Source organism: Pseudomonas sp. B3G-3 (assembly GCF_028640915.1).
Classification (GTDB): Bacteria; Pseudomonadota; Gammaproteobacteria; order Pseudomonadales; family Pseudomonadaceae; genus Aquipseudomonas; species Aquipseudomonas chlororaphis_I.
Window position 1 is genome coordinate 84,618 of record NZ_JAQZAB010000133.1, and the last position, 55,822, is coordinate 140,439.

A 55,822-nucleotide genomic window follows, 5' to 3' on the forward strand; every position below is an offset into this window, starting at 1 on the left:
CTACAGGTATTGCCCCGTCCCTGTAGGAGCGAGCTTGCTCGCGATAAGGCTGGGCGGATGGCTTCGCCCTGGAATCAGTTGCTGGACAGCCTGTCGCCGCGGGCGAACTTCCAGGTGCGGATGATCTCCAGCCGGTCGATATCCGACAGGTCGCCGGTAAAGGGCGCGAAGGGCGCCGCCAGGCGCACGATGCGCTGGGCCGCCTGGTCCAGCAGCGGCTGGCCGGAGGACTCCAGCACCAGCACCTCGTACAGCGAGCCGTCGCGGTTGATCGAGACCATCAGCCGCAGGTTGCCGTAGATCTGCTTGCGCCGGGCTTCTTCCGGGTAGTTGAGGTTGCCGATGCGCTCGACCTTCTTGCGCCACTCGTCCTTGTACCAGGCGCCCTTGTCGCGCATGGTCGAGGCCGCGCTCAGGCGGTGGATGCGCGGGCGCTTGGCATACAACTGCTGCTCCTGGGCCAGTTCGGCCTCCAGGCTGGCGATGTCGCTGGACAGCTGCTCGCTGTCGAACGTCGGCACGGGAACCTTGGGTTTGGCCTCGGTCTTGACCTCTTCACGCTTGGTGACGGTCTTTTTCGGCTTCGGCGCGGTGGTGGCGACCGCGGCCTTGGGTGCGGCTTCCTTGACTTCGGTCTTGGCCGGAGGCGGCGGGGTGACCTTGTTGACTTTGTTTTCCTGGAACGGCGCCACTTCGGTGGTCTTCGGGATCGCCTTCTTCTCCAGGGTGCCGCTGCCTTGCTGGTTTTCCTGGGCAAGGAAATCGGCCTTCTTCGGCTTGGTCTCGCTCTTGAAGGTGGCCAGGGTGATTTCCAGGGTCTTGCTGATCTGCTTGGGTTCGGCGAAGGAGAAACCCAGGCCGAGAATCAGCGCGATATGCAGCAGGGCGGCCAGGAACAGGGTAAATCCCAGGCGATCGGCCGGGCGCACGCCGCTGTGGGCCAGCTCGGGGGGCAGATCGGAAGGGAGAGCCATCAGCGGTTCACAACAGTCATCAGCGGTTCAACATCACAAAAAACTTCACAAGACCAACATTGCGGGTTTCACAGGCGGCGCATGATAACGCAATGTTGGTTTCAAGCCGTAAGCCTCGAGCTTCAAGCGACAAGCTGCATGCGACAGCCGTCAAGCTTGTGGCTTGCGGCTCGCAGCTTGCAGCTTCTTCTCGATGGCATCCATCAGCATTGCGCCGATATTGGTGCCGAAGGCGTTGTCGATCTCGCGGATGCAGGTCGGGCTGGTGACGTTGATTTCGGTCAGGTGCTCACCGATCACGTCGAGCCCCACGAACAGCAGGCCTTTCTCGCGCAGGGTCGGGCCGACCTGTGCGGCGATCCAGCGATCTTTCTCGGTCAGCGGCCGGGCTTCGCCACGGCCACCGGCGGCGAGGTTGCCACGGGTTTCGCCGTGGGCGGGAATCCGCGCCAGGCAGTAATCCACAGGTTCGCCGTCGATCATCAGGATGCGTTTGTCGCCATCGACGATGGCCGGCAGATACTCCTGGATCATGATCTGCTGCTTGCCATGCTGGGTCAGGGTTTCGAGGATCACCGAGAGGTTCGGGTGGCCGGCGGTGTGACGGAAGATCGACGAGCCGCCCATGCCGTCCAGCGGCTTGAGGATCACGTCACCGTGATGGTCGGCGAATTCGCGCAACACGTCCGGGCGACGGCTGACGATGGTCGGCGGCGTGCACTGCGGGAACAGGGTGGCGAACAGCTTTTCGTTGCAGTCGCGCAGGCTCTGCGGCTTGTTGACCACCAGCACGCCGTCGCGCTCGGCCTGCTCCAGCAGGTAGGTGGAGTAGACGAACTCCATGTCGAACGGCGGGTCCTTGCGCATCAGGATCACGTCCAGCTCGCTCAGGGCGCTGTCGGTCTCGGCCTCCAGCTCGAACCACTTGTGCGGGTCGGCGAACACCTTCAGCGGACGCATCCGCGCCCGGGCCACGCCACCGGTCGCCTGGTACAGGTCGCGCTGCTCCATATAGAACAGGGTCCAGCCGCGCTCCTGGGCGGCCAGCAGCATGGCCAGCGAGCTGTCCTTCTTGTAGGAGATGCTGGCGATAGGGTCCATGACAATCCCGACGCGAACGCTCATGGGCGGTTTCCTCGAAAATTAGTGGGCGCAATGGCTTGAAAAAGTGGCGTCAGAGTGGCGCTCGGGCGGTTCCCGGTCAAGGAAAAACCACCGCGCCGGCCGGCCGATAGATTGCATGGGGAGAGTATGCTAAAAAGGCTCGCATGCCGTGCTCAGGCCTTGAACATCAAGGGCTTGAGGCATTGGCCACCAGTACGGGCAGAAAATCGATTCGCTGTGGCGATGGTAGAGCAGATATGGAACAGCAATCCAGCGCCCTCAAGGTGATGGTGATCGATGATTCGAAGACGATTCGCCGCACGGCCGAAACGTTGCTGAAGAATGTGGGTTGTGAAGTCATTACCGCGGTCGACGGTTTCGAGTCCCTGGCCAAGATCGCCGACAACCACCCGGACATCATCTTCGTCGACATCATGATGCCGCGGCTCGATGGCTATCAGACCTGCGCACTGATCAAGAACAACAGCGCGTTCAAGTCCACACCGGTGATTATGCTGTCCTCCAAGGACGGTCTGTTCGACAAGGCCAAGGGTCGCATCGTCGGCTCTGACCAGTTTTTGACCAAGCCTTTCAGCAAGGAAGAGCTGCTGAGCGCGATCAAGGCCCATGTGCCGGGGTTCGCCGCAGTAGAACAAGCACATTGAGGTCCGGCCAGCGGGCCGCACGCCTATTCGTATGGGGAAGACCATGGCTCGTATTCTGATCGTCGATGACTCGCCGACTGAAATGTACAAACTGACCGGCATGCTGGAAAAGCATGGCCATGAAGTCCTGAAGGCCGAAAACGGCGCCGACGGCGTGGCCCTGGCGCGCCAGGAAAAGCCCGACGCGGTCTTGATGGACATCGTCATGCCCGGCCTCAATGGCTTCCAGGCCACCCGTCAGTTGACCAAGGACGCGGAAACCAGCCATATCCCGGTGATCATCATCACCACCAAGGATCAGGAAACCGACAAGGTCTGGGGCACTCGCCAGGGCGCCAAGGATTACCTGACCAAGCCGGTCGACGAAGACACCCTGATCAAGACCCTGAACAACGTCCTGGCCGGCTGACCGCCCGCGCCATGGCCGAGTCGCAAACCGCCTTCGAACTGCTGCTCGAGATCGACCAGCGCTGCCGCCTGCTGGCGGCCGACCTGCCTTCCCAGGAAACCCGCCAGCACGGCTGGAGCGGGATCGGCTTTCGCATCGGCGAGCATTGGTATGTGGCGCCGATGGGCGAAGTCAGCGAAGTCCTGCACGAGCCGCGTTATACGTTGCTGCCCGGGGTCAAGCCCTGGGTCAAGGGCGTGGCCAACCTGCGCGGACGGCTACTGCCGATCATGGACCTGTGCGGCTTCTTCGGTCATGAGCTGTCGGCGCTGCGCAAGCAGCGGCGGGTGCTGGTGGTCGAGCACAAGGAAGTGTTCGCCGGCTTGATGGTGGACGAGGTGGCCGGCATGCAGCATTTCGAGCAGAGCAGCCTGAAGATGGCTGCCAGCGGTAGCGAACAGGGCGCCATCACGCCGTACCTGCGCGGGTATTTCCCCTGCGAGCAGGTCTGGTGGGTCTTCAGTCCCTTCGCCCTGGCGCAGTCGCCGGGGTTCCTGGATGTGGCGCTGTAGGCGCGAGGCTTGCTCGCGATGAATAGTGCGCGATGAACCTGCAGAACCGCGCCGCCCATTGCGCGGGCAACAGAACAACCGGAATTCAGGTGTGCAGATGCTAAAAGCCAACCCAGGCAAGCCAATGGAAGGATCGCGCAGCCGCTCGCAGATCATCGTGCTGTTCATCGCCCTGATCGTGTTCATCATGCTGCTGTTCGCCAACTTCGCTTACCTCAACACCCAGGCCACTTACGACAAGCAGTACATCGGCCATGCCGGCGAGCTGCGGGTGCTGTCCCAGCGCATCGCCAAGAACGCCACGGAAGCCGCGGCGGGCAAGGCCGCGGCCTTCAAGCTGCTGGGCGATGCGCGCAACGATTTCGCCCAGCGCTGGGGTTACCTGAAAAAAGGCGACCCGGCCACCGGGCTGCCCGCCGCGCCGGTGGCGGTGCGTAAGGAAATGCATGCGGTGCAGCAGGACTGGGACAAGCTGCTGCACAACGCCGACGCGATCCTGGCCAGCGAACAGACCGTGCTGTCTTTGCATCAAGTAGCCGCGACCCTGGCGGAAACCGTGCCGCAGTTGCAGGTCGAGTATGAAAAGGTCGTGGAAATCCTCCTGCAGCGCGGCGCTCCGGCCGCCCAGGTGGCCATGGCGCAACGCCAGTCGCTGCTCGCCGAGCGCATTCTCGGTGCGGTGAATACCGTGCTGGCCGGCGACGAAAACGCGGTGCAGGCCGCCGACGCCTTTGGCCGTGACGCGGCGCGCTTCGGCCAGGTGCTGAGCGGCATGCTCCAGGGCAACCCGACCCTGAAGATCAGCCAGGTCGAGGACCGCGATGCGCGGGCGCGCCTGACTGAGATCAGCGAGCTGTTCCAGTTCGTCTCCGGCTCGGTGGACGAAATTCTCGAAACCTCCCCTGAGCTGTTCCAGGTCCGCGAATCGGCGAGCAATATCTTCAGCCTGTCGCAAACCCTGCTCGATGAAGCCTCGCACCTGGCCATCGGCTTCGAGAACCTGGCCGGTGGCCGTTCGCTGGACACCATCGGCGGTTATGTCCTGGGCCTGGCGGCGCTGGCCTCGATCATCCTGATCGGCCTGGTGATGGTGCGGGAAACCAATCGCCAGTTGCACGAGACCGCGGAGAAGAACGAGCGCAACCAGAACGCGATCATGCGCCTGCTGGACGAGATCGAGGACCTGGCCGACGGCGACCTCACCGTGACCGCCTCGGTCACCGAGGACTTCACCGGCACCATCGCCGATTCGATCAACTATTCCGTCGACCAGCTGCGCGACCTGGTGGCGACCATCAACCTCACCGCCGGCCAGGTCGCCGGCGCGGTGCAGGAAACCCAGGCCACCGCCATGCAACTGGCCGAAGCCTCGGAGCATCAGGCCCAGCAGATTTCCGAAGCCTCCACCGCGATCAACGAAATGGCCCAGTCCATCGACCAGGTGTCGGCCAACGCCGCCGAGTCCTCGGCGGTGGCCGAGCGTTCGGTGGAGATCGCCAACAAGGGCAACGAGGTGGTGCACAACACCATCCACGGCATGGACAACATTCGCGAGCAGATCCAGGACACCGCCAAGCGCATCAAGCGCCTGGGCGAGTCTTCCCAGGAAATTGGCGACATTGTCAGCCTGATCGATGACATTGCCGACCAGACCAATATCCTCGCGCTCAACGCGGCGATCCAGGCTTCCATGGCCGGGGATGCCGGGCGCGGGTTCGCGGTGGTGGCCGATGAGGTGCAGCGCCTGGCGGAACGTTCTTCGGCGGCGACCCGGCAGATCGAGACCCTGGTGCGGGCGATCCAGACCGACACCAACGAGGCGGTGATCTCCATGGAGCAGACCACCTCGGAAGTGGTGCGTGGCGCCCGGCTGGCGCAGGATGCCGGGGTGGCCCTGGAAGAAATCGAAGGCGTCTCCAAGACCCTGGCGGCGCTGATCCAGAGCATCTCCAACGCCGCCCAGCAGCAGACTTCGTCGGCCGGACAGATATCCTTGACCATGAACGTGATCCAGCAGATTACTTCACAGACTTCGTCCGGCTCGACCGCGACGGCCGAAAGCATCGGCAACCTGGCGAAAATGGCCAGCCAGCTGCGGCGCTCGGTGTCCGGTTTCACCTTGCCGGCCAGTCGCGAGCAGACGCCGCGGGAAAACCGCTGAGGCCGGAGCACGACTTTGATGGGAATGGTAATGGGTGATCGGCACGACTATGTGGCCCTGGAATGGGTCAAGGGCGAAATTGCCGAAACGCTGAAGCAGGCCCACCAGGCGCTCGATCACCTGGTCGACGAGCCGCAGGCGGTGGAGGCCCTCGACCAGTGCCTGGATTGCATCCACCAGGTCCACGGCAGCCTGCAGATGGTCGAGTTCTATGGCGCGGCGCTGCTCGCCGAAGAAATGGAAGCCCTGACCCTGGCCCTGCGCGAGTACCGCGTGGCCCAGCGCGACGAGGCGATCTACCTGTTGCGCCAAGCCATCAGCCAGTTGCCGCAGTACCTCGATCGGGTGCAAAGCGCGCGTCGCGACCTGCCGCTGGTGGTCTTGCCGCTGCTCAACGACCTGCGCAGCGCCCGGGGTGAAGGCCTGCTGAGCGAAACCAGCCTGTTCAGCCCGCAACTGCCGGACCTGCCGGCGCTGGACGAGGCGACGCTGAACCGCCTGGCGCCCCCCGACCTGACCATCCTGCTGCGCAAGTTGCGGCACATGCTGCAAACCGCGCTGGTCGACCTGCTGCGCGAACAGGATGTGAAAAACAGCCTGGGCTACATGGCCAAGGTCTTCGAACGCCTCCAGGTGTTGTGCCAGAACGCCCCGCTGGGGCCCTTGTGGCAGATCGCCCTGGCCCTGGTGGAAGGCATGGGCAGCGGGGCGATCGCCAACAGCCCGGCGGTGCGCAGCCTGCTCAAGGATGCCGACCGCGAGCTCAAGCGCCTCTATGAACAGGGCATCGCCGGAATCAACCAGCCAGCCCCCGAAGAATTGCTCAAAAGCCTGTTGTTTTACATCGCCAAGGCCCGCTATCCCACCGCGCAGATGCAGACCATGAAAGACGCTTACGGACTCGATGACGCTTTGCCCGACAATGCGCTGGTCGACCAGGAACGGGCCCGCATGGCCGGCCCCGACCGCGACGCCATGCGCTCGGTGCTGTCGGCCCTGTGCGAGGAACTGGTGCGGGTCAAGGAGCGCCTGGACCTGTTCGTGCGCAGCGACCGCCAGCACGCGTCGGACCTGGACAGCCTGCTGGCGCCTCTGCGGCAGATCGCCGACACCCTGGCGGTGCTGGGTTTCGGCCAGCCGCGCAAGGTCATCATCGACCAGTTGGCGGTGGTGCTGAGCCTGGCCCAGGGCCAGCGCGAACCGAATGATGCGGTGCTGATGGATGTGGCCGGGGCGCTGCTTTATGTGGAGGCGACCCTGGCCGGCATGATCGGCCCGGCCGAGCCCGAGAGCCGCGAAGAGAGCCGCCTGCCGACCACCGACCTGACCCAGATCCACCAGTTGGTGATCAAGGAGGCGCGGATCTGCCTGCAACAGGCCAAGGACCTGATCGTCGACTACATCGACGCCGGCTGGGACCGCGAACACTTGCAGGCGCTGCCAGAGCTGCTGACCCAGGTGCGTGGCGCTTTGGCGATGATCCCCCTGAGCCGGGCGGCGGGCCTGCTGGAAGCCTGCAATGGTTTTGTGCGCGAACACCTGCTGCTGGATCCGCGCCAGCCCGGCTGGCAGCAGCTGGACAATCTGGCCGATGTGATCACCAGCATCGAGTATTACCTGGAGCGCCTGAGCGACGATCACCAGGCGCCGGGGGAAAAGATTCTCGACGTGGCCGAGCAGGGCCTGGCGGCGCTGGGCTATGTGCCACAAAAGCAGGCACCGGACGAGTGGGTAGCGAGCGAACAGGTGCCGCTGCTCAGCGATGTGCTCAGCCCCAACGAGGCCCTGGTGATGCAGGACCTGCAGGAGCTGGACAACCCGGAAGTGGTGCAGTCCCTGGCCGATGTGCTGGCCAGCCCGGTCTCGGCGCTCAACCCGCCGGCGCTGGACACACCGGGTAGCCTGTTGCCGCCGCCGGGCGATGAAGCGCCGGTGGACGACGAGCTGCGTGAAGTCTTCCTCGAAGAGGCCGACGAAGTACTCGACGTGCTGCGCGAGTACCTGCCGCGCTGGGCCGCCGACCCTCATGGCAAGGCGGCGCTGGGCGAAATCCGCCGGGCCTTCCATACCCTCAAGGGCAGCGGGCGGATGGTCCGCGCGCTGGTGCTGGGCGAACTGGCCTGGGCCGTGGAAAACCTGCTCAACCGTGTCCTGGAACACAGCGTGGAGCCAGGGCCGCAGGTGCGGCAATTGCTCGAAGAGGTGTTGCAGCTGCTGCCGGAGCTGGTCGCCGAGTTCGCCGCCCAGGCCCAGCGCCAGCGCGACGATGTCGACCGCCTGGCTGCCTGGGCGCACGCCCTGGCCAAGGGCGAAACGGCGTCGGTAGACGAGCCGGAGGACGGGCTCGATCCGCAGTTGCTGGAGATCTTCCGCAACGAGGCCGAAACCCATCTGGAGAGCATCAAGCGCTTTCTCGAGCAAGCTGCCGAGCACTTGCCCTTGCAGGCCAGCGACGAATTGCAGCGCGCCTTGCACACCCTCAAGGGCAGCGCCTACATGGCCGGCGTGCTGCCGATCGCCGAGCTGGCGGCGCCGCTGGACCTGCTGGCCCGGGAATACCGCGCGCACCTGATGGCCCTGGACCTGGACGAAGTCGAGCTGCTGCTGGAAGCCGAAGGCCTGTTCCGCCGTGGCCTGCAACAGCTGGGCAGCGACCCGCTGGCACCCATCGAAGGCGCCGCCGACCTGATCGAACGGGTCAAGGCGCTGACCGCCGAGCGCCTGGAAAACCTGCTCAACGCGCCCAATACCGGGCTGCGGGTCAAGCGCGATGCGCAATTGATCAGCAGCTTCCTGGCCCAGGGCATGGACATCCTGCTGGATGCCGAAAACCTGCTGCGCCGCTGGCAGCAGCACCCCGGCGAGCGCCAGGAACTCAGTGCGCTGCTGGACGAACTGACCACCCTCGGCGAAGGCGCGCACCTGGCGGACCTGCAGCCGATGGACGAGCTGTGCGAGGCGCTGCTGGACCTGTACGGCGCCGTGGAAGAAAGCAGCCTGGCGGTCGGCGAGCGGTTTTTCCATGAGGCGGAAAACGCCCACGAAGCCCTGATCAACATGCTCGACGAACTGGCCGCCGGCCAGGAAATCAGCCCGCAACCGGCCATGGTCCGGGCCTTGCGCGAACTGCTCGAGGAAAGCCTCGACCCGTCGGCCATGGGCCTGATCCGCAGCGACGGCAGCCGCACCCTGAGCATCACCGATCTGGCCAGCGCCACCGCCAAGATGGAGCAGGAAGCGCCGATCGAGGTGGAGGGACCGGACGATGAAATCGTGGCGATCTTCCTCGAAGAGGCGGTGGATATTCTCGAAAGCGCCGGCCAGGCCTTGCAGCGCTGGCTGGCCGACCCGGACAACGGCGCGCCGCTGTCTTCCCTGCAACGCGACCTGCATACCCTCAAGGGCGGCGCGCGCATGGCCGAAGTCGGCCCGGTGGGCGACCTGGCCCAGGAACTGGAAAACCTCTACGAAGGCCTGGTGGATCGCCGTTACCAGCATGGCGAGGCCCTGGTCGACCTGCTGCAACGCAGCCACGAGCAACTGGCGCTGCTGTTGCAGCAGTTGCAGGCGCAGCAAGCGCTGAGCGATCCCAAGGCGCTGATCGAAGCGATCCGCGGTTTTCGCCAGCGCAGCGGGGTCACCACTGAAATGCCCGAGGCGGCGGTGGCCGACGATTCTGCGGCCCACGATCCGGAGCTGCTGGAGATCTTCCTCGAAGAAGGCTTCGACATTCTCGACAGTTCGGGCGCGGCGCTGACGCGCTGGCAGGCCGAGCCGACCAGCCGTCAGGAAGTGGAAACCCTGCTGCGCGACCTGCACACCCTCAAGGGCGGCGCGCGCATGGTGGAGATCGCGCCGATCGGCGACCTGGCCCATGAACTGGAGTTTCTCTACGAAGGTCTGTCCGCGGGCCTGCTGCAACCGACACCGGCGTTGTTCGGTCTGTTGCAGAAAAGCCAGGACCGCCTGGCGCAGATGCTCGACGCCGCCCGTGCCGAACAACCGATCAAACCGGCCGACAGCCTGATCGAGGCGATTCGCGGCTTCACCCATCCGGCCCAGGCCGAAGCGCCGCCTCTGTTGCTGCCCGACCTTAGCCCGCCGAGCAAACCCGAACCGCCAGCGGTACCGGCTGAGGCCGCAGTGGCCGGGGATATGGTCAAGGTCTCGGCCGAGCTGCTGGACGACCTGGTCAACCTGGCCGGGGAAACCTCGATCTTCCGGGGGCGCATCGAGCAACAGGTCAACGATGCGCGGGTGGCCCTGAGCGAAATGGAAACCACCATCGAGCGCATCCGCGACCAGTTGCGTCGCCTGGACACCGAAACCCAGGGGCGGATCCTCAGTCGCCAGCAGGTCGAGGCCGAGCGCCTGGGGTACGAGGAATTCGATCCGCTGGAGATGGACCGCCATTCGCAGTTGCAGCAACTGTCGCGGGCCTTGTTCGAGTCGGCGTCCGACCTGCTCGACCTCAAGGAAACTCTGGACCGGCGCAACCAGGACGCGGAAAACCTGTTGCAGCAGCAGGGGCGGGTCAATACCGAGCTGCAGGAAGGCCTGATGCGCACGCGCATGGTGCCGTTCGAGCGCCTGGTGCCGCGCCTCAAGCGCATCGTCCGCCAGGTGGCCGAGGAGCTGGGCAAGGACGTGTCATTCAGCGTCGGCAACGCCGAGGGTGAGATGGACCGTAACGTGCTGGAACGCATGGTCGCGCCCCTGGAACACATGCTGCGCAACGCCGTCGACCATGGCCTGGAGTCCGCCGAAGTGCGGCGCGCCGCGGGCAAGCCGGAGCAGGGGCGGATCACCCTGGACCTGTCCCACGAAGGCGGCGATATCGTCTTCGACATGCGCGACGACGGCGCCGGGGTGCCGCTGGAGGCGGTGCGGCGCAAGGCGATCAAGCGTGGCCTGCTCGCCCCCCATGTCGAGATCAGCGACCGCGATGTGCTGCAGTTCATCATGCAGCCGGGGTTTTCCACGGCGGAAAAAATCACCCAGATTTCCGGGCGCGGGGTGGGCATGGACGTGGTCCATGAAGAGGTGCGCCAGCTCGGCGGCTCGATGACCATCGACTCGATCCCGGGGCAGGGCGTGCATTTCCGCATTCGCCTGCCGTTCACCCTGTCGGTCAACCGGGCGCTGATGGTGCAGTGCCTGGAGGAGCAGTACGCGATCCCGCTGAACACCATCGAGGGCATCGTCCGGGTGCTGCCCCACGAACTGGAAAGCTACTACCAGCTCGACTCGCCCCATTACCAATACGCCGGCCAGCGTTATGAGCTGTGCTACCTCGGCGAGCTGCTGCACACCGTGGCCCGGCCGAAATTGCTGGGGCAGAGCCTGCCGCTGCCGGTGCTGCTGGTGCATTACAACGAACACCGGATCGCTGTGCAGGTGGATGCCATGGCCGGCAGCCGGGAGATCGTGGTCAAGAGCCTGGGGCCGCAGTTCGCGGCGGTGCAGGGGCTGTCCGGCGCGACCATCCTCGGCGATGGCCGGGTGGTGTTGATCCTCGATCTGCTGGCGCATATCCGCGCCCTGCAAACGCGTTTGCCGGTGCCACGCATGGCGGTCGGCGATGAAGTGAGCCCCGAGGTCGAACCGCTGCGGCCGAGGCTGGTGCTGGTGGTCGACGACTCGGTGACGGTGCGCAAGGTTACCAGCCGCCTGTTGGAACGCCACGGCATGAACGTGTTGACTGCCAAGGACGGGGTCGACGCCATGGCGCTGCTGCAGGAGCACACCCCGGACCTGATGCTGCTGGACATCGAAATGCCACGCATGGACGGCTTCGAGGTGGCGATGCAGGTGCGCGCCGACCCACGCCTGCAACAGCTGCCGATCATCATGATCACCTCGCGCACCGGCCAGAAACACCGCGACCGAGCCATGGCCATCGGCGTCAACGACTACCTCGGCAAGCCTTACCAGGAGTCGGTGCTGCTGGAGAGCATCGCCCAGTGGAGCAGACCCCATGCATGACTACCGCGCCAGCTTCCTCACCGGACTGCTGCTGCCCCTGGCCGACCGCACCCTGATCCTGCCCAACGTCGCGGTGGCCGAACTGATCGACTACCAGCGCGGCGAACCCGCCAGCGACGCGCCGCCCTGGTACCTGCGCTCCGTGGCCTGGCGCGACCGTCAGTTGCCGCTGATCAGCTTCGAGGCTGCCTGCGGGCAGCCCCTCGCCATCGGCGAACGCGCCCGCATCGTGGTGCTCAACACCCTGGGTGGCCGCGAGCGCCTGAAGTTCATCGCCCTGGTGATCCAGGGCATCCCGCGCTCCTGCCGGCTCGACAGCCAGCTGAGCTACGTCGACGTGCCGCTGTGCCGGCTGGAAAAGGCTGCGGTGCAGGTGGGGGAGCAGGTGGCGAAGATTCCGGATCTGTTGGGGTTGGAGGAGATGCTGGTGAAGGCGGGGTTGTCTTAGGCCCTGTCGAGCGGCTTGATCGTTCCCTATTTGGGACTGATGGGACGCCACTGATCTGTAGGAGCGAGGCTTGCCCGCGATGGCGTCCGTGCTGGCGCTGCATTTTTTGGACGGTGTACATATCCGTTTCTGCGGTCACGGCTACTTAGGGTTCCGCCCTTACGGCGGGTCACTTTTGGCAAACGCCCGGAATGCCGGCCCAGCCAAAAGTAACCAAAAGGTCTTGCCCCTGCGTACGGCCTTCGCTGCGCTCAGGTTCCCTCGCTCCGGTGTCCATCAGGGGGGCATCGACTCCGGTCGGCTTCGCTTCGACCTCCATACGATGTCCTCGACTGCGTCGAGGGGCGCTGCGCGCCATCCCCCTGATGAACACCGGAACGAAGCCTCCCGATGGGGCGGGTAGATCAAGATCAAAAGCCAAACGCGACCTGCCGGTCGACGCGAAACCCTGTAGCCGCTGCCGCAGGCTGCGATCGGGGCGTAGCCCCGTAAATCTGGCGACGCGGTATAGCTGACCTGCTCTGGCGTCTGCTTTGCGCCCGCTACGCGGTCGATCGCAGCCTCGCCATGGCTCGGCAGCGGCTACACGGGGGCTGGGGTATTAACAGAGATTTCAGTCGTAGAGAGTGGCAACAGTTTGCCGATTGCTGGGAGGCATATCAGGCTCCATAGTCCGGGCTGTCACCGACGCATCGGTGGCCGATCTTAGCCGGTCGAATTTGTTCACGGACCTATAGACGTCTCCAAAGACGGGGCTGTCTTTTCTCACTTACGGTCGTGCACAGACAAGTATGGAACTGCTGTTTAACCTGTTTCTCGACCGGCCAAGGAGCTAGACCCATGACTGAGTTCATCCCGCTACACAGCAATCTCACCACCACGGTGCTCTACCTCAACCCCAACGCCCCGGCATCCGACCTGCACGGCTGTGCCGTCCAGCGCTTCAAGGCCACCCGCGACCTGATGCACAGCCTCAACTGCCTGAGCCTCAAGGGTGTTCACGACCAGGACATGCGTCACATCGTCAATGCGGCCCATTTGCTGTTGCAGGATGGCTGCGATGCGTTGGATGCATTGCAGTGGCGGCTCGAAGGTTAAGCGCAAGGTTGTTTATGGGGCGTGGGTGGGAAGGCCTGCGCCCCTGATCATTACCCTCACCGTAACGATCCACCACTCTGCTTGATTGATGCCTTGCATCCTCCGCTCCTAAGGTAGCTGCCACGACAGCGAACCCGTGGAGTGAGCATGACAACAACAATATCCCCCGACTCGCGCTGGACGCGGCGGCGCGCTGAAAAGCAGCGGCGTCTCGAGCAGGTGCGGGGTCTCGCCGATGGCGCGGTGTTGCCCACCGACAAGATAGTCGCGGCGCTGGAGGCGTTGATCCTGCCCGGCGACCGTGTGGTGCTGGAGGGCAACAACCAGAAGCAGGCGGACTTCCTGTCCCGCTCCCTGGCCAAGGCCGACCCGGGCCGCCTGCATGATCTGCACATGATCATGCCCAGCGTCGGCCGTTCGGAGCACCTGGACCTGTTCGAACGCGGCATCGCCCGCAAGCTCGATTTCTCCTTCGCCGGCACCCAGAGCCTGCGCATCAGCCAGCTGCTGGAAGACGGCCTGCTGGAAATCGGCGCGATCCATACCTACATCGAGCTCTATGCGCGGTTGGTGGTGGACCTGATCCCCAACGTGGTGCTCTCGGCCGGCTTTATGGCCGACCGCGCGGGCAACATCTATACCGGCCCGAGCACCGAAGACACCCCGGCGCTGATCGAGCCGGCGGCGTTCAGCGATGGCATTGTCATCGTCCAGGTCAACCAGCTGGTGGACGACGTCAGCGAGCTGCCGCGGGTGGATATCCCGGCGTCCTGGGTCGATTTCGTGGTGGTGGCCGACAAGCCGTTCTACATCGAGCCGCTGTTCACCCGCGACCCGCGCCATATCAAGCCGGTGCACGTGCTGATGGCGATGATGGCGATCCGCGGCATCTACGAAAAACACAAGGTCCAGTCGCTGAACCACGGCATCGGCTTCAACACCGCGGCCATCGAGCTGATCCTGCCGACCTACGGCGAATCCCTGGGCCTGAAAGGCAAGATCTGCCGCAACTGGACCCTCAACCCCCACCCGACCCTGATCCCGGCCATCGAAAGCGGCTGGGTGGAAAGCGTGCATTGCTTCGGCACCGAACTGGGCATGGAAAACTACATCGCCGCGCGGCCGGATGTGTTCTTCACCGGGCGCGACGGCTCGTTGCGCTCCAACCGGATGTTCTGCCAGCTGGCCGGGCAATACGCGGTGGACCTGTTTATCGGCGCCACCCTGCAGGTCGATGGCGATGGCCATTCCTCCACCGTGACCCGCGGCCGACTGGCCGGCTTCGGCGGTGCGCCGAACATGGGCCACGACCCGCGCGGCCGGCGCCACGGCACCCCGGCCTGGCTGGATATGCGCCAGGATCAGAGCGACGCGCCGGCGGCCATGCTCGAACGCGGCAAGAAGCTGGTGGTGCAGATGGTCGAGACCTTCCAGGAAGGCGGCAAACCCACCTTTGTCGAAACCCTCGACGCCGTGGAAGTGGCACGCAAGAGCGGCATGCCCCTGGCGCCGATCATGATCTACGGCGACGACGTCACCCACCTGCTGACCGAGGAGGGCATCGCCTACCTGTACAAGGCGCGTTCCCTGGAAGAGCGCCAGGCGATGATCGCGGCGGTGGCCGGGGTGACCGCCATCGGCCTGCGCCACAACCCGAAAGACACCGCGCGCATGCGCCGCGAAGGCCTGATCGCCCTGCCCGAAGACCTCGGCATCCGCCGCACCGACGCCAGCCGCGAGCTGCTGGCGGCAAAAAGCGTCGCCGATCTGGTGGAGTGGTCGGGTGGCCTGTACAACCCGCCCGCCAAGTTCAGGAGCTGGTAAATGCACGCCTTCAACCTGCAAAGCAAACCCCTGAGCCTGGCCGAGCGCCTGGCGGACCTGGCGGTGGACGCGCTGATCGACGAAGCCGACCTGTCGCCGAAACCGGCCCTGGTCGACCGTCGTGGTAACGGCGCCCACAGCGACCTGCACCTGGGCTTGATGCATGCCTCGGCCCTGTCGCTGTGGCCAGCCTTCAAGGAAATGGCCGAAGCCGCCAGCCAGTTCGGCACGGTCGGCCTGCCCCTGCGCGAGGCCCTGGGTCGCATCGGCCGTGAAGGCGAAGCGGCGATGCTCGCTACCACCAACGGGGTGAACACCCATCGTGGCGCGATCTGGGCCCTGGGCCTGTTGGTGGCCGCCGCCGCGCTGGAACCTCAAGCCAATACGGCAGGCGCCCTGTGCCTGCGAGCCGCGCGCCTGGCGCTGCTGGACGATCGTTACGCGCCGCGGCCCCTCAGCCACGGCGCGCAAGTGGCGCTGCGCTATGGCGTGCGTGGCGCCCGGGAAGAAGCCCAGTTGGGCTTTCCGGCTGCGCTGCAACGGGGCCTGCCGCAACTCGAACGCAGCCGGGCCCAGGGGCATGGCGAACAGAACGCCCGGCTCGATGCGCTGCTGGCGATCATGACCGGCCTGGCCGACACCTGCGTGCTCTATCGCGCTGGCGAGGCGGGCCTGCAGGCCATGCAGCAGGGCGCCCAGGCGGTACTCGATTCCGGTGGCAGCGCCAGCCTGGCCGGGCGTCGCCGCCTGCACGAACTGGACCAGTGCCTGCTGGCCTTGAATGCCTCGCCCGGTGGCGCCGCGGACTTGCTCGCGGCCTGCCTGCTGATCGACCGGATCGCCTCCGGCGCCGCCTTTATCCAGGGAGCAGTGTGATGGAAACCTTGTCTTTCGAATTTCCCGCCGGGCAACCCGCCCGGGGCCGGGCGCTGGTGGGCTGTGTCGGCTCCGGCGACCTGGAAGTGCTGCTCGAACCCGGGCAACCCGGCAAGCTGAGCATTCAGGTGCAGACCTCGGTCAACGGTAGCGCGTCGCGCTGGCAGCATCTGTTCGAGCGCATGTTCGACGGCCAGACGCCGCCGGCCCTGAGCATCGATATCCATGATTTTGGCGCCACCCCCGGCGTGGTGCGCTTGCGCCTGGAGCAGGGTTTCGAGGAGATCGGCCATGACTGACAGCGCCCGTTTGCTCAACAAACACAGCTTCGTCGAACTCGGCGCCCGGCAGCGGGCCAAGACCCTGCTCGACGCCGGCAGCTTTCGCGAATTGCTCGATCCGTTCCAGCGCGTCATGTCGCCGTGGCTGGCCCGCCAGGGCGTGGTGCCCCAGGCCGATGACGGTGTGGTGATCGCCAAGGGCCGCATCGACGGCCTGCCGGTGGTGATCGCCGCCATCGAAGGCGCGTTCCAGGGCGGCAGCCTCGGCGAGGTCGGCGGGGCGAAGATTGCCGGCGCCCTGGAGCTGGCGGCCGAAGACAACCGCAAGGGCATTCCTACCCGCGCCGTGTTGCTGCTGGAAACCGGCGGCGTGCGCCTGCAGGAAGCCAACCTCGGGCTGGCGGCGATCGCCGACATTCATGCGGCCATCGTCGACCTGCGCCAGTACCAGCCGGTGATAGGCGTGGTGGCCGGCAGCGTCGGCTGTTTTGGCGGCATGTCGATTGCCGCCGGGCTGTGCAGTTATCTGCTGGTGACCCAGGAGGCGCGGCTGGGCCTCAACGGCCCGCAGGTGATCGAGCAGGAAGCTGGCCTCGAGGAATACGACTCCCGCGACCGGCCCTTTATCTGGAGCCTGACCGGCGGCGAGCAGCGTTTCGCCAGCGGCCTGGCGGACCGTTATGTGGCCGACGACGTGGCGCAGATCCGCCAACAGGTCGGCGAACTGCTGGCCCAGGGGTTGCCCGACGAGCAGCGCAGCCGCCAGGCCGAGTTGTACCTGCAACGCCTGGCCCGGCTGGACGCCCACCCACAGATCGACCCGGCGACGGTTCGCCAGCTGTACCGAGGAGACCACTGATGAGTGTTTATTCCCTGCGGGGCCTGCATTGGTTCACGGCCCTGAGCGCGGGCGCTGTCCCGGTCGCGGGTTTGCCCGCCTCGTTGAAAGTGGCGGATGCCACGCTGGAGCAGCAGCCGGTGCGGTTTATCGCCGTGGTCGCCGACCCGGCCAACCCTTTTGTGCGCGCCCGCAACGGTGAGGTCGGCCTGCTGGAAGGCTGGGGCCTGGCCAAGGCGGTGGACGAGGCGATCGAGGCCGACCGCGAGCAGAGCGTCAAGCGTGGGCTGATCGCCATAGTCGATGTGCCGAGCCAGGCCTATGGGCGTCGCGAAGAAGCCTTGGGCATTCATCAGGCCCTGGCCGCGGCCGCCGACAGTTATGCCCGGGCCCGGCTGGCCGGGCATCCGGTGATCGGCCTGCTGGTGGGCAAGGCCATGTCCGGGGCCTTCCTGGCCCACGGTTACCAGGCCAACCGCCTGATCGCCCTGCGCGATCCGGGGGTGATGGTGCACGCCATGGGCAAGGTGTCGGCGGCGCGGGTCACCCTGCGCAGTGTCGAGGAACTGGAGGCCCTGGCGGCCAGCGTGCCGCCCATGGCCTATGACATCGACAACTATGCCAGCCTCGGCCTGCTCTGGGAGACCCTCTCGGTCAGCCAGATCGAACAGCCGACTGCCGACGACCTGAACCAGGTGCGGCAGTGCCTGAGCCAGGCGATTGCCGATGTGCGCGCCCACGGCCGCGATCTGTCGGGCCGCCTGGGGGCCAGCAACCGCGGCGCCTCCAGCCGGGTCCGTCAGCTGTTGCGCGAGCAATGGTGAGCGCCATGCCCAGCGCCTTGCTGCCCCATGACCTGCTGTGGGGCCTGACCCCGCAACAGTTGCCCGCCGATGCCCCGGCCTGGGCGGTGACGGCCATGGCTGCCGGGCAACCGGTGGTGGTGCGTCGTGCGGTGGCCGCGGCCGGGCAGGTGGCGGTGGGCGTGCGTGGGCGGCTGCGCGAGCAGCGCTACGGGACGCTGATGGCGGTGGCGGCCATCGAGCGCCGGGTGCGGCCGGAAGAGCTGCGTTATGTCGAGTCGGAGCGGGCCTGGCCAGCGCTCCAGGCACTGGCCCGGTTGCGTGAACCTTTGGATTCCCTTGGCCTGGCCTGGGGTGTCAGCGGCAGCGCCGGTTTTGAACTGGCCAGCGGCGTGCCGGCGCTGCATCGGCAGAGCGACCTGGACCTGATCCTGCGCACTGCGCAGCCCATGGACCGGGCCGAGGCCCGGGCATTGCTGGCACTGCTCGACGCCGCCGTTTGCCCGGTGGACCTGCAATTGCAGACACCCAACGGCGCCGTGGCTCTGCGCGAGTGGGCCGGGACTTCGGCGCGGGTGCTGCTGAAAAGCGCCAGTGGCGCGCGTCTGGTCAGCGATCCGTGGCAGGCCCTGGAGCAGGTGGCGTGAGCAGCCTGCTGGTGTTTCCAGGCCAGGGCGCGCAGCAGCCGGGGATGTTGCATCGCCTGCCGCCCAGCGCCCTGGCGGACGCCTGCCTGCGACAGGCCAGCGAAGTCCTGGGCGAGGATGCCCTGGCCCTGGATTCGCCCCAGGCCCTGGCGAGTACCCGGGCGGTGCAGCTGTGCCTGCTGATCGCCGGCGTGGCCAATGCCCGGGTGCTGCTGGAAAATGGACCGGGCGCGGATTACGTGGCGGGCCTGTCGATTGGCGCCTATCCCGCCGCGGTGGTGGCCGGGGCCCTGGATTTTGGCGATGCGCTGCGTCTGGTCAGCCTGCGCGGCGAGCTGATGCAGCAGGCCTATCCACAGGGTTATGGCATGACCGCGATCATCGGCCTGGAGCTGGCGACGGTGGAGGCCTTGCTGGCCCGGGTGCACCGCCCGGACAACCCGGTGTACCTGGCCAATATCAATGCCGATAGCCAGGTGGTGATCGCTGGCAGCGATGCTGCCATGGCCCAGGTTGCCGAGCTGGCCCGGGGTTGCGGGGTCGGGGTGGCCAAGCGCCTGGCGGTCAGCGTGCCGTCCCATTGCCCGCTGCTGGAGCAGCCGGCCCAGGTCCTGGCCGTGGCCTTCTCCAGGGTGACGCTGCAGCCGCCGCGCCTGGGTTACCTGAGCGGCAGCCGCGCGCGGCCGCTGCGCACGCCAGAGCAGTTGCGCGACGACCTGGCCTTCAACATGTGCCGGGTGGTGGATTGGCGCGGCACCGTGCAAAGCGCCTACGAGCGCGGCGTGCGGCTACAGATCGAACTGCCGCCCGGTGCGGTGTTGACCGCTCTGGCGCGCCGGGTGTTCGAGCAAGGCACCGTGATTGCCTGTGACGGTGCCCGGCTCGACACCCTGCAAGCGCTGTTGCGTGAGGAGGGAAGCCGCCAACCCTAGACACCGACTCAAGCTGGCGAAGCACAAGAACAACAACTTCGACGATGCACTTTGAGGACTACAACAATGATTATTTACGGTGTGGCGCTGCTGGCGATCTGTACGCTGGCAGGGGTGATTATCGGTGACATGCTCGGCGTCCTGCTGGGGGTGAAATCCAACGTCGGCGGGGTGGGCATCGCCATGATCCTGCTGATCTGCGCGCGGCTGTGGATGCACAGGCACGGTGGCATGACCAAGGACTGCGAGATGGGCGTCGGCTTCTGGGGCGCCATGTACATCCCGGTGGTGGTGGCGATGGCCGCGCAACAGAACGTGGTGACCGCCCTGCACGGCGGCCCGGTGGCGGTACTGGCGGCCATCGGTTCGGTGCTGCTCTGTGGTGGCACCATCGCCCTGATTAGCCGCACCAACAAAGGCGAACCGTTGCCGGACGAACCGGACAGTGTCGCCCCTGGCGCCGCTGCGGCAGGGGGGCGCTGATATGTGGGATCTGATCGAGAAAGGCCTGGAACACAACGGCCTGGTCACCGCCTTCGCCTTCGTCGGCGTGATCATGTGGGTCTCGGTGCTGCTGTCCAAGCGCCTGACGTTCGGCCGGGTACACGGTTCGGCCATTGCCATCGTCATCGGCCTGGTGCTGGCCTGGGTCGGCGGCACCATCACCGGTGGGCAAAAGGGCCTGGCGGACCTGGCGCTGTTCTCCGGCATCGGCCTGATGGGCGGCGCCATGCTGCGGGACTTCGCGATTGTCGCCACGGCCTTCGAAGTGCAGGCCACCGAGGCGCGCAAGGCCGGGATGATCGGCGCCATCGCGCTGTTTCTCGGCACGGTGCTGCCGTTCATTGTCGGCGCGAGCATCGCCTGGGCCTTCGGCTATCGCGATGCGGTGAGCATGACCACCATCGGCGCCGGCGCGGTGACCTACATTGTCGGCCCGGTGACCGGGGCGGCGATCGGCGCCAGTTCCGATGTGGTGGCGCTGTCCATCGCCACGGGGCTGATCAAGGCGATCCTGGTGATGGTCGGCACGCCTATGGCGGCGCGCTGGATGGGCCTGGACAACCCGCGTTCGGCGATGGTCTTCGGCGGCCTGGCCGGCACCGTCAGCGGGGTGACCGCGGGGCTGGCGGCGACCGATCGGCGCCTGGTGCCCTACGGCGCGCTGACCGCGACCTTCCATACCGGGCTGGGTTGCCTGCTCGGGCCTTCGTTGCTGTTCTTCATCGTGCGCGGGTTGGTGGGGTAGGGCGGCTGGCCTCATCGCGAGCAAGCTCGCTCCTACAGGTACGGTGTGATCTCCTGTAGGAGCGAGCTTGCTCGCGATAGCGTTCTTGTAAACACCGCGCGTTATGTGTCTTGCCGATTGGCATACATCCGGCACTCCGCCAGCAGCGCCAGCAGGTTCGGGTCGCGCTCCTTGGCCTTGAGGAATACCACGCCGATATGCTGTTGCAGCCGGTAGCGCGCCTGCAGCGGAATCAGCTTCACGCGGTTTTCGTACACCGCGGCAATCCTTCCCGGCAGCAGGGCATAGCCCACCCCCGAGCTGACCATACTCAGCAGGGTGAAGATGTCGTTGACCTGCATCGCCACCTTCGGCTCGAACCCCGCCTGCTTGAACACCCGCACACCGTCCTGATGGGTGGCAAAGCCCTGGGTCAGGGTGATGAAGGTCGCGTCGCGCACATCGCTGAGGTCGACTTCCGCCTGCTGGGCGAACGGCGAGTCGGCTGGCGTGGCGAGGAAGATGTCGTCGGAGAACAGCGGGATCTGCTCGCAGTCCGGGTCGCTGACGCTGTCGTCCAGCGATACCAGGATCGCGTCGACTTCCATGTTCTTCAGCTTGTACAACAGGTCGATGTTGGAACCGAGGATCAGGTCGATATTCAGCTCGCTGCGGCGCAGCTTCAGGCCCATGATCAGCTGCGGCACGGTCTTCACCGTCAATGAGTACAGGGAACCGAGCTTGAAGCGTTCCGCCGAGAACCCGGCGGCTTCGCGGGTCAGGCGCACGCTTTCGAGCACGTCCTGGATCAGCTTCTGCGCCCGTTCTTCTAAGACGAAGGCGCTTTCCAGCGGCGTCAGGTTGCGCCCTTCATGTTTGAACAGCGGGCAGCGCAGGGCGCTTTCCAGGGAGTGAATGGCCCGGTGCACGCTGACATTGCTGGTCTGCAACTCGGCGGCGGCACGCGCCAGGTTGCCGGTGCGCATGAATGCCAGAAACACTTCGAGCTTTTTCAGGGTCAACTCTTCATCGATCAGCATGATGGGCGCTCTTATTCGAGTGCTCCGATTGTGCCTGCCGGGTCATGACTTGGCTGGAGGTTTTTTCGTCCATAGCTTTATTCGCAAACATTGCGCTTTCAGGCTATAGGCCTGAGCCTTGCGCAGATTTTCCGCCTTGGGAGGTGAGTGACACATGTATCACGGGGAAAGACTCAACGCCTGGACGCATCTGGTGGGAGCGATTGCGGCACTGGTCGGGGGGATCTGGCTGCTGGTGCTGGCCAGCCTCGACGGCAGCCCGTGGAAAATCGTCAGCGTGGCGATCTACGGCTTCACCTTGCTGGTGCTGTACAGCGCCTCGACCCTGTACCACAGCGTGCGCGGGCGGGCGAAAAGCATCATGCAGAAGGTCGATCACTTCTCGATCTACCTGCTGATCGCCGGCAGCTATACGCCGTTCTGCCTGGTGACCCTGCGCGGGCCCTGGGGCTGGACGCTGTTCGGGATCGTCTGGGGGCTGGCGCTGATCGGCATCCTGCAGGAGATCAAGCCGCGTTCCGAGGCGCGCATCCTGTCCATCGTGATCTACGCGGTAATGGGCTGGATCGTGCTGGTGGCGGTCAAGCCGCTGCTGGCGGCCCTGGGCCCCGCCGGCTTCGCCTGGCTGGCCTCGGGCGGGGTGCTCTACACCGTCGGCATCATCTTCTTCGCCCTCGACAGCCGTTTGCGCCACGCCCACGGGATCTGGCACCTGTTCGTGATCGCCGGCAGTTTGCTGCACTTTGTGGCGATCTTTTTCTACGTGTTGTGACGGGCGACCGCGTTATCGTTCATCGCGAGCAAGCTCGCTCCTACAGGTACGAGGTGCTTCTGTAGGAGCAGCCGGTCGACGCTCGATTGCTCGCGACAAGGCCCGGCAGGGCCGCCTCAATCCCCGGTCATCAACCGATCCAGCTGCTCCTGCGCCCGGCCGCCGAAGATCTCCAGCAGGCTGCTCAAGGTATGGGGCAGCGCCTCCGCCGCGCGGGTCACGGCATACAGGGTGATCGGCAGCGCCGGGGTCAGCGGGCGAATCGCGGTGCTGGCGGGGGAGGCGCCGAGGGCGGTGAAGGGGTCGATCACCGCCAGCCCGGCCCCGGATTCGACCATGGCCCGGGCCAGGGAGTAGGTCTGCACGGCAATGCTGACCCGGGGCGCCGGCTCCACGGCTTTCAGGTAACCGTCGAGTTTCGCCGCCAGCGGGTCGGCGCTGGACAGGCCGATCAAGGGCGCCCCCGCCAATTCCATCAAGGGCAGCGGGGTGCCCCTGGCCGCCTGGGGCCAGTAATCCAGCGGCGCCAGCGCCACCAGCACCCCGCTGGCCAGGGCCTGGGCGGTCAGCCCCGGATGATCCGGGCGTTGCAGGGTCAGGGCCACATCGATCTCGCGCATCAGCAGGTTCTGTACCAGCTCGCGGCTGTGGGCGCTGGACAGCTCGCAGACGATGTCCGGGTAGCGCCGGGTCCACTGGTTGATGGCCGGCGGCAGCAAGGACAGGGCCAGCGCCGGCGTGGCGCCGATCCGCAGGCTGTGGCCCGGCTCGCGGCGCAGGCTCTGGGCCAGGCGTCGCACCCCTTGCAGGCTTTCGCTGACCTTGTCGACTTCGCGCTCCAGCTCCAGGGCTTCCGGGGTGGCCTGCAACTTGCCCTTGACCCGCAGGAACAGCGGGAACCCCAACTGCTGCTCGGCGTGCTGCAAGACCTTGGTCACCGCCGGCTGGGAGACGTGCAGCAGTTGCGCCGCGCCGCTGATCGAGCCGGTCTGGCGGATGGCCTGGAAAATCTCGATATGGCGCAGTCGCATGATGAGTCCATAACCTTTGTTTATGGGTGGTCCATCTTTATTCATTGTCCCGGGCCTGTCACCTGGTCCTAACCTGAAGCCCGCTCAACAAGGTTTAAGGACTGACATGGCACAGCGGGTTTGCATCATCGGCGGCGGGGTCATTGGCCTGGCCAGCGCCTACGCCCTGGTTCGCGAGGGGTTCGACGTGAGCCTGGTGGAGGCGCGCGAATCCTTCGCCAGCCAGACCAGCTTCGCCAACGGCGGCCAACTGTCGTACCGCTACGTGGCGCCGCTGGCCGATGCTGGCGTGCCCTGGCAGGCGCTGGGCTGGATGCTGCGGGGCGATTCGCCGCTGAAGCTGCGCCCGCGCCTGGACCCGGCGCAGTGGCGCTGGATGGCCGGGTTCCTGGCGGCCTGCCGTGTTTCGGTCAACCGGCGCAACGGCGCTCACCTGCTGCGCCTGGCGCTGCTGAGCCAGGCCACCTTGCAGCGCTGGCGCGAGGAGGATCGGCTCGAGGGTTTTCACTGGCGGCGTAACGGCAAGCTGGTGACCTTTCGCGAAACCGCCAGTTTCGAGCATGCCCGCCATGGACTGGCCGATCCGCGCCAGCAACAGGTGTTGTCCGCTGGCGAATGCGCACAACTGGAACCGACCCTCGGCGGCGCGCCCTTTGTCGGCGGCATCTTCACCCCGGACGAAGAGGTGGCCGACTGTCACGCCTTCTGCCAGCAATTGGTGGCGCGGCTGCAGGCTTCCGGTCGCTGCCAGCTGCTGACGGGGCGCCAGGTCACCGGTATTCGTCAGGCGGGCGGCCAGGTGCAGGCCATCGAGCTGGGCGCCGAGGTGCTGGCGGTGGATCAACTGATACTCGCCGCCGGTCATCGCAGTGGCGAGCTGGCGCTGCCCGGGCTGAAGCTACCGCTGTATCCACTCAAGGGCTACAGCCTCAGCGTGCCGATCGGCTCGGGGCACCGGGCGCCGGAGATCAGCATCACCGACTACAACCGCAAGATCGTCTACGCGCGGATCGGCCAGCAGCTGCGGGTAGCGGCGATGGTCGATATCGTCGGTTTCGACCCGTCCCTGGACCCCAAGCGCCTGGCCCTGATGCAGCGCCAGGCCCGGGAAACCTTCGCCAATGCCGGCGACTACGATGCCGCCATCGAGTGGGCCGGCATGCGCCCGGCGACCCCCAGCGGCGTACCGCTGATTGGCGCCACCGGCTACCGCAACCTGTGGCTCAACCTCGGCCACGGCGCCCTGGGGTTCACCCTGGCCTGTGGCAGCGGGCGCCTGCTGGCCGAGCTGATCGGCCAGCGCCGTCCTTCCATCGACATGCAGGGCCTCGCGCCCCATGCCGCCTGATTTCTTTCGCGTACAAGGAGCTATCCCATGACCATCCAGCGTCTCCACAGCAATGACCGCCTCAGCGCTGTCGTGAGTTTTGCCGATCTGCTGTTCCTCTCCGGCCAGGTGCCGGGCCCGGCCACCGATGTCGCCGGCCAGACCCGTGAAGTGCTGGCGAAGATCGACGCCTTGCTGGCCGAGGCCGGCAGCGACAAGGATCATCTGCTCAGTGCGACCCTCTACCTGAAAGACATCCAGCAGGACTTTGCCGTGGTGAACGAGGTCTGGTCGGCCTGGCTGTCCCCGGGCCAGGCGCCGAGCCGCACCACCGTGCAGGCCGCCCTGGCGCGTCCGGACATCCTGGTGGAAATCACCGTCATCGCGGTTCGCCGCTAACGCCTTCACCCACAACGGAGAATAACAATGCAAAAAATCACGTTGCTCGGCTGCACCCTGGGCCTGTTGCTCGGCTCCCCGCTGTACGCCAGCGAGGCGCCGCTGACCGGCACCCTGGGCAAGATCGCCAATGCCGGCAGTATTACCCTGGGTTATCGCGATGCGTCGGTGCCGTTTTCCTACGTGGGTGACAACAGCGGCAAACCCATGGGCTATTCGGTGGACCTGGCGAGCAAGGTCGTCGAGCGCATCCGCCACAAGCTGGCATTGCCGCAACTGGCGGTGAAGTACAACCTGGTGACGTCGCAGACGCGCATTCCGCTGGTGCAGAACGGCACCGTGGACCTGGAATGCGGCTCCACCGGAGTGACCGCCGAACGGCAGAAGCAGGTGGCGTTTTCCTACGGCTTCATCTACGTCAAAGGCCAATTGCTGACCGCCAGGGACAGCGGGATCAAGCGTTTCGCCGACCTGCGCGGCAAGAACGTGGTGACCACCGCCGGCACCACCAACGAGCGCTTCCTCAAGAGCTACAACGTCGAGCACAAGATCGACATGTTCGTGATCAGCGCCAAGGACCACGGCGAAGCCTTCCAGATGCTGCAATCCGGTCGCGCCGCGGCGTTCTACATGGACGACGCACTGCTCTACGGCGAACGGGCCAAGGCCCGCGATCCGCACAACTGGGTGGTGGTCGGTGAGGAGCAGTCGCGGGAAATCTACAGCTGCATGGTGCGCAAGGACGATCCGCAGTTCCTGGAACTGGTGAACAGCACCCTGGCGGACCTGTATCGCTCAGGGGAGATCAACGGAATCTACCAGCGCTGGTTCGAACAACCGATTCCACCCAAGGGCCTGAACCTGGAATTTCCGATGACCAGCGAGTTGAAGGCCATCATCGCCAAGCCGGTGAGCGATCCGGTGGAGTGATCGGCCCCTCCGTAGGAGCGAGCTTGCTCGCGATTGGATCGTCCGGACGTGGAAATTACGTTGGCTGAGTCCGTTTTTCGCGAGCAAGCTCGCTCCTACAGAAGGGGTTAGAAGTCGCCCCAGAGTTGCTGCGCCACGGCCAGCGCTACCACCGGCGCGGTTTCGGTGCGCAACACCCGCGGCCCAAGGCGCGCCGGCAGGAAGCCCGCATCCTGGGCCTGGTCCACTTCGGTGTCGGACAAACCGCCTTCCGGGCCGATCAGGAATGCCAGGGTCGCCGGCTTGGCGTGGCTTACCAGCGGCTCGGCCACCGGGTGCAGCACCAGCTTGAGGTCGGCCTGGGTCTGCTTGATCCAGTCGGCCAGCAGCACTGGCGGATGAATCACCGGCACCCGTGAGCGCCCGCATTGTTCGCAGGCGCTGACGGCCACCTGGCGCCAGTGGGCCAGGCGCTTGTCGGCGCGTTCGTCCTTGAGCCGCACTTCGCAGCGCTCGCTGAAGATCGGGGTGATTTCATTCACTCCCAGCTCGGTAGCTTTCTGAATCGCCCAGTCCATGCGCTCGCCCCGGGACAGGCCCTGGCCGAGGTGGATCTGCAGCGGCGACTCGACCTGCCCGGCGAAGCTTTCATCGAGCCGGACCACCACGCGTTTCTTGCCGACTTCCAGCAGGGTGCCGCGAAATTCGTTGCCCGAACCGTCGAACAGCTGCAGCGCGTCGCCCTCGGCCATGCGCAGCACGCGCCCGATGTAGTGGGCCTGGGCTTCCGGCAGTTCGTGCTCGCCGAGGCTCAGGGGGGCGTCGATAAAGAAGCGGGACAGTCTCATGGTGATTCTCTGGGGAAAATTCTGGATCGGTGTCAGTCAGTCGGAGCTTTTCGCGAGCAAGCTCGCTCCTACGGAGGGCGGGCTTGCTCGCGCGGTTATCAGCCCGGATCGCGGAAGCCTGGGTGGAAGTCCTTGGGCACCGCCACGCTGACCTTGTCGCTGGTGGCGATATCGATGCCTTCGCTGGCCACCTCGGCGAGGAAGTCGATCTGCTCCGGGGTGATCACGTAGGGTGGCAGGAAATACACCACGCTGCCCAGCGGACGCAGCAGGGCGCCACGCTCCAGGGCGTGCTGGAAGACTTTCAGGCCACGGCGTTCCTGCCACGGATAGGCGGTCTTGCTGGCCTTGTCCTGGACCATCTCGATGGCCAGCACCATGCCGGTCTGGCGTACTTCCGCGACGTGCGGGTGATCCGCCAGGTGCGCGGTCGAGCTGGCCATGCGCTGGGCCAGCGCCCGGTTGTTCGCGATGACATTGTCCTGCTCGAAGATATCCAGGGTCGCCAGCGCCGCCGCACAGGCCAGCGGGTTGCCGGTGTAGCTGTGGGAGTGGAGGAAGGCGCGCAGGGTCGGGTAGTCGTCGTAGAAGGCGCTGTAGACCTCGTCGGTGGTCAGGCATGCGGCCAGCGGCAGGTAGCCGCCGGTCAGGGCCTTGGACAGGCAGAGGAAGTCCGGGCGGATGCCGGCCTGTTCGCAGGCGAACATCGTGCCGGTACGACCGAAGCCGACGGCGATCTCATCAAAGATCAGGTGCACGCCGTAGCGGTCGCAGGCCTCGCGCAGCAGCTTGAGGTACACCGGGTGATACATGCGCATGCCGCCGGCGCCCTGGATCAGCGGCTCGACTATCACCGCGGCGAGGGTGGCGTGGTGTTCCGCCAGGGTCTGCTCCATGGCCGCGAACATGTTGCGCGAGTGTTCTTCCCAGCTCATGCCTTCGGGGCGCAGGTAGCAGTCCGGGCTCGGCACCTTGAGGGTGTCCAGCAGCAGGGCCTTGTAGGTCTCGGTGAACAGCGGCACATCGCCCACCGACATCGCGGCGATGGTTTCGCCGTGGTAGCTGTTGGTCAGGGTGACGAAGCGCTTCTTGTCCTTCTGGCCGCGGTTGAACCAGTAGTGGAAGCTCATCTTCATCGCCACTTCGATGCACGACGAGCCGTTGTCGGCATAGAAGCAGCGGGTCAGGCCTTCGGGGGTCATTTTCACCAGGCGCTCGGACAGCTCGATCACCGGCTGATGGCTGAAGCCGGCGAGGATCACGTGCTCCAGCTGATCGACCTGATCCTTGATGCGCTGGTTGATGCGCGGGTTGGCGTGGCCGAACACATTGACCCACCAGGAGCTGACCGCGTCGAGGTAGCGCTTGCCTTCGAAGTCCTCCAGCCACACGCCTTCGCCGCGCTTGATCGGGATCAGCGGCAGCTGCTCGTGGTCTTTCATCTGGGTGCAGGGATGCCATAACACCGCGAGATCGCGTTGCATCCACTGGTTGTTGAGGCCCATGTTCAGTCTCCTGGAGGCGGCTCTAAGTACGCGAGCAAACAATCGCGCAAGCCTATGCAATGCCAGGCCGTGTCACAACCCATTGCATGCCTGGAAGGGCGAATTGATCGCGGCCGCAGGACGGTCTGTCACGTTTTCCCCACGTAGACCTTAATGCCTGGTTAATTTAGTGTTCGTAGGATCAACATCGTATTTCTCGATATTTCAAAGCGAAAATTTCCGCTTTAATTCGATAGTTAAATCGATAGTCTTGGGCAGCAGTTCTTACAGGATTTAAGTGATGCAGCTACGTAACTCTTCTTCCCGCTATGGCTGGGTAAGCATTTTCCTGCACTGGAGTGTGGCGCTGGCAGTCTTTGGATTGTTCGCCCTGGGCCTGTGGATGGTCGGCCTGGATTACTACAGTGCCTGGCGCAAAGATGCGCCGGACCTGCACAAAAGCATTGGCTTGACGCTGTTCGCGATCATGTTGCTGCGGGTGCTGTGGCGCTTTGTCAGCCCGCCGCCACCGGCACCGGCCAACCACGGTCGCCTGACGCGCCTGGGCGCTACCTTCGGCCATGCCTTCCTGTATCTCAGTCTGTTCGCTGTGATGATTGCCGGTTACCTGATTTCCACCGCAGACGGTGTCGGGATCCCGGTGTTTGGCCTGTTTGAAATTCCCGCCCTGGTTTCCGGACTGCCGGACCAGGCGGATGTGGCCGGCGAGGTGCATCTGTACCTGGCCTGGGCCCTGGTGATCTTTGCCGGAGTGCATGCTCTGGCCGCTTTGAAACACCACTTTATCGATCGTGACGCGACCCTGGCTCGTATGCTGGGACGCAAAGCCTGATGCTCAACCTCGACTCAAAAGGAATAGAAAGCATGTTGAAAAAGACTCTCGCCGCTCTGGCAATCGGTTCTGCTCTGTTGTCTGCCGGTCAGGCGATGGCCGCTGATTACGTGATCGACAAGGAAGGCCAGCACGCCTTCGTCGACTTCAAGATCAGCCACCTGGGCTACAGCTTCATCACCGGTACCTTCAAGGACCTGGACGGCAAGTTCAGCTTCGACGCGGCCAAGCCTGAAGACGCCAAGATCGAAGTCAATGTGCGCACCGCCAGCGTGTTCACCAACCACGCCGAGCGCGACAAGCACATCGCCAGCAAAGACTTCCTGGACGTGGGCAAGTTCGCTGACGCCAAGTTCGTCTCCACCAGCGTCAAGCCAACCGGCAAGAACGCCGATGGCAAGCAGACTGCCGACGTGACCGGCGACCTGACCCTGCACGGTGTGACCAAGCCGGTCGTGGTCAAGGCGACCTTCCTGGGTGAAGGCAAGGACCCATGGGGCGGCTACCGTGCCGGCTTCGAAGGCACCACCAGCATCAATCGCCAGGATTTCGGCAAGATGATGGACCTGGGCCCGGCCTCCAACAATGTCGACCTGTACATCACCTTCGAAGGTGTGAAAGCGAAGTAATGCTTCGTCTGTAGCCGCTGCCGAGCCCGCGAGGCTGCGACAAGGTCCGCAGGACCTTCATGGCCCTTGAGGCCGGCGACCGGTTCCCGGTCGATCACAGCCTTCGGCAGTGGTTACAGCGCCATAAAAAAACGCCCCTGATCGCAAGATCAGGGGCGTTTTTTATTGCCGCGTAAACTTCAGCGATTGCGGGTCAGCAAGGCTGGTTTCTCGCCACGTGGACGGCTTGGCAGTTGATCGAGCTGCTCGGGAGTCGGGAAGCGGTCGGCTTTCGATTCCTTGTGCATGATCTTCGGCTGGTTGCCACGCGGGTTCTGTACCGCCGGTTCCTGACGCGCCTGGTCGTCACGGGCCGGACGACGATTGCGCGACTCTTCGCGACGGGCCTGGCCGTCACGTGGAGCACCGCTGCGTGGGCCGTTGCGCTTGGCAGGTGGGGTGCCGGTGCTGGCGCCGTTGCTGTTGCGCGGACCGCCGGAGCGACCCTGGCCGCCACTGCGCGGCGCATTGCTGTTGGCTGCTGCGCCCTGGCCTGGCGCGCCTGGACGGCGGCCGCGGCTCTGGTTGTTCTTGTTCTGGTACGGGCTGACGTAGTCGGCGCGGTTGCCGAAGTTGTCCACGTCATCGTCCAGGAACTCATCCGGGGCACGGTCGGCGCGTGGCGTCGGCTGGCGCTGTTCGCGGGCCGGGGTGCCTTCGCGAGGCTTCTGCTCACGGGCTGGACGGTCGCCGCGAGCGGCCGGTTTTTCCTTGCCCTTGTCCTTGCCTTTGTCTTTGCGGCCGCCGCCACCACCACCGCCGCCGTTCGGACCGTCGCCACGCGGGCCACGGGAATTGCGCGGGTTACGCACGTCCGGACGCTCGCGCACTTCCGGTTTCTCGGCTTCCACGGCGCTGGCATCGAAGCCCATCAGATCGCCGTCGGGGATCTTCTGCTTGGTCATGCGCTCGATGCTTTTGAGCAGCTTCTCTTCGTCCGGCGCGACCAGCGAGATCGCTTCGCCCGAACGACCGGCACGGCCGGTACGGCCAATGCGGTGCACATAGTCTTCGTCGACGTTCGGCAGTTCGAAGTTGACCACGTGTGGCAGCTGGTCGATGTCCAGGCCGCGGGCGGCGATGTCGGTGGCGACCAGGATCCGCACTTCACCGGCCTTGAAGTCGGCCAGGGCCTTGGTGCGGGCGTTCTGGCTCTTGTTGCCGTGGATGGCGACGGCGGTCAGGCCGTGCTTGTCCAGGTACTCGGCCAGGCGGTTGGCGCCGTGCTTGGTACGGGTGAAGACCAGCACCTGTTCCCAGGCGCCGGCGGTGATCAGGTGGGCCAGCAAGGCACGCTTGTGGCTGGCGGCCAGGCGGAACACCCGTTGCTCGATGCGCTCGACCGTGGTGTTCGGCGGCGTGACCTCGATGCGCTCGGGGTTGTGCAGCAGCTTGCCGGCCAGGTCCGTGATGTCCTTGGAGAAGGTCGCGGAGAACAGCAGGTTCTGGCGCTTGGCGGGCAGGCGTGCGAGGACTTTCTTCACGTCATGGACGAAGCCCATGTCGAGCATGCGGTCGGCTTCGTCGAGCACGAGGATTTCCACGTGGGACAAGTCGACGCTGCCTTGGCCGGCCAGGTCGAGCAGGCGGCCGGGGCAGGCCACCAGCACGTCGACGCCGCGGGCCATGGCCTGAACCTGTGGGTTCATGCCGACGCCGCCGAAGATGCAGGCACTGACGAACTTCAGGTCGCGGGCATAGACCTTGAAGCTCTCGTGCACTTGCGCGGCCAGTTCGCGGGTTGGGGTCAGGACCAGGACGCGCGGTTGGCGCGGGCCGTGACGCTGGGATTTGTCCGGGTGACCGTTGGGAAACAACCGTTCCAGGATCGGAAGGGCGAAACCGCCGGTTTTACCAGTACCTGTCTGTGCCGCGACCATCAGGTCGCGACCTTGCAACACGGCGGGAATGGCCCGCTGTTGCACCGGAGTAGGCTGGGTGTAGCCGGCGGCTTCGATGGCGCCGACTAAAGCCTCGGAGAGACCGAGGGAAGCAAAGGACATGAGTAATCCTGTTTTAGTGAGGGCTTGGCCCAGAGGGATAGTCTTGCCTGGCGCGAATGGCGTTTAAGAGGACGCAATCCCGTCCGGTCCTGCTGGCTCCTGAAGGCTCATCGGCGAGGGCTCGCGCGGGCCTTGTGGCTGCGCTGTAGCGGTATCGAGAGGCCTTGAACAGGGTCGAGCGTCCGGGCGTGAGCCTGGCGGGAAGGCCGGAGTATAACAGAGCAATCAGCGTGCGCTGCGTTCCTGCTGCTCAACGGTTTTCAGCGGGGCGCCGGGCGGCATTGCGCTTGAGTCGGCCATGGCCGGCGCCGTGCCATAGCGTGCGCTCAGTTCGGCGTAGGCCGGCTCGCGTTTGAAGCGCTTGAGTTCAGCGCCGAAACGCTGCACCAGCAAGTCCATGCCGGCATTGCGCCGTACCGCCAGAAACTGGCTCTGGCGGCTGATGACCACCGGGTTCTCGGTGATCTGCTGGCGAATATCCAGTTGGTCGAGCAGATGCTGGCCGACCCGCCGATCGGTGATCAGCAGGTCGATGCGGCCGCGCAGCAGCTTGCCGAAGTTGGCTTCGTGGGTCGGCGCCGGCTCGTGCTTGAACAGCGTGGACTCCCTGAAGTCCTGGCTGTACAGATAGCCGGGAGAGGTGCCCACGGTCAGGCCGCGCAAGTCTTCCAGGGTGCGGAACGGAAAGGGCCGGGCGTTGGCATAGAACATCACGAACTCGACGTCCGACAGCGGCTCGCTGGGGTAGAGCAGGCTGCTTTCGCGTTCGTTGCTGTGAAAGATGTCCAGGGCACCGTCGGCCTGGCCCTGTTCGAGCATGGCCAGGCAACGTTTCCAGGGCAGGAACTGCCATTCGACTTCGATCCCCAGGCGCTGGAAGACGATGGCCGTGGTTTCGTAATCCAGCCCCTGGGCCTTGCCCTGTTCCTCATAGACATAAGGGGCCCAGGGCTCGGTGACAATGCGCAGCTTCTCGCCATGGGCGGTGAGGCTCAGGCAAGCGCAGATAAAGGCTGTCAGCAGCTGGGCGATGAGGGGCATCGCTGGAGATTACGACGAGAGGTCGCCCAATACCAGAGGCTGTCTAGCTCAAGCCTCAGTCAGCCTTTGTCTCGATCAGATGCAGGTAGATGGCCTTGCGTCGCTGGCCCAGTACCAGGCGAATCACCGGGTGGTTGAACCAGCGCTCGAGTTGATGGCTGTTGAGCGGCTTTTTCAGGCGGCCTTCGGCGTTTTCCCGGGCTTTCTCCCACCAGACCGGGGCGCAGGCCTGGTCGAATTCGTTGGTGTGGCGGTAGCAGCCGTAGAGGATTTCGCGCATGAACTGCCGCTGGTACCCGGGCAGGGCCAGGGTCACGATCTTGTAGGCCAGGCGTTGCAACGCCGGTGGGCGTGGCAGGGTCGCGGTGACCAGGCGGGTTTCGTCCAGGGCGACGCTGCTGGTGGGTGCTGCGCCGTGCTTGTCCAGCCAGGCCTTGATCTTGGCGCGAAACAGCTGCTTGCGGCTCCAGTAGTGGTGGATCAGGTCGGGGCATTCGCGAACCTGCTTGGTGCGATAGGCCGCCACCGACAGGCAGAACTCTTCGAGGGTGTAGGCGCCGTTGGCCAGCGGGTACAGCTCGTCCATCAGGGCGATGGAGCGCTCCAGCACATCGGCGTCGGCGCGGTGCAGGCCGATCACGCCGGAGTTCAGCAGCGGCATCTGGTCGTCGGCGAGTTTGCGTTCCTGCAGCAAGCCGGCCAGGGACTGGTAGAGGCCGGACTCCTTGTTGGCGCCGTAGCACATGCCGAAGGCGTTACACAGCAGGGTGCCGGGCTGGATGCGGCGAAACAGCTCCAGCGGCGAGCAGTGAAAAAAGGTATCGGTGTCGATCAGCAGCGCCAGTTCGGACTCTTGCAGCACCTGCTGCATCACCACGTGCTTGGCGCGAAAGTGGTAGCCGTGTGGGGCGATCCAGGACTGGCGGGTGTTTTCGTCCAGGGGGCGCACGCGCACAGGCAGGTCGCGGTAAGGCGCGGCATTGTCGGTGAAGACCTGGATGTCGAGGGCTTCGCCCGGCGTTTCGCGCAGCCCGGCCAGGGCGCTGGCAATGCTGAACGCGGCTTCCTGGTGATAGGTCGCGGCGCCGTAAACCAGATAGATCAATTGTGGGCGTGCTGCGGTGCTGCCTGTGGACATCTACGGCGATCCTTCGGATGTATTGGGGGTTAAAAAAAAGGCCCTGGATTTCGCCAAGGCCTTTTCTGATGTTGCCGGGCGGTTAACGCGGCAGCTTCAGGTTGTTCCAGACGGCCAGGCTTGGCTCGGCTTGGTTCAGGGTATAGAAATGCAACCCTGGCGCCCCGCCTTGCAACAAACGTTCACACATTTCGGTGATGACCTGTTCGCCGAACGTCTGAATGCTTTGGCTGTCGTCGCCGTAGGCTTCCAGCTGCTTGCGGATCCAGCGCGGGATTTCCGCGCCGCAGGCGTCGGAGAAACGCGCCAGCTTGCTGTAGTTGGTGATCGGCATGATGCCGGGCACGATCGGGATGTTCACACCCATTTGTTGCACGCGTTCGACGAAGTAGAAATAACTGTCGGCGTTGAAGAAATACTGGGTGATCGCACTGTTGGCGCCGGCGTTGGCCTTGCGCACGAAGTTGTTGAGGTCGTCTTCGAAATTGCGCGCCTGCGGGTGCATTTCCGGATACGCCGCCACTTCGATGTGGAAGTGATCACCGGTCTCTTCACGAATGAAACTCACCAGGTCGTTGGCGTGACGCAGCTCGCCGCTGGCCATGCCCATGCCCGAAGGCAGGTCGCCGCGCAGGGCGACGATACGGTTGATGCCGGCAGCCTTGTACTGGCTCAGCAGGCCACGCAGGTCGGCCTTGCTGTCGCCCACGCAGGACAGGTGCGGCGCGGCCGGGATCTTCACTTCGCTTTCGAGCTGCAGCACGGTGTTCATCGTGCGGTCGCGGGTCGAGCCACCGGCACCGTAGGTGCAGGAGAAGAAGTCGGGGTTGTAGCTGGCCAGCTGGCGGGCAGTGGCGAGCAGTTTTTCATGCCCAGCATCGGTCTTGGTCGGGAAGAACTCGAAGCTGTAGCGACGGTCTTGGGACATGGAGGAAACCTCCAGCTACAAGCTGCAAGCCACAAACTGCAAGAGTAGCGGAGGTGCGCTCGACTCTTGGGCCTGGAACGGGCTGCTTGAAACTGTTTAAGCAAATAGGGACGAAGCCGAAAGCTTCGAGCGGCAAGCAGGGCTTGTGGCCCTCGCTTGCCGCTTGAAGCTCAAGGCTTGCAACTGCTCTTAGTACCGGTAAGCGTGCGGCTTGAACGGGCCTTCGACGGTCACGCCGATGTAGTCAGCCTGTTGCTTGGTCAGTTGGGTGACCACGCCACCGAAGCCGCGAACCATTTCCAGGGCCACTTCTTCGTCGAGTTTCTTCGGCAGTACTTCAACGGTCAGGCGCTCGGCTTTCTGGGCTGGCGACAGGTCGGCGTACTTCTGGCCGAACAGGAAGATCTGCGCCAGAACCTGGTTGGCGAACGAACCGTCCATGATGCGGCTTGGGTGACCGGTGGCGTTGCCCAGGTTCACCAGGCGGCCTTCGGCCAGCAGGATCAGGTAGTCGTCGTTCTGGGCGTCGAAAGCGCCTGGGCCGGTACGGTGAACCTTGTGCACCTGTGGCTTCACTTCTTCCCATGCCCAGTTCTTGCGCATGAAAGCGGTGTCGATTTCGTTGTCGAAGTGACCGATGTTGCAGACCACGGCGCGCTTTTTCAGGGCCTTGAGCATGTTTGCGTCGCAAACATTGACGTTACCGGTGGTGGTCACGATCAGGTCGATCTTGCCCAGCAGGGCCTTGTCGATGCTCGCCTCGGTACCGGTGTTGATCCCGTCGATGAACGGCGAAACCAGTTCGAAACCGTCCATGCAGGCCTGCATGGCGCAGATCGGGTCAACTTCGGAAACCTTGACGATCATGCCTTCCTGACGCAGGGACTGGGCCGAACCCTTGCCCACGTCACCGTAGCCGATGACCAGCGCTTGTTTGCCGGACAGCAGGTGGTCGGTACCGCGCTTGATCGCATCGTTCAGGCTGTGACGGCAGCCGTACTTGTTGTCGTTCTTGCTCTTGGTCACCGAGTCGTTGACGTTGATGGCCGGGATCTTCAGCTCGCCCTTGGCCAGCATGTCCAGCAGGCGGTGCACGCCGGTGGTGGTTTCTTCGGTCACGCCGTGGACGCGATCCAGCACCTGCGGGTACTTCTTGTGCAGCAGCTCGGTCAGGTCGCCGCCGTCGTCGAGGATCATGTTGGCATCCCATGGCTTGCCATCCTTGAGGATGGTCTGCTCCAGGCACCACTCGTACTCTTGCTCGGTCTCGCCTTTCCAGGCGAATACCGGGATGCCGGCGGCGGCGATGGAGGCAGCGGCCTGGTCCTGGGTCGAGAAGATGTTGCAGGACGACCAGCGTACTTCGGCACCCAGGGCAACCAGGGTTTCGATCAGCACGGCAGTCTGGATGGTCATGTGGATGCAGCCGAGAATCTTCGCGCCCTTGAGCGGTTGTTCAGCGGCGTATTTGCGGCGCAGGCCCATCAGGGCCGGCATTTCCGATTCGGCGATGATGGTTTCACGACGGCCCCAGGCGGCCAGGGACATGTCGGCGACTTTGTAGTCGGTAAAATCTGCAGGCGTGATGACAGCGCTCATGAAGAGCCTCCATTCGTAAGTATGCGAATGGGCGCCGTTGTGCGTTTAGTGACTGACCGAACCATCACGGCCAGACAACGCCCCATCCGAGCCTGACAGGTCTAGCCTGCTGCAGCGCCCCTCGGACAGGTGGCGGGAAAACGGTATCAGGTGATCGTTACCGTTTTGAAACGGAGGCGATTATAGCTTTCTTTAAGCGGCAAGGTGCAAGCTTCAAGCTTCAAGCTGCGAGTAAGAGCAGGCCGCTTTTTACTTGCAGCTTGAAGCTTGAAACTTGAAGCTGGGGGGGCACATCCACCGCAATCGCTCAAATACCCCGGAGCCCCTCCCATGAATTTCCACACCCGCAAATGGGTAAAACCCGAAGACCTCAACCCCAACGGCACGCTGTTCGGCGGCAGCCTGTTGCGCTGGATCGACGAAGAAGCGGCGATCTACGCCATCGTCCAGCTGGGCAACCAGCGCGTGGTCACCAAGTACATTTCCGAAATCAACTTTGTCAGCGCCTCGCGCCAGGGCGACATCATCGAGCTGGGCATCACCGCCACCGAATTCGGCCGCACCTCGATCACCCTGACCTGTGAAGTGCGCAACAAGATCACCCGCAAAAGCATCCTCACCGTCGAGAAGATGGTCTTCGTCAACCTGGGCGAGGACGGCCTGCCGGCCCCTCACGGTCGTACCGAGATCAGGTACGTGAAGGACCAGTTCAAGGATGACGAGCCGATCGCCTGAGCCGTCTTCTTGTAGGAGCAGCCGGTCGACGCTTGATTGCTCGCGATCAGGGCTGCCAGGCGACGCGATCTGCTTGAAGCAGTGCGGTGTCTGGACGGGCCGATCGCGAGCAAGCTCGCTCCTACAGGGGGCAGGTTGTCAGTGAGCGTCCTGGGCGGCGGCCGGAGCATCCTTGGTGACATGACGCACCAGTTTGCCGATGGTCAGGCCCTGCAGGAGGATCGACGACAGCACCACGATGTAGGTGATGCTCAGTACCAGGTCGCGCTCCGGGCCCAATGGCAGGGCCAGGGCCAGCGCCACCGAAACCCCGCCGCGCAGGCCGCCCCAGGTCAGTACCCGGATGGTGCCGCGCGGCACGCTGCGCCAGCGGCGTAGCAGGACGATGGCCGGGGCTACGGTGAGCAGGCGCGACAGCACGATCGCCACCGCCAGCAGGCTCGCGGCCAGCAAGTGCAGCCAGTTGAACGGCAGCAGCAACAGCTCCATGCCGATCAGGGCGAACAGCAGGGCGTTGAGCATGTCGTCGAGCAGTTCCCAGAAACCGTCCAGGTAGCGCCGGGTCATGTCGTTCATCGCCAGGTTGCGCCCTAGGTTGCCGATGATCAGGCCTGCCACCACCATCGCGATCGGCGCCGAGACGTGCAGTTCGCTGGCCATCGCCGAGCCGCCGATCACCAGGGCCAGGGTCAGCATCACCTCGATCTGGTGCTGCTCGATGCTCTTGATCATCAGGTACACCAGGTAGCCGATCAGCCCGCCGAACACCACGCCGCCGATGGCCTCATGGGCAAACAGCAGGGCGGTAGCGCCGATGGTCGGGGTTTCGCCGAGCTGGGCGATACCCAGCAGCACGGTGAACACCACCACCGCGGTGCCGTCGTTGAACAGCGACTCGCCGACGATGGTGGTTTTCAGTGGCTTGGACGCGTTGGCGGTACGCAGCACGCCGAGCACCGCGATCGGGTCGGTCGGCGAGATCAGGGCGCCGAACAGCAGGCAATAGAGGAAGCTCACGTGCCAGCCGAACAGGCCGAAGATCCAGTAGGCCAGGCTGCCGATGACGAACGTGGCGATCAGCACGCCGACCGTGGCCAACAGGCCGATGGGCCAGCGGTAGCTGCGCAGGTCGTTGAGGTTGACGTGCAAGGCGCCGGCGAACAGCAGGAACGACAGCATCCAGTTCATCAGCAGGTCGCCGAAGTCGATCTGGCCGATCAGCTGTTGCACGTGCTCTTCCAGGCCGGGATAGCCGAGGAAGCTCAAGCCTTGCAGCAGCAGGGAAAACAGCAGTGCGGTGACCATCACCCCGATGGTCGGCGGCAGGCCGATGAAGCGGAAGTTGACGTAGGTGAGCAGGGTGGTCAGGCAGATGAAGGCGGCAACGAGTTCAAGCATCCGGAGTCCCTTGGATAGAAAGGTGAAAAGAAAGCCCGAAAACCATCGGGCAAGGGTTGGATGGGCCGCTGGCGGCCCGGGGCACACCAACAAGGAAAGTTCAGATTCTTCTGGCGGTGAGCCGGTCGGTGTGTGGTTCTAGAGGCGATTGTCGGTCAGTCGCGCGCTCGGCGGCCTCAGCCGGATACATTGACCGCGGCCGCCTGGCGACGTTGCAGGTGAATGAACAGCAGCGCGGTCAACACCGTCAGCCCGCCGACCAGCGCGCCGGTCCACGGCAGGTCGGCCAGGTCGGCGCCGCTGGCGACCACCAGGCCACCGATCCAGGCGCCGGCGGCGTTGCCCAGGTTGAAGGCGCTCTGGTTCAGGGTCGAGCCCAGGTTGGGGGCCTCATGGGCCTGGTCGATGATCAGCAGTTGCAGGATCGGGCACAGGGCGAAGGCGAAAATCCCCCACAACAGCAAAGTGATCGCCGCCGGGATCAGCAGATGGCTGGTCTGGCTGAACGCGGCCAGTACCAGCACCACGGCCAGCGCCATGGCCACCAGCGACGGCAACAGGCGGCTGTCGGCCAGGCGTCCGCCGAGCATGCTGCCGGCCGTCAGGCCGACACCGAACAGCAGCAACATGATGGTCACGCCATGGGGGCTGACGCCGGTGACGTCCTGCAGGATCGGCGCGATATAGGTGAAGACGCTGAACAGGCTGGTGGACGCCAGCACGCTCATGCCCAGGGCCAGCAGCACGTTGGTCTTGCCCAGGACCTTGAATTCGCTGGCCAGGTTGGCCTTGTCCATGGCGATGTGCCGGGGCAGCCAGAGCCACTGGGCAATGGCGGCGATCACCCCGATCACCGACACCGCCCAGAAGGTCGAGCGCCAGCCGGCGTACTGCCCCAACGCCGTACCCAGCGGCACGCCAAGCACATTGGCCAGGGTCAGGCCGGTGAACATCATGGCGATCGCCTGGGCGCGTTTGTTCGGCGCCACCAGGCTGGCGGCGACCACCGAGCCGATGCCGAAAAACGCGCCGTGGCACAGCGCGGTGATCACCCGTGCGGCCATCAGCGTGGCGTAGTTCGGCGCCAGCGCGCAGAGCACGTTGCCGAGGATGAACATCAGGGTCATGCCCAGCAACGTAGCCTTGCGCGGCATGTTGGCGGTGCCGACGGCGAGAATCGGCGCGCCGAACACCACGCCCAGGGCGTAGCCGGTAATCAGCAGGCCCGCATGGGGAATACTGACGGACAGGTCGCGGGCGACATCGGGCAGCAGGCCCATGATGACGAATTCAGTGGTGCCGATGCCGAAGGCGGCAACAGCCAGTGCGAGCAAGGCGAGTGGCATGCGAGGATTCTCTGTCTGTAGTCTTGACGCCCTGATCAGGCATACGCATGCCGGCTTTGCTCCTCCATCGGAGCGGGTCCGGCGGATCGGGCAGCAGCAGGAATTATTGGAATAGATATGCGCAACTGAGTGCGGCGTGGTCGGCGTCAGTATAGACAGCCGTAGCGCCTAGGTGAATCGATTCTCTTATCGCAAACAGGGAGTGTGAGGTGTTGGCGACAACTCTGGTTCTGGTGGCGGCGCTGCTGCATGCGGCATGGAATACCCTGATCAAGTTCAGCGGCGAGCGCTTGTTGGTGGTGGCCTGCATGGACAGTGTCGCCTTGCTGTTCGTGGCGTTGATGCTGGGATTCGTCGCATGGCCGCCGCTGGAGATCTGGCCATGGATCCTGGCCTCGGCGGTTTTCGAATTGCTCTACCGCTACCTGCTGATCCAGGCCTATCGGGTCGGCGACCTGGGCCTGGTCTATCCGCTGATGCGCGGCCTTTCGCCCCTGGTGGTGCTGGCCCTGACCCTGGTCTTCGCCGGCGAGGTGCTCAGCCCCCAGCAGATCCTCGGCATCCTGTTGATCCCTTTCGGCATGCTGTGCCTGCTGTGGCAGGGCGGTGGCGGCGACCGCCTGCCGTGGTCGATGTTGCCGGTGGTGGCGCTGATCGGCCTGTGCATCGGCTGCTACACCTTTATCGACGGCCAGGCATTGCGCCGTTGGTCCCATCCGCTGGATTACCTGGTGTGGGTGACGCTGCTCAGCGCCTGGCCCTTCCCGTTGCTGGCGTTGCTGCGCAAGCGTGCGGCCTTCACTCTGTTCTGGCGCGAGCAATGGCAACTGGGGTTGAGCGTCGGGTTCTGCGTATTGTTCAGCTACGCTCTGGTGCTGTGGGCCATGCAGCTGGGATCGATCGCCGAGGCGGCGGCGCTGCGGGAAGTCAGCGTGATCCTGGTGGTGCTGTTCGGCATGCGTTACCTGAAAGAACCTTTCGGCCGACCTCGGCTCTTAGCTTGTGGGCTGGTGCTGATCGGCATGCTGGTGATGAAGTTCTGACCCCGCTCCCCTCATGACTTTAAAAAGGACTCTGCCATGACCGTCGCTTTCTGGTGTGTATTGATCGCCATCTTCCTGCCTTACCTGTGCAACAGCATCGCCAAGTTCAGCGGGGGCAACTTTGGCCTGCGGCAGAACCATGACCCACGGGCCTATCTCGAGACCCTCGAGGGGTTCGCCCGGCGGGCGCATGCGGCGCAGCTCAACAGTTTTGAAGTGACCCCGGCCTTCGCGGCGGGGGTGATCATTGCCCACATCGCCAACGTCGCCGAACTGGTGACCATCGATGTGCTGGCGGTGCTGTTCATCACCAGCCGCCTGCTGTACATCATCTGCTACCTGGCGGACTGGGCGACCCTGCGGTCGCTGGTGTGGCTCGTCGGTATCGCGCTGATTGCCAGCTTCTTTTTCGTCTCCATTTGACCTGTAGCCGCTGCCGAGCTTGCGAGGCTGCGACCGGGCGCGCAGCGGCCGCAATGGGGGCGTCGCGGTTATCCTGGCCCAACGCACTCTCAGGTTTTGCGCCTGCTACGCAGTCGATCGCAGCCTCGCAAGCTCGGCAGCGGCTACGGGGCTACAGGATTATTTGCTGTCGGTGACTTGAGGCACTTTCGGCAGCGTGGCGCCCTTGGGCCAGAGCATCCAGATCTGGCCCTGCTGCTTCATGTCCCCCGCCAGTTGCCCGGCCGCGTCGCCGGTGCCCCAGAACAGGTCGGCGCGAACCTCACCGGCGATCGCGCCGCCGGTGTCCTGCGCCGCCACCGGGCGGATCAGGCTGCTGCCATCGGGCCGGGTGGTGGAAAGCCACAACAGGCTGCCCAGCGGTATCACCTTGCGGTCCACCGCCACGCTGTAGCCGGACGTCAGCGGTACGTTCAGCGAGCCGCGCGGGCCTTCGTTGCTGTCCGGGTTGCGGTTGAAGAACACGTAGCTGGGGTTGCTGCCCAGCAGTTCCGGGATGCGATTGGGGTTGGCCTTGGCCCAGGCCGCGATGGTGCCCATGGTCACGTCCTCTTTCTTCAGCTCGCCCTGATCCACCAGCCAGCGGCCGATGGGGCGGTAGGGGTGGCCGTTCTGGTCGGCATAACCAATGCGCAACTGGCGCCCGTCTTCCAGCTGGATGCGGCCCGAGCCCTGGATCTGCAGGAATTGCAGGTTCATCGGGTCGGTCAGCCAGGCGATCACCGGCGCCTTGACCCCCTTGGTCTCGATGGTCGCGGCATCGTCGTAGGGTTTCAGCACCCGGCCTTCGAGGCGGCCACGCAGGCGCTTGCCCTTGAGTTCGGGATAAATGCTGTCGAGGGCGACGATGATCATGTCTTCCGGCACGCCGTAGACCGGTACCGACGCGGCCTGGGTCTGGGTCAGGCTGCCCGGGTAGACCGGCTCGTAGTAGCCGGTGATCAGGCCATTGCTGCTGCCGCTGGCCGAGCGCAGGCCGTAGACGTCCAGGTGTTCCTTGAGGAAACTGCGGACATCGAGGGCGGTGAGCGGCACGTTGGCCGCGGTCGCGCAGGTCGGGCCCCACACCGGGTCGGCTTTCAGCCGGGTGCAGGCGCTGCGCCAGGAGCCGAAGCCAGCCAGCAGGTCGTCGTCGGACACAGTGGGCAAGGCTTCCCAGCTGGCGCTGGTATAGGTGGCGATAGCGTGGGGTTGGGGTGGCTTGCCGACTTCGCCGCCATTGCATCCGGCCAGCAGGATCGCGGTCGGCAAGGCCCAGGCCAGGTGTCGACTCCACAGTTTGAAACGGGTGTTCATTGGGTAATTCCTTTGTGGCTTGCCTGGGCGCATGGCAACTTCAGGCAATCCATATTGTTAATAGGGCTATTGGTCTTTGCCGGACAGGCGAGGATACTGGCGGCCGTTTCCCGTGACCCGAAGCCACCATGACGCTTAAAAGACTCTCTGTTGTATTGCTGGCCTGCCTGACGTTGTCCGCCTGCGGCGGTGTCGATCCGAACTCCCCGCTGGGTCAGCGCAAGGCGATCTTCAAACAGATGCTCAAGACCGGTGAGGACCTGGGCGGCATGCTCCGTGGGCGTATCCCGTTCGACGGCCCGCGTTTTACCGAAGGCGCGATCAAGCTGGACAACCTGTCCCGCGAACCCTGGAAGCACTTCCCGCAGGTCAAGGAGCAGGAGCACACCAGCGCGACTGACGATGTCTGGCAGAAGCAGGCACGTTTCCAGGAACTGGCCCGTGCCTTGGAGGCGGCCACCGGTGAATTGGTGATCGCCAGTAAGGTCCAGCCGTACAAGGCCAGCAACCTGGGGCCGGCGGTGCAGAAAGTCGAAGATGCCTGCAGTGCCTGCCATAAAGAGTTTCGCGATCACTGATCCCGTTGCCTGAGGTGGCTGCGGCAGGCACATCTGCCGCAGCGGCTCGAGTTTACTTGTCCAGTTCGTCGAGGGCTTCCTGCAATTCCTTGCGGGACTCGGCCAGCTTGTCCTTGCGCTTGTTGATCTTCTCGGCGTCGCCTTTTTTCATGGCCTTGTCCAGGTCGGTCTGGCGTCGGCTGACCTCGTGCTTGGCTTCCAGCACCTTGTTTTCGCGTTCCTTTTTCAGCGAGGCGTCGGTGCAGTTCGCGGTGGCTTCGCTCAGGGCTTTTTCCAGGCCGGCCTGTTGCTCGCTGTTGCCATGGGCCTTGGCCTGTTCGATCTGGGTGCTGATGGCCTGGCGCTTGGCGGCGCAGCCGGTGAGTTCCGGGGCCTGTTCGGCGGCCATCAGGGCTGGGGTTGTCAGGCTGAACGCGGCGAAGAGGGTGAGCGGTGCAAAAAATTTCATAAAGGCTCCATGTGAAAAGATGAATAGCAGGAGTGGGGCGATGGGCTGTTTGAGCCATCTGCGTCCCCGGGGTTCAACGTCGCCGGTTGTAAAGGCTTCAGAAGCCTTCGATTCCGGCGGCACGTAATTCTTCAATCAAGGCCAGGACCTGCGGATCGCGGAAAAAGGCGCTCAACTGAGCGGCGCGTCCCGGGCCGATAGCGCTTTGGGCCTGCCATTGTTCGGTGGTTATGGCCGCCAACACCGCCCAGTCATCCTCGAGCCTGGCGTTGCCGGTCGGTGGCAGCCCAAGGGCTTTGAGCCAGCGCTGAAACGGCTGCTGGCGGGCGCTGTGCAGGCTGCCCAGCAAACGCGCGATGCTGCGTTCGCCAAGGCCGGTAATGTTAGCAAGCTCTGCAGGATCGAGGGTCAACCAATCGAGCAGCCCGTTGATCAGCCCTGCGTCCAGCAGCTTCTCCCAGGTGCCGGTGCCCACATGGGGCAGGTCCAGCCCGGACTTGCCGCTCAGCCAGGTCAGGCGCGCGAGGAACTGGCTCTTGCAGCCGGGCAGGGGCTGCAAGCAACTGAGCGCATGGAAGGCCGAGGCGTCCGGGACCTGCAGCGGAACACGCTGGGATGCGCGCAGCACCAGGCTGTCCAGGCGCGGAATGGTCAGGCCGGCGAGGCTGATCGATACCTGATCGCCAGGGCGGATATCCAGTTCTTGCCAGCGCGGTAGCGAGCCGACGCTGACCCGCCTGATCTGCCGGTCGTCAAGCTGGACCGGCTCCAGTTCGAGCATCGGGGTGATCCGGCCGGTGCGACCGATCTTGAAGTCGACCTTGCGCACCCTGGCCAGGGCCTGGGCGAACGGGTACTTCCACGCGGCGATCCAGTAGGGCGCCTTGGCCTGCCAGCGTTGCGCTTCCGGGCGCCGGCTCTGGCGCAGGACGATGCCATCGCTGGCGAAGGGCAGGGCCGAGCGATACCAGTGCGCTCGCCAGTGCTGGACCTCGGCGAACGTACTGACGCGCTGGCTGTATTCGCTGCTGTGGGGAAACCCCAGGGCCTTGAGACCGTCCAGGCGCTGCGCCAGGGTGCTCGGGCCTTGGGGCCAGTCCCAGACGAAAAGGCCGATCTGGCTGGCTTGCTGGGGATCCAGCTGGTTGCGCGCCAATAGGCCGGCGACCTGGCCGCGGGCATTCAGGCTGCCGGCCTTGGCCTGTATGTGATCGTGCTGGCGCCAATAGAGCTCGCCTTGTAGCAGCAGGTCCCGAGGCTCGGGCAGGTGTTTGGGGATGGCGCTTATCAGTTGCGCGGGCCTGGTCCAGTCCTGGCCCTGAAGGCCATCCCCACGGCTGATGGCTTGCTGGAAGCGTCCCTGGCGATAGATCAGGGTCACGGCCACGCCGTCGATCTTGGGCTGTACCCAGACCTCCTCGCGCCCGGCGAACCACCGGCGTACGGCGCTTTCATCGGCCAGTTTCTCCACGCCGGTATGGGGAATGGGGTGCGGGACAGTGCCGCGTGCGGTGCGCAACGGGTTGGCGAGCTCCGCGCTGACGGAGGGAAAACAGCTTTGCCAATGTTCGAGCCGGGCGCGGGACTGGTCGTAGAGTTCGTCAGTCACCGGCGACAGGCCTTCGCGGTGGTAGCTGTCGTCCCAGCGGTTGATGTGCTGTTGCAGGGTGGCCGTTTCGGCTTGCGCCTGGGCGGGTGTCCAGTCGGGGCACGGGCTGGCGACGCTCGGCAGGGCGATGGCGCTCAGAAGGAGGCCGGCCATGGGCAGTGCTCTGTAGTTGGGCATGGGGAGCATCCTTGCTCGGGGGAGTCAGGTTGCAGGCTAGAGGGGTGGGCGGGAGGGAGAAAGGGCGTATGGGTTGCCGGGTATTTCGCGGGCGGGTTTGACGATGGGCCGGTTTTTTCGCGAGCCAGCTTGTACCCGCAGGAATCAGGCTTGCTCCCGTAAGCGGCCCTGCAAATCATGAAACCTTCAGCCACAAAAAAGCCCCGCAAGGCGAACCGTGCGGGGCTTGGGTAAGTGCTGCCGGGATTACAGGCTGGCAGCGGCGCGCAGGGCTTCGGCGCGGTCGGTCTTTTCCCAGGTGAAGGTGGTGAAGGTGTCATCACCCACGGTCTTGGTTTGCGGGGTACGGCCGAAGTGGCCGTAGGCCGCAGTCTCGCGGTACATCGGGTGCAGCAGGTCGAGCATGGTGGTGATCGCGTAAGGGCGCAGGTCGAAGATTTCGCGGACCAGCTTGATGATCTTGTCGTCGCTGATCTTGCCGGTGCCGAAGGTGTTCAGCGAGATCGAAGTCGGTTGCGCCACGCCGATGGCGTAGGACACCTGGATTTCGCAGCGCTCGGCCAGGCCGGCGGCAACGATGTTCTTGGCCACGTAACGACCGGCGTAGGCGGCCGAACGGTCGACCTTCGATGGGTCCTTGCCGGAGAATGCGCCGCCGCCGTGACGGGCCATGCCGCCGTAGCTGTCGACGATGATCTTGCGACCGGTCAGGCCGCAGTCGCCGACCGGGCCGCCGATGATGAACTGGCCAGTCGGGTTGATGTGGAACTGGGTGTCCTTGGACAGCAGCTCGGCCGGCAGCACGTGCTTGACGATCAGTTCCATCACGCCTTCGCGCAGGTCTTTGTACGACACGTCAGGGTTGTGCTGGGTCGACAGGACCACGGCGTCGATGCCGACTACCTTGCCGCCTTCGTAGCGGCAGGTGACCTGGGACTTGGCATCCGGACGCAGCCAAGGCAGCAGGCCGGACTTGCGGGCTTCGGCCTGGCGCTGAACCAGTTGGTGCGAGAAGGTGATCGGGGCTGGCATCAGCACGTCGGTTTCGTTGCTGGCGTAGCCGAACATCAGGCCCTGGTCGCCGGCGCCCTGATCTTCAGGCTTGGCACGGTCGACACCCTGGTTGATGTCGGGGGACTGCTTGCCAATGATGTTCATCACGCCGCAGGTCGCGCCGTCGAAACCGACGTCGGAGCTGGTGTAGCCGATGTCGGTGATCACGTCACGAACGATCTGCTCCAGGTCAACCCAGGCCGAGGTGGTGACTTCGCCGGCGACGATGGCCACGCCGGTCTTGACCAGGGTTTCCACCGCTACGCGGGCGTGCTTGTCCTGGGCAATGATGGCGTCCAGCACCGCATCGGAAATCTGGTCGGCGATTTTGTCCGGATGCCCTTCAGACACGGACTCGGAGGTGAAAAGGGAGTATTCGCTCATCTCGACGGTTTCCTAAAATTTACCGATGGTGAGTGTCGCCAGCCGGTCGCTGAAAGTGGCGGACCTGGATCTGGAAACCATTACGTAAACCTACATACAGACTTTCTCCGGGAACCAGTCCCGCAGCGGTGGCCCAGCGGGCCAGGTCGTCCTGGTCAAACCCCAGCCAGAGATCACCGCAGGCCTCCCTGGCCCAACTCTGGTTGTGGCTGCACAACTCTGTCACTAACAGGCTGCCGCCCGGTTGCAGTAAGCCGGCCAGGCGTTTCAGCGCATCGGCCGGCGCGGCGAAATGGTGCAGGACCATGTTCAGCACCACGCAATCGGCCGTCAGGCTCACGCCATTCAATGCATCGGCCAGTTGCAGGCTGACGTTAGCCAGCGTTTCGCGTTCACAGACCTGGCGTGCCAGTTCGAGCATGGCCGGGCTGTTGTCCAGCGCGGTCACCCGGGTGAAGCGGTGGGCCAGTTCCGGCAGGAAGCTGCCATCCCCGGGGCCGACTTCGATCGCCGTGGCGGTGTCCGTGAAGTTCAGTTTGTCGAGCAGTGCCAGCACGCTTTCGCGGTACTGGGGCAGTCCTGCGATCAGGTCCTGCTGGGCGCGAAACTTCTCCGCGACCCGTGAGAAAAAGTCCTGGCTGGCGGCCGCCCGCTGGCGGTGCACCAGGCCGATACGCGATTGCACTTCGCCGGGCAGCGTCAGGTTATCCACTTCATCCAGCAGGGCGGCGTGCAGCCGGCCGCCCAGCAGTTCGGTGTGGGGCAGGGCGCGCCGGTAGAAGATCGCGTTGCCTTCGCGGCGGGTCGCCACCAGCTCGGCCTGGGCCAGCACCTTCAGGTGGTGGCTCATGCCGGACTGGCCAATGGCGAAGATCTGCGCCAGTTCCAGTACGCCGAACGAGTCGTTGGCCAGCGCGCGCAATACATTCAGCCGCAGCGGATCGCCGCCGGCCTTGCACAGGGCCGCCAGCTCATCGCAGTCATCATGGCTAATGGAGGGCGCGCGTAAATTCATAAGGCCAGCAGTCTAGTGACGCACCCCCAACCTCGCAAGACCAATATCAAAAAGTTTTGATATTGCTCGATAGATGGCACTTAACGGAGGTCGTGATGTTCTACAGACGAACTGCGGAATGGTTTCATCAGGCGATTGCCCCTTTATCGACCGGAAAAACGCGCCAGAGTCATTATCTGTCATTGCCCCCGGCCTACCGCTGAGGGAAAATGCACGCCTTTTTCCGATTCGTTTTATCCAACTCGACTTAGATAACCCCCAGGAGATCAGCGATGCCAAGCCGTCGTGAGCGTGCCAACGCCATTCGTGCCCTCAGCATGGATGCCGTGCAAAAAGCCAACAGCGGCCATCCCGGTGCCCCTATGGGTATGGCGGATATCGCCGAGGTACTTTGGCGTGACTACCTGAAGCACAACCCGAGCAATCCATCCTTCGCCGACCGTGACCGCTTCGTGCTGTCCAACGGCCACGGCTCGATGCTGATCTACTCGCTGCTGCACCTGACTGGCTACGACGTCACCATCGACGACCTGAAGAGCTTCCGCCAGCTGCACAGCCGCACCCCGGGCCACCCGGAGTTCGGCTACACCCCGGGCGTCGAGACCACTACCGGCCCGCTGGGCCAAGGCCTGGCCAACGCCGTGGGCTTCGCCCTGGCGGAAAAGGTCCTGGCGGCGCAGTTCAACCGTCCCGGCCACAACGTCGTCGACCACCACACCTACGTGTTCCTGGGCGATGGCTGCATGATGGAAGGCATTTCCCATGAAGTCGCGTCCCTGGCCGGCACCCTGGGCCTGGGCAAGCTGATCGCCTTCTACGATGACAACGGCATTTCCATCGACGGCGAAGTCGAAGGCTGGTTCACCGATGACACGCCAAAGCGTTTCGAAGCCTACAACTGGCAGGTGATCCGCAACGTCGACGGTCACGACCCTGAAGAGATCAAGACCGCGATCGACACCGCGCGCAAAAGCGAGCAGCCGACCCTGATCTGCTGCAAGACCACCATCGGTTTCGGTTCGCCGAACAAGCAAGGCAAGGAAGACTGCCACGGCGCGCCACTGGGTGCCGAGGAAATCGCCCTGACCCGCGCCGCGCTGAAGTGGAACCACGGCCCGTTCGAAATCCCGGCCGACATCTACGCCGAGTGGGATGCCAAGGAAACCGGTCGCGCCGTCGAAGCCGAGTGGGACCAGCGTTTCTCCGCCTACTCCGCCGAATTCCCTGAGCTGGCCAACGAGCTGGTGCGTCGCCTGAGCGGTGACCTGCCGGCCGACTTCTCCGAGAAGGCCGATGCCTACATCGCCGAAGTCGCGGCCAAGGGCGAAACCATCGCCAGCCGTAAAGCCAGCCAGAACGCCCTGAACGCGTTCGGCCCGCTGCTGCCGGAATTCCTCGGCGGTTCGGCCGACCTGGCCGGTTCCAACCTGACCCTGTGGAAAGGCTGCAAGGGCGTCAGCGCCGAAGACGCCAGCGGCAACTACATGTACTACGGCGTTCGCGAGTTCGGCATGACCGCCATCATGAACGGCGTGGCCCTGCACGGTGGCCTGGTGCCTTACGGCGCGACCTTCCTGATGTTCATGGAATACGCGCGCAACGCGGTACGCATGTCGGCCCTGATGAAGCAGCGCGTGATCCACGTCTACACCCACGACTCCATCGGTCTGGGCGAAGACGGCCCGACGCACCAGCCGATCGAGCAGATCGCCAGCTTGCGCTGCACCCCGAACCTCGACACCTGGCGTCCAGCCGATGCCGTGGAATCGGCGGTGGCCTGGAAGAACGCGATCGAGCGCAAGGACGGTCCTTCGGCGCTGATCTTCTCCCGCCAGAACCTGCAGCATCAGACCCGCGATGCCGTGCAGATCGCCGCAATCAGCCGCGGCGGCTACGTGCTCAAGGACTGCGCAGGCGAGCCTGAGCTGATCCTGATCGCCACCGGTTCCGAAGTCGGCCTGGCGGTGCAGGCCTTCGACAAACTGACCGAGCAGGGCCGCAAGGTGCGCGTGGTGTCCATGCCATGCACCAGCGTGTTCGATGCTCAGGACGCCGGTTACAAGCAGTCGGTCCTGCCGCTGCAGGTCAGCGCCCGTATCGCCATCGAGGCCGCTCACGCGGACTACTGGTACAAGTACGTCGGCCTGGAAGGTCGCGTCATCGGCATGACCACCTACGGCGAGTCGGCGCCTGCGCCGGCCTTGTTCGAAGAGTTCGGTTTCACCCTGGAGAACATCCTGGGTCAGGCTGAAGAGCTGCTGGAAGACTAAGTCCGCCAGTCGCGTTGTCTGCTGTTCTTCGCGGGCAAGCCTCGTTCCTACAGATCATCACGATCCCGTAGGCGCGAGGCTTGCCCGCGATGACAATGGAACAGGCAACGCGACAGTGATGGATTCACCCCGGTAATCGAGAACCCCATGCCTCAACCGCGTCCCTATAAAGTTGCACTCAACGGCTACGGCCGGATCGGTCGTTGTGTCTTGCGTGCCCTGTTCGAACGGGGGGCTGCGGCCGGGTTCGAGATTGTCGCGATCAACGATCTGGCCGACATGGCCAGCGTGGAATACCTGACGCGCTTCGACTCCACCCACGGCCGGTTTCCCGGCGAGGTGAAGGTCGATGGCGATTGTCTGCATATCAATGGCAACTGCGTGAAGGTTCTGCGCAGTGCCACCCCCGAAGGCATCGATTGGGCGTCCCTGGGCGTCGACCTGGTGCTCGAATGTTCCGGCGCCTATCACACCCGTGAAGACGGCCAGCGCTTTCTCGACGCCGGCGCGCCGCGGGTGCTGTTTTCCCAGCCGATGGCCAGCGAGGCGGATGTCGACGCCACCATCGTCTACGGCGTCAACCAGGACTGCCTGACCGGCGCCGAGCTGCTGGTGTCCAACGCATCCTGCACCACCAACTGCGGCGTGCCGCTGTTGCGCCTGCTGGACCAGGCCATCGGTCTGGAATATGTGTCGATCACCACCATCCACTCGGCGATGAACGACCAGCCGGTGATCGATGCCTATCACCACGAAGACCTGCGCCGCACCCGTTCGGCGTTCCAGTCGGTGATCCCGGTGTCCACTGGTCTGGCGCGTGGCATCGAGCGGCTGCTGCCGGAACTTGCCGGGCGAATTCAGGCCAAAGCTGTGCGCGTGCCGACCGTCAACGTGTCTTGCCTCGACATCACGATGCAGACCGTGAGCGATACCGACACCGGCGAAGTCAACCGGATCCTGCGCGAGGCCGCCACCAGCGGTCCGCTCAAGGGCCTGTTGGCCTACACCGAGTTGCCGCACGCCAGTTGTGATTTCAACCATGATCCGCATTCGGCGATCGTCGATGCCAGCCAGACCCGTGTTTCCGGCCCGCGGCTGGTGAACATCCTGGCCTGGTTCGACAACGAATGGGGTTTTGCCAACCGAATGCTGGATGTTGCAGGACACTATCTGCAAGCCGCTGCACCCAAAGCTGTCTCTTAACTTCCCGTTTCCAAAAAAACAGTAACCCAGGAATTGCGACCCATGACCGTGTTGAAGATGTCCGACCTCGATCTGCAAGGTAAGCGCGTACTGATCCGCGAAGACCTCAACGTCCCAGTCAAGGACGGTGTTGTCACCAGCGATGCGCGTATCCTGGCTTCGCTGCCGACCATCAAGCTGGCCCTGGAAAAAGGCGCGGCCGTGATGGTCTGCTCGCACCTCGGTCGTCCGACCGAAGGCGAGTTCTCCGCCGAGAACAGCCTCAAGCCAGTGGCCGACTACCTGAGCCGTGCCCTGGGTCGCGAAGTGCCGCTGGTGGCCGACTACCTGGGCGGCGTCGACGTCAAGGCCGGCGACATCGTGCTGTTCGAGAACGTGCGCTTCAACAAGGGCGAGAAAAAGAACGCCGACGAGCTGGCCCAGCAATACGCCGCTCTGTGCGACGTGTTCGTGATGGACGCCTTCGGCACCGCGCACCGCGCCGAGGGCTCGACCCACGGCGTGGCCAAGTTCGCCAAGGTCGCCGCTGCCGGTCCGCTGCTGGCCGCCGAGCTGGAAGCGCTGGGCAAGGCCCTGGGCGCCCCGGCCAAGCCGATGGCCGCTATCGTTGCCGGCTCCAAGGTGTCGACCAAGCTCGACGTGCTCAACAGCCTGAGCCAGATCTGCGACCAACTGATCGTCGGCGGCGGCATCGCCAACACCTTCCTCGCCGCTGCCGGTCACCCGGTCGGCAAGTCGCTGTACGAGCCGGACCTGCTGGATACCGCTCGCGCCATCGCCGCCAAGGTCAGCGTGCCGCTGCCAGTGGACGTGGTAGTGGCCAAGGAGTTCGCCGAAAGCGCGACCGCTACCGTCAAGCTGATTGCCGAGGTGGCTGCCGACGACATGATCCTGGACATCGGCCCGCAAACCGCGGCGAACTTCGCCGAGCTGCTGAAATCGTCCAAGACCATCCTGTGGAACGGTCCGGTCGGTGTGTTCGAGTTCGACCAGTTCGGTAACGGCACCAAGGTGCTGGCCCAGGCCATCGCGGAAAGTGCGGCGTTCTCCATCGCCGGCGGCGGCGACACCCTGGCGGCCATCGATAAATATGGCGTAGCCGAGCAAATCTCCTACATTTCTACCGGCGGTGGCGCTTTCCTCGAATTCGTCGAAGGCAAGGTGCTGCCGGCGGTCGAAGTCCTGGAAAGCCGGGCCAAAGCCTGAAGTCCCAATGGCCAGGCAAAGGAGTGTTCATATGGTCAAGACGTTACCGCTGTTGATCGTTGCGGGCTTGCTGGCCGGTTGCGGCAGCCAGCCTGCCCAGCCGGAGCCCGAGTCGGGAGAGCCGGAGAGAGGCTGCTATCAGGCCGACTGGCAGGCCGAGACCGCGCCGGTGATCAACAAGCGCATGGGACCCGATGGTCTGGACAAGTACGAGACTCCAGCCAAGGCCAAGGAACATGGTTGCCCTTGACGGGTCTGATTCGATAACGCGCTGTGCTGGCGGCCGTGGGCCGTCAGTCGAGGAACACCGATGAAAGGCTTTATCGCCGTGGCTGCGCTGGGATTGCTGGCAGGTTGCGCCAACTTCGACCTGTTCAAGCCGGCCGAGACGGACAACTGGACGACCTGGGTGTGCGACAGCCAGGCGCAAGTGGTCTGGCGCTACACCGACAGCAGCCGCAAGGAAGTCGATGTGCGGCTGGGCGGGGCCGACCAGGTCTATCGCCTGAAGCTGGAGCCGAGCGGTTCCGGTTCGCTGTACAGCAACGACATGCTGGCGTTTCACGAAAAAGGTGACGAAGGCCTGGTTTACTGGGTCGCCACCAACGATTTGATCGGCCGCGGCTGTAAAGCGCCGTAGGCCGGGAGCCGATGCTGAACCTGTAGGAGCGAAGCTTGCTCGCGATAGCGATCCAACCGTCAACAGAGATGTTGAATGTGATGACCCTGATCGCGAGCAAGCTTCGCTCCTACAGAGAGAGGCGCGACTCTTGAGATTGATGCAGTAACGAATCGGCAGGCCGGGCTGACCCCCGATCTGCAATCACTTGAATAGCAGCCGCCGCTACGGCAGGCTTGCACGATTAACGACCCTCGACCGGGAGAGATACACACAATGGCACTCATCAGCATGCGCCAGATGCTGGACCACGCAGCCGAATTCGGCTACGGCGTTCCAGCCTTCAACGTCAACAACCTTGAACAGATGCGCGCCATCATGGAAGCAGCTGACAAGACTGACTCTCCGGTGATCGTCCAGGCTTCGGCCGGTGCCCGCAAATACGCCGGCGCGCCTTTCCTGCGCCACCTGATCCTGGCGGCGATCGAAGAATTCCCGCACATCCCGGTGTGCATGCACCAGGACCACGGCACCAGCCCTGACGTCTGCCAGCGTTCGATCCAGCTGGGCTTCTCCTCGGTCATGATGGACGGCTCCCTCGGCGAAGACGGCAAGACCCCGACCGACTACGAGTACAACGTGCGCGTGACCCAGCAGACCGTGGCCATGGCTCACGCCTGCGGCGTTTCGGTAGAAGGCGAGCTGGGCTGCCTGGGTTCCCTGGAAACCGGCATGGCCGGTGAAGAAGACGGCATCGGCGCCGAAGGCGTGCTGGACCACAGCCAGATGCTGACCGACCCGGAAGAAGCCGCGGACTTCGTCAAGAAGACCCAGGTCGACGCCCTGGCCATCGCCATCGGTACCAGCCACGGTGCCTACAAGTTCACCAAGCCGCCTACCGGCGACGTGCTGGCGATCGACCGCATCAAAGAGATCCACAAGCGCATCCCCAACACCCACCTGGTGATGCACGGTTCGTCTTCGGTTCCGCAAGAGTGGCTGGCGATCATCAACCAGTACGGCGGCGACATCAAGGAAACCTACGGCGTGCCGGTTGAAGAAATCGTCGAAGGCATCAAGTACGGCGTCCGCAAGGTCAACATCGACACCGACCTGCGCCTGGCGTCCACCGGTGCGATGCGTCGCCTGATGGCCACCAACCCGAGCGAGTTCGACCCGCGCAAGTTCTTCGGCGCCACCGTAACCGCCATGCGCGACGTGTGCATTGCCCGTTACGAAGCCTTCGGCACCGCCGGCAACGCTTCGAAGATCAAGCCGATCTCCCTGGAAGCGATGTTCCAGCGTTACCTCAAAGGTGAGCTGAACGCCAAGGTCAACTAAGCCTTAGCGTTTCACGAAAAAGCCCGCAGCGATGCGGGCTTTTTTGTGCCCGGTTTTCCGAACCTGGTAGGAGCGAGGCTTGCCCGCGATAGCGGTCTGCCAGGCGACATCCATGGCGAATGTCAGGCCCTCATCGCGGGCAAGCCTCGCTCCTACGGAAGATCAGGTTTCGTTGTGATCGATATCCAGCTTGTAGAAGGTCACCTTGCCGCCTTCGGTGGTGTAGCCGGTGTTGTCCTGCACGTACACCCCGGCCTTGAAGTACAGCGGCTTGTCGCGCCAGGTGCTGCTGATCTGGGTGTCCCATTGGTAGCCCGCGGCGCTGACGCCCAGCGCGCCGCCGGGGCTGAGGTGGATCAGGTAGGAGAACTCGCGGTCCAGCGGCACGTTCTCGGCGACGATGATCACCCGGCTATCGGCATCGTCCGGATGCATGCGGACCTTGGCGACGATGTTGCCGCTCTGGGTGGTGGTCTTGTACTGGTACTCGACCTTCACCAGCGGCTTGGTGCTGTTGTAGGCGTGGATCTGGCCGATGACGATCTTGCCCGTGGACGGCACCTGGTTCACCGCCAGGGTGGCGTAGAGCAGGTTGTCGGCTTTCGGGTAGGTCCAGTTCTTCAGGGTGCCGTTGGCGTAGGTTTCACGCAGCTCGCTGCGCGGGTAGATGGCGTTGGCGGTGCGGGAGCCGGTGACGGGCGACCAGAAGAACAGGGTGCCGGTGTCGGAATGGAAATACTGGTCCTTGAAGCCATCCACCAGTTTGGGGGTGTCG

51 protein-coding genes and 1 riboswitch (1 of these 52 running past the window's edge) are annotated in these 55,822 nt (G+C 64.4%); of the genes, 32 read left to right on the top strand and 19 right to left on the bottom strand.

Annotation, left to right across the window (positions count from 1 at the left end):
- Positions 1 to 74 precede the first annotated feature (74 nt).
- Complete coding sequence (locus PVZ80_RS30525) at positions 75 to 974, bottom strand: energy transducer TonB (RefSeq protein ID WP_124300696.1); 900 nt, start codon at positions 972 to 974, stop codon at positions 75 to 77.
- Between the two features lie 150 nt (positions 975 to 1,124).
- Entirely contained in the window at positions 1,125 to 2,099 is a 975-nt protein-coding gene (gshB, locus tag PVZ80_RS30530) for a glutathione synthase (protein ID WP_009051309.1), read from the bottom strand.
- Positions 2,100 to 2,335: 236 nt separating this feature from the next.
- On the opposite strand from gshB, the gene pilG reads away from it, so the two are divergent.
- From pilG to madM, 16 genes are all read left to right on the top strand, one after another.
- Positions 2,336 to 2,743, top strand: a complete 408-nt coding sequence (gene pilG / locus PVZ80_RS30535) for a twitching motility response regulator PilG (RefSeq protein WP_009051308.1) — start codon at positions 2,336 to 2,338, stop codon at positions 2,741 to 2,743.
- 43 nt (positions 2,744 to 2,786) lie between these two features.
- On the top strand, positions 2,787 to 3,152 hold the full coding sequence (pilH, locus tag PVZ80_RS30540) for a twitching motility response regulator PilH (RefSeq protein ID WP_007953328.1): 366 nt from the start codon (positions 2,787 to 2,789) through the stop codon (positions 3,150 to 3,152).
- Positions 3,153 to 3,163: 11 nt separating this feature from the next.
- The gene (locus tag PVZ80_RS30545; RefSeq protein WP_016704857.1) at positions 3,164 to 3,703 is read left to right on the top strand and encodes a chemotaxis protein CheW; all 540 of its coding nucleotides are present in this window, start codon (positions 3,164 to 3,166) and stop codon (positions 3,701 to 3,703) included.
- 97 nt (positions 3,704 to 3,800) lie between these two features.
- The gene (locus PVZ80_RS30550; RefSeq protein ID WP_009051306.1) at positions 3,801 to 5,864 is read left to right on the top strand and encodes a methyl-accepting chemotaxis protein; all 2,064 of its coding nucleotides are present in this window, start codon (positions 3,801 to 3,803) and stop codon (positions 5,862 to 5,864) included.
- A gap of 30 nt (positions 5,865 to 5,894) precedes the next feature.
- Positions 5,895 to 11,849: an Hpt domain-containing protein gene (locus tag PVZ80_RS30555; RefSeq protein ID WP_273864951.1), complete on the top strand. Its 5,955-nt coding sequence runs from the start codon at positions 5,895 to 5,897 to the stop codon at positions 11,847 to 11,849.
- Positions 11,842 to 12,297: a chemotaxis protein CheW gene (locus PVZ80_RS30560; RefSeq protein WP_009046013.1), complete on the top strand. Its 456-nt coding sequence runs from the start codon at positions 11,842 to 11,844 to the stop codon at positions 12,295 to 12,297. The genes PVZ80_RS30555 and PVZ80_RS30560 overlap by 8 nt, the downstream gene beginning before the upstream one ends.
- An 840-nt stretch (positions 12,298 to 13,137) precedes the next feature.
- A complete protein-coding gene (locus PVZ80_RS30565) occupies positions 13,138 to 13,395 on the top strand; it encodes a hypothetical protein (protein ID WP_273864952.1) in 258 nt (85 codons plus the stop codon).
- 147 nt (positions 13,396 to 13,542) lie between these two features.
- Positions 13,543 to 15,219, top strand: coding sequence for a malonate decarboxylase subunit alpha (mdcA, locus tag PVZ80_RS30570; protein ID WP_009051303.1), 1,677 nt, complete (start codon positions 13,543 to 13,545; stop codon positions 15,217 to 15,219).
- Positions 15,220 to 16,095, top strand: coding sequence for a triphosphoribosyl-dephospho-CoA synthase (locus PVZ80_RS30575; RefSeq protein WP_273864953.1), 876 nt, complete (start codon positions 15,220 to 15,222; stop codon positions 16,093 to 16,095).
- Positions 16,095 to 16,394 carry a malonate decarboxylase subunit delta gene (locus PVZ80_RS30580; protein WP_007932573.1) on the top strand — a complete coding sequence of 100 codons (300 nt, stop codon included), beginning with the start codon at positions 16,095 to 16,097 and terminating at the stop codon, positions 16,392 to 16,394. The genes PVZ80_RS30575 and PVZ80_RS30580 overlap by 1 nt, the downstream gene beginning before the upstream one ends.
- The gene (locus PVZ80_RS30585) at positions 16,387 to 17,235 is read left to right on the top strand and encodes a biotin-independent malonate decarboxylase subunit beta (RefSeq protein WP_273864954.1); all 849 of its coding nucleotides are present in this window, start codon (positions 16,387 to 16,389) and stop codon (positions 17,233 to 17,235) included. The genes PVZ80_RS30580 and PVZ80_RS30585 overlap by 8 nt, the downstream gene beginning before the upstream one ends.
- Positions 17,235 to 18,038 carry a biotin-independent malonate decarboxylase subunit gamma gene (gene mdcE, locus PVZ80_RS30590; protein WP_273864955.1) on the top strand — a complete coding sequence of 268 codons (804 nt, stop codon included), beginning with the start codon at positions 17,235 to 17,237 and terminating at the stop codon, positions 18,036 to 18,038. The genes PVZ80_RS30585 and mdcE overlap by 1 nt, the downstream gene beginning before the upstream one ends.
- A gap of 5 nt (positions 18,039 to 18,043) precedes the next feature.
- Positions 18,044 to 18,664 (top strand): malonate decarboxylase holo-ACP synthase, encoded by a 621-nt coding sequence (locus PVZ80_RS30595; RefSeq protein ID WP_273864956.1) that lies wholly within the window; start codon positions 18,044 to 18,046, stop codon positions 18,662 to 18,664.
- Positions 18,661 to 19,596 carry a malonate decarboxylase subunit epsilon gene (mdcH, locus tag PVZ80_RS30600; RefSeq protein WP_273864957.1) on the top strand — a complete coding sequence of 312 codons (936 nt, stop codon included), beginning with the start codon at positions 18,661 to 18,663 and terminating at the stop codon, positions 19,594 to 19,596. Before PVZ80_RS30595 ends, mdcH begins: the two co-directional genes overlap by 4 nt.
- Positions 19,597 to 19,662: 66 nt before the next feature.
- The gene (gene madL / locus PVZ80_RS30605) at positions 19,663 to 20,079 is read left to right on the top strand and encodes a malonate transporter subunit MadL (RefSeq protein ID WP_028684174.1); all 417 of its coding nucleotides are present in this window, start codon (positions 19,663 to 19,665) and stop codon (positions 20,077 to 20,079) included.
- A 1-nt stretch (position 20,080) separates the two neighbouring features.
- Entirely contained in the window at positions 20,081 to 20,845 is a 765-nt protein-coding gene (gene madM / locus PVZ80_RS30610) for a malonate transporter subunit MadM (protein WP_009051296.1), read from the top strand.
- Between the two features lie 101 nt (positions 20,846 to 20,946).
- Here madM and PVZ80_RS30615 read toward each other — a convergent pair whose 3' ends face one another.
- Positions 20,947 to 21,864: a LysR family transcriptional regulator gene (locus tag PVZ80_RS30615; RefSeq protein WP_009051295.1), complete on the bottom strand. Its 918-nt coding sequence runs from the start codon at positions 21,862 to 21,864 to the stop codon at positions 20,947 to 20,949.
- Between the two features lie 154 nt (positions 21,865 to 22,018).
- Between PVZ80_RS30615 and trhA the strand changes: the two genes are divergently transcribed.
- Positions 22,019 to 22,636 (top strand): PAQR family membrane homeostasis protein TrhA, encoded by a 618-nt coding sequence (gene trhA / locus PVZ80_RS30620; protein WP_053281257.1) that lies wholly within the window; start codon positions 22,019 to 22,021, stop codon positions 22,634 to 22,636.
- A 116-nt stretch (positions 22,637 to 22,752) separates the two neighbouring features.
- On the opposite strand, the gene PVZ80_RS30625 is transcribed toward trhA, so the two are convergent.
- Entirely contained in the window at positions 22,753 to 23,667 is a 915-nt protein-coding gene (locus PVZ80_RS30625) for a LysR family transcriptional regulator (protein ID WP_009051293.1), read from the bottom strand.
- Between the two features lie 106 nt (positions 23,668 to 23,773).
- Here PVZ80_RS30625 and PVZ80_RS30630 point away from each other — a divergent pair, with 106 nt between their 5' ends.
- Genes PVZ80_RS30630 through PVZ80_RS30640 form a run of 3 tightly spaced genes read left to right on the top strand, consistent with a single transcriptional unit; the run spans position 23,774 to position 26,323 of the window.
- Positions 23,774 to 25,015, top strand: coding sequence for a D-amino acid dehydrogenase (locus PVZ80_RS30630; RefSeq protein ID WP_273864958.1), 1,242 nt, complete (start codon positions 23,774 to 23,776; stop codon positions 25,013 to 25,015).
- A gap of 27 nt (positions 25,016 to 25,042) precedes the next feature.
- Positions 25,043 to 25,393 carry a RidA family protein gene (locus PVZ80_RS30635; protein WP_273864959.1) on the top strand — a complete coding sequence of 117 codons (351 nt, stop codon included), beginning with the start codon at positions 25,043 to 25,045 and terminating at the stop codon, positions 25,391 to 25,393.
- Between the two features lie 27 nt (positions 25,394 to 25,420).
- Positions 25,421 to 26,323, top strand: coding sequence for a transporter substrate-binding domain-containing protein (locus tag PVZ80_RS30640; RefSeq protein WP_016704251.1), 903 nt, complete (start codon positions 25,421 to 25,423; stop codon positions 26,321 to 26,323).
- A 107-nt stretch (positions 26,324 to 26,430) separates the two neighbouring features.
- Here the strand turns inward: PVZ80_RS30640 and PVZ80_RS30645 are convergent, their stop codons facing one another.
- The gene (locus tag PVZ80_RS30645) at positions 26,431 to 27,150 is read right to left on the bottom strand and encodes a 16S rRNA (uracil(1498)-N(3))-methyltransferase (RefSeq protein ID WP_009051289.1); all 720 of its coding nucleotides are present in this window, start codon (positions 27,148 to 27,150) and stop codon (positions 26,431 to 26,433) included.
- A gap of 98 nt (positions 27,151 to 27,248) precedes the next feature.
- Positions 27,249 to 28,655: an adenosylmethionine--8-amino-7-oxononanoate transaminase gene (locus PVZ80_RS30650; RefSeq protein WP_273864960.1), complete on the bottom strand. Its 1,407-nt coding sequence runs from the start codon at positions 28,653 to 28,655 to the stop codon at positions 27,249 to 27,251.
- Positions 28,656 to 28,935: 280 nt separating this feature from the next.
- Between PVZ80_RS30650 and PVZ80_RS30655 the strand changes: the two genes are divergently transcribed.
- Positions 28,936 to 29,487 carry a cytochrome b gene (locus PVZ80_RS30655; RefSeq protein WP_009051287.1) on the top strand — a complete coding sequence of 184 codons (552 nt, stop codon included), beginning with the start codon at positions 28,936 to 28,938 and terminating at the stop codon, positions 29,485 to 29,487.
- Between the two features lie 32 nt (positions 29,488 to 29,519).
- Positions 29,520 to 30,116, top strand: coding sequence for a YceI family protein (locus PVZ80_RS30660; RefSeq protein ID WP_009051286.1), 597 nt, complete (start codon positions 29,520 to 29,522; stop codon positions 30,114 to 30,116).
- Positions 30,117 to 30,295: 179 nt separating this feature from the next.
- On the opposite strand, the gene PVZ80_RS30665 is transcribed toward PVZ80_RS30660, so the two are convergent.
- The 5 genes from PVZ80_RS30665 to ahcY all read right to left on the bottom strand — a co-directional run bounded on the left by PVZ80_RS30665 (position 30,296) and on the right by ahcY (position 36,864).
- Positions 30,296 to 32,158, bottom strand: coding sequence for a DEAD/DEAH box helicase (locus tag PVZ80_RS30665; protein ID WP_016704246.1), 1,863 nt, complete (start codon positions 32,156 to 32,158; stop codon positions 30,296 to 30,298).
- Positions 32,159 to 32,383: 225 nt separating this feature from the next.
- Positions 32,384 to 33,199: a substrate-binding periplasmic protein gene (locus PVZ80_RS30670; protein WP_038636132.1), complete on the bottom strand. Its 816-nt coding sequence runs from the start codon at positions 33,197 to 33,199 to the stop codon at positions 32,384 to 32,386.
- Positions 33,200 to 33,254: 55 nt separating this feature from the next.
- Positions 33,255 to 34,337, bottom strand: a complete 1,083-nt coding sequence (locus PVZ80_RS30675) for a hypothetical protein (RefSeq protein ID WP_273864961.1) — start codon at positions 34,335 to 34,337, stop codon at positions 33,255 to 33,257.
- 82 nt (positions 34,338 to 34,419) lie between these two features.
- A complete protein-coding gene (metF, locus tag PVZ80_RS30680) occupies positions 34,420 to 35,265 on the bottom strand; it encodes a methylenetetrahydrofolate reductase [NAD(P)H] (RefSeq protein WP_053270112.1) in 846 nt (281 codons plus the stop codon).
- A gap of 189 nt (positions 35,266 to 35,454) precedes the next feature.
- Entirely contained in the window at positions 35,455 to 36,864 is a 1,410-nt protein-coding gene (gene ahcY, locus PVZ80_RS30685) for an adenosylhomocysteinase (RefSeq protein WP_009045993.1), read from the bottom strand.
- Between the two features lie 22 nt (positions 36,865 to 36,886).
- Positions 36,887 to 36,993, bottom strand: a riboswitch (S-adenosyl-L-homocysteine riboswitch).
- Positions 36,994 to 37,194: 201 nt separating this feature from the next.
- Here ahcY and PVZ80_RS30690 point away from each other — a divergent pair.
- Entirely contained in the window at positions 37,195 to 37,599 is a 405-nt protein-coding gene (locus PVZ80_RS30690) for an acyl-CoA thioesterase (RefSeq protein ID WP_007932525.1), read from the top strand.
- A 138-nt stretch (positions 37,600 to 37,737) separates the two neighbouring features.
- Here PVZ80_RS30690 and PVZ80_RS30695 read toward each other — a convergent pair whose 3' ends face one another.
- Positions 37,738 to 38,997, bottom strand: coding sequence for a cation:proton antiporter (locus PVZ80_RS30695; RefSeq protein ID WP_009051281.1), 1,260 nt, complete (start codon positions 38,995 to 38,997; stop codon positions 37,738 to 37,740).
- A 176-nt stretch (positions 38,998 to 39,173) separates the two neighbouring features.
- On the bottom strand, positions 39,174 to 40,343 hold the full coding sequence (locus tag PVZ80_RS30700) for an MFS transporter (RefSeq protein ID WP_053270111.1): 1,170 nt from the start codon (positions 40,341 to 40,343) through the stop codon (positions 39,174 to 39,176).
- Between the two features lie 209 nt (positions 40,344 to 40,552).
- Between PVZ80_RS30700 and PVZ80_RS30705 the strand changes: the two genes are divergently transcribed.
- Both PVZ80_RS30705 and PVZ80_RS30710 read left to right on the top strand, forming a co-directional pair.
- On the top strand, positions 40,553 to 41,386 hold the full coding sequence (locus PVZ80_RS30705; protein WP_038575137.1) for an EamA family transporter: 834 nt from the start codon (positions 40,553 to 40,555) through the stop codon (positions 41,384 to 41,386).
- 36 nt (positions 41,387 to 41,422) lie between these two features.
- The gene (locus PVZ80_RS30710; protein ID WP_009051278.1) at positions 41,423 to 41,809 is read left to right on the top strand and encodes an MAPEG family protein; all 387 of its coding nucleotides are present in this window, start codon (positions 41,423 to 41,425) and stop codon (positions 41,807 to 41,809) included.
- 159 nt (positions 41,810 to 41,968) lie between these two features.
- Here PVZ80_RS30710 and mltA read toward each other — a convergent pair whose 3' ends face one another.
- Entirely contained in the window at positions 41,969 to 43,144 is a 1,176-nt protein-coding gene (mltA, locus tag PVZ80_RS30715) for a murein transglycosylase A (RefSeq protein ID WP_009051277.1), read from the bottom strand.
- A 128-nt stretch (positions 43,145 to 43,272) separates the two neighbouring features.
- Between mltA and PVZ80_RS30720 the strand changes: the two genes are divergently transcribed.
- Entirely contained in the window at positions 43,273 to 43,722 is a 450-nt protein-coding gene (locus tag PVZ80_RS30720) for a c-type cytochrome (protein ID WP_009051276.1), read from the top strand.
- A gap of 52 nt (positions 43,723 to 43,774) precedes the next feature.
- On the opposite strand, the gene PVZ80_RS30725 is transcribed toward PVZ80_RS30720, so the two are convergent.
- The 4 genes from PVZ80_RS30725 to PVZ80_RS30740 form a co-directional block, all read right to left on the bottom strand.
- Positions 43,775 to 44,170 carry a DUF1090 domain-containing protein gene (locus tag PVZ80_RS30725; RefSeq protein ID WP_273864962.1) on the bottom strand — a complete coding sequence of 132 codons (396 nt, stop codon included), beginning with the start codon at positions 44,168 to 44,170 and terminating at the stop codon, positions 43,775 to 43,777.
- Positions 44,171 to 44,267: 97 nt separating this feature from the next.
- Complete coding sequence (gene ligB / locus PVZ80_RS30730; protein WP_273864963.1) at positions 44,268 to 45,956, bottom strand: NAD-dependent DNA ligase LigB; 1,689 nt, start codon at positions 45,954 to 45,956, stop codon at positions 44,268 to 44,270.
- Between the two features lie 246 nt (positions 45,957 to 46,202).
- Entirely contained in the window at positions 46,203 to 47,393 is a 1,191-nt protein-coding gene (gene metK / locus PVZ80_RS30735) for a methionine adenosyltransferase (protein WP_009051273.1), read from the bottom strand.
- Positions 47,394 to 47,412: 19 nt separating this feature from the next.
- The gene (locus PVZ80_RS30740) at positions 47,413 to 48,408 is read right to left on the bottom strand and encodes an ArsR/SmtB family transcription factor (protein ID WP_009051272.1); all 996 of its coding nucleotides are present in this window, start codon (positions 48,406 to 48,408) and stop codon (positions 47,413 to 47,415) included.
- Positions 48,409 to 48,680: 272 nt separating this feature from the next.
- On the opposite strand from PVZ80_RS30740, the gene tkt reads away from it, so the two are divergent.
- From tkt to fba, 6 genes are all read left to right on the top strand, one after another.
- On the top strand, positions 48,681 to 50,678 hold the full coding sequence (tkt, locus tag PVZ80_RS30745; protein ID WP_009051271.1) for a transketolase: 1,998 nt from the start codon (positions 48,681 to 48,683) through the stop codon (positions 50,676 to 50,678).
- Between the two features lie 147 nt (positions 50,679 to 50,825).
- Positions 50,826 to 51,881 (top strand): erythrose-4-phosphate dehydrogenase, encoded by a 1,056-nt coding sequence (gene epd, locus PVZ80_RS30750; protein WP_009051270.1) that lies wholly within the window; start codon positions 50,826 to 50,828, stop codon positions 51,879 to 51,881.
- 42 nt (positions 51,882 to 51,923) lie between these two features.
- Positions 51,924 to 53,087, top strand: coding sequence for a phosphoglycerate kinase (locus tag PVZ80_RS30755; protein ID WP_009051269.1), 1,164 nt, complete (start codon positions 51,924 to 51,926; stop codon positions 53,085 to 53,087).
- 31 nt (positions 53,088 to 53,118) lie between these two features.
- Positions 53,119 to 53,337 carry a hypothetical protein gene (locus PVZ80_RS30760; RefSeq protein WP_009045980.1) on the top strand — a complete coding sequence of 73 codons (219 nt, stop codon included), beginning with the start codon at positions 53,119 to 53,121 and terminating at the stop codon, positions 53,335 to 53,337.
- 60 nt (positions 53,338 to 53,397) lie between these two features.
- Positions 53,398 to 53,727 (top strand): MliC family protein, encoded by a 330-nt coding sequence (locus tag PVZ80_RS30765; RefSeq protein ID WP_007922315.1) that lies wholly within the window; start codon positions 53,398 to 53,400, stop codon positions 53,725 to 53,727.
- A gap of 255 nt (positions 53,728 to 53,982) precedes the next feature.
- Positions 53,983 to 55,047, top strand: coding sequence for a class II fructose-bisphosphate aldolase (gene fba, locus PVZ80_RS30770; RefSeq protein ID WP_003229012.1), 1,065 nt, complete (start codon positions 53,983 to 53,985; stop codon positions 55,045 to 55,047).
- Positions 55,048 to 55,209: 162 nt separating this feature from the next.
- On the opposite strand, the gene PVZ80_RS30775 is transcribed toward fba, so the two are convergent.
- Positions 55,210 to 55,822 carry the 3' portion of a polysaccharide lyase family 7 protein gene (locus PVZ80_RS30775; protein WP_273864964.1) on the bottom strand. 59 nt of this gene lie beyond the right edge of the window, so 613 of the gene's 672 nt are visible here — the last part of the coding sequence; its start codon lies off the right edge, out of view; its stop codon occupies positions 55,210 to 55,212.

What these genes read in the sequence shown, in the direction of transcription:
- PVZ80_RS30525 (WP_124300696.1), bottom strand. Translation starts at nt 974, where the DNA reads ATGGCTCTCCCTTCCGATCTGCCCCCCGAGCTGGCCCACAGCGGCGTG.
- gshB (WP_009051309.1), bottom strand. Translation starts at nt 2,099, where the DNA reads ATGAGCGTTCGCGTCGGGATTGTCATGGACCCTATCGCCAGCATCTCC.
- pilG (WP_009051308.1), top strand. Translation starts at nt 2,336, where the DNA reads ATGGAACAGCAATCCAGCGCCCTCAAGGTGATGGTGATCGATGATTCG.
- pilH (WP_007953328.1), top strand. Translation starts at nt 2,787, where the DNA reads ATGGCTCGTATTCTGATCGTCGATGACTCGCCGACTGAAATGTACAAA.
- PVZ80_RS30545 (WP_016704857.1), top strand. Translation starts at nt 3,164, where the DNA reads ATGGCCGAGTCGCAAACCGCCTTCGAACTGCTGCTCGAGATCGACCAG.
- PVZ80_RS30550 (WP_009051306.1), top strand. Translation starts at nt 3,801, where the DNA reads ATGCTAAAAGCCAACCCAGGCAAGCCAATGGAAGGATCGCGCAGCCGC.
- PVZ80_RS30555 (WP_273864951.1), top strand. Translation starts at nt 5,895, where the DNA reads ATGGGTGATCGGCACGACTATGTGGCCCTGGAATGGGTCAAGGGCGAA.
- PVZ80_RS30560 (WP_009046013.1), top strand. Translation starts at nt 11,842, where the DNA reads ATGCATGACTACCGCGCCAGCTTCCTCACCGGACTGCTGCTGCCCCTG.
- PVZ80_RS30565 (WP_273864952.1), top strand. Translation starts at nt 13,138, where the DNA reads ATGACTGAGTTCATCCCGCTACACAGCAATCTCACCACCACGGTGCTC.
- mdcA (WP_009051303.1), top strand. Translation starts at nt 13,543, where the DNA reads ATGACAACAACAATATCCCCCGACTCGCGCTGGACGCGGCGGCGCGCT.
- PVZ80_RS30575 (WP_273864953.1), top strand. Translation starts at nt 15,220, where the DNA reads ATGCACGCCTTCAACCTGCAAAGCAAACCCCTGAGCCTGGCCGAGCGC.
- PVZ80_RS30580 (WP_007932573.1), top strand. Translation starts at nt 16,095, where the DNA reads ATGGAAACCTTGTCTTTCGAATTTCCCGCCGGGCAACCCGCCCGGGGC.
- PVZ80_RS30585 (WP_273864954.1), top strand. Translation starts at nt 16,387, where the DNA reads ATGACTGACAGCGCCCGTTTGCTCAACAAACACAGCTTCGTCGAACTC.
- mdcE (WP_273864955.1), top strand. Translation starts at nt 17,235, where the DNA reads ATGAGTGTTTATTCCCTGCGGGGCCTGCATTGGTTCACGGCCCTGAGC.
- PVZ80_RS30595 (WP_273864956.1), top strand. Translation starts at nt 18,044, where the DNA reads ATGCCCAGCGCCTTGCTGCCCCATGACCTGCTGTGGGGCCTGACCCCG.
- madL (WP_028684174.1), top strand. Translation starts at nt 19,663, where the DNA reads ATGATTATTTACGGTGTGGCGCTGCTGGCGATCTGTACGCTGGCAGGG.
- madM (WP_009051296.1), top strand. Translation starts at nt 20,081, where the DNA reads ATGTGGGATCTGATCGAGAAAGGCCTGGAACACAACGGCCTGGTCACC.
- PVZ80_RS30615 (WP_009051295.1), bottom strand. Translation starts at nt 21,864, where the DNA reads ATGCTGATCGATGAAGAGTTGACCCTGAAAAAGCTCGAAGTGTTTCTG.
- trhA (WP_053281257.1), top strand. Translation starts at nt 22,019, where the DNA reads ATGTATCACGGGGAAAGACTCAACGCCTGGACGCATCTGGTGGGAGCG.
- PVZ80_RS30625 (WP_009051293.1), bottom strand. Translation starts at nt 23,667, where the DNA reads ATGCGACTGCGCCATATCGAGATTTTCCAGGCCATCCGCCAGACCGGC.
- PVZ80_RS30630 (WP_273864958.1), top strand. Translation starts at nt 23,774, where the DNA reads ATGGCACAGCGGGTTTGCATCATCGGCGGCGGGGTCATTGGCCTGGCC.
- PVZ80_RS30635 (WP_273864959.1), top strand. Translation starts at nt 25,043, where the DNA reads ATGACCATCCAGCGTCTCCACAGCAATGACCGCCTCAGCGCTGTCGTG.
- PVZ80_RS30640 (WP_016704251.1), top strand. Translation starts at nt 25,421, where the DNA reads ATGCAAAAAATCACGTTGCTCGGCTGCACCCTGGGCCTGTTGCTCGGC.
- PVZ80_RS30645 (WP_009051289.1), bottom strand. Translation starts at nt 27,150, where the DNA reads ATGAGACTGTCCCGCTTCTTTATCGACGCCCCCCTGAGCCTCGGCGAG.
- PVZ80_RS30650 (WP_273864960.1), bottom strand. Translation starts at nt 28,655, where the DNA reads ATGGGCCTCAACAACCAGTGGATGCAACGCGATCTCGCGGTGTTATGG.
- PVZ80_RS30655 (WP_009051287.1), top strand. Translation starts at nt 28,936, where the DNA reads ATGCAGCTACGTAACTCTTCTTCCCGCTATGGCTGGGTAAGCATTTTC.
- PVZ80_RS30660 (WP_009051286.1), top strand. Translation starts at nt 29,520, where the DNA reads ATGTTGAAAAAGACTCTCGCCGCTCTGGCAATCGGTTCTGCTCTGTTG.
- PVZ80_RS30665 (WP_016704246.1), bottom strand. Translation starts at nt 32,158, where the DNA reads ATGTCCTTTGCTTCCCTCGGTCTCTCCGAGGCTTTAGTCGGCGCCATC.
- PVZ80_RS30670 (WP_038636132.1), bottom strand. Translation starts at nt 33,199, where the DNA reads ATGCCCCTCATCGCCCAGCTGCTGACAGCCTTTATCTGCGCTTGCCTG.
- PVZ80_RS30675 (WP_273864961.1), bottom strand. Translation starts at nt 34,337, where the DNA reads ATGTCCACAGGCAGCACCGCAGCACGCCCACAATTGATCTATCTGGTT.
- metF (WP_053270112.1), bottom strand. Translation starts at nt 35,265, where the DNA reads ATGTCCCAAGACCGTCGCTACAGCTTCGAGTTCTTCCCGACCAAGACC.
- ahcY (WP_009045993.1), bottom strand. Translation starts at nt 36,864, where the DNA reads ATGAGCGCTGTCATCACGCCTGCAGATTTTACCGACTACAAAGTCGCC.
- PVZ80_RS30690 (WP_007932525.1), top strand. Translation starts at nt 37,195, where the DNA reads ATGAATTTCCACACCCGCAAATGGGTAAAACCCGAAGACCTCAACCCC.
- PVZ80_RS30695 (WP_009051281.1), bottom strand. Translation starts at nt 38,997, where the DNA reads ATGCTTGAACTCGTTGCCGCCTTCATCTGCCTGACCACCCTGCTCACC.
- PVZ80_RS30700 (WP_053270111.1), bottom strand. Translation starts at nt 40,343, where the DNA reads ATGCCACTCGCCTTGCTCGCACTGGCTGTTGCCGCCTTCGGCATCGGC.
- PVZ80_RS30710 (WP_009051278.1), top strand. Translation starts at nt 41,423, where the DNA reads ATGACCGTCGCTTTCTGGTGTGTATTGATCGCCATCTTCCTGCCTTAC.
- mltA (WP_009051277.1), bottom strand. Translation starts at nt 43,144, where the DNA reads ATGAACACCCGTTTCAAACTGTGGAGTCGACACCTGGCCTGGGCCTTG.
- PVZ80_RS30720 (WP_009051276.1), top strand. Translation starts at nt 43,273, where the DNA reads ATGACGCTTAAAAGACTCTCTGTTGTATTGCTGGCCTGCCTGACGTTG.
- PVZ80_RS30725 (WP_273864962.1), bottom strand. Translation starts at nt 44,170, where the DNA reads ATGAAATTTTTTGCACCGCTCACCCTCTTCGCCGCGTTCAGCCTGACA.
- ligB (WP_273864963.1), bottom strand. Translation starts at nt 45,956, where the DNA reads ATGCCCAACTACAGAGCACTGCCCATGGCCGGCCTCCTTCTGAGCGCC.
- metK (WP_009051273.1), bottom strand. Translation starts at nt 47,393, where the DNA reads ATGAGCGAATACTCCCTTTTCACCTCCGAGTCCGTGTCTGAAGGGCAT.
- PVZ80_RS30740 (WP_009051272.1), bottom strand. Translation starts at nt 48,408, where the DNA reads ATGAATTTACGCGCGCCCTCCATTAGCCATGATGACTGCGATGAGCTG.
- tkt (WP_009051271.1), top strand. Translation starts at nt 48,681, where the DNA reads ATGCCAAGCCGTCGTGAGCGTGCCAACGCCATTCGTGCCCTCAGCATG.
- epd (WP_009051270.1), top strand. Translation starts at nt 50,826, where the DNA reads ATGCCTCAACCGCGTCCCTATAAAGTTGCACTCAACGGCTACGGCCGG.
- PVZ80_RS30755 (WP_009051269.1), top strand. Translation starts at nt 51,924, where the DNA reads ATGACCGTGTTGAAGATGTCCGACCTCGATCTGCAAGGTAAGCGCGTA.
- PVZ80_RS30760 (WP_009045980.1), top strand. Translation starts at nt 53,119, where the DNA reads ATGGTCAAGACGTTACCGCTGTTGATCGTTGCGGGCTTGCTGGCCGGT.
- PVZ80_RS30765 (WP_007922315.1), top strand. Translation starts at nt 53,398, where the DNA reads ATGAAAGGCTTTATCGCCGTGGCTGCGCTGGGATTGCTGGCAGGTTGC.
- fba (WP_003229012.1), top strand. Translation starts at nt 53,983, where the DNA reads ATGGCACTCATCAGCATGCGCCAGATGCTGGACCACGCAGCCGAATTC.